This is a genomic window from Pseudomonas sp. PA-5-4B (assembly GCF_021606215.1).
Lineage (GTDB): Bacteria > Pseudomonadota > Gammaproteobacteria > Pseudomonadales > Pseudomonadaceae > Aquipseudomonas > Aquipseudomonas edaphica.
The window spans coordinates 1-57,671 of record NZ_WKDB01000006.1; the positions used below are offsets into that span (position 1 = coordinate 1).

Consider the following 57,671-nt stretch of genomic DNA (forward strand, 5'->3'; position numbering starts at 1 on the left):
CCATCCAACACTGTTTCGTTGTTCAACAACGCCGACCCCACAGAACTCACCCACCATTATCGTTCGTCGGCAGCGTCGGATACAAACCAGCTCCCACACAAGCCCGCTCCCACATTTTGTACTGCGTCTTTATTGGAACAACGACTCACTCGACAAGCCGTTCTTCTCGAGGATCTCACGCAAGCGCTTGAGGCCCTCCACCTGAATCTGCCGCACCCGCTCACGGGTCAAGCCGATCTCTAGGCCTACATCCTCCAGGGTGCTGCTCTCATGGCCGCGCAAGCCGAAACGGCGAATCACCACCTCGCGCTGCTTGTCCGTGAGTTCGGACAGCCACTGGTCAATGCTTTGGGAAAGATCATCGTCCTGCAACAGCTCACAAGGATCTGTCGGGCGATCATCTGTCAGGGTGTCCAGCAGGGTTTTATCCGAATCCGGACCCAGCGAGACATCGACCGAAGACACGCGCTCGTTCAAGCCGAGCATGCGTTTAACCTCGCCCACTGGCTTTTCCAGCAGGTTGGCGATTTCCTCAGGCGAAGGTTCATGATCGAGTTTTTGTGTCAGCTCACGTGCCGCCCGCAGGTAGACGTTGAGCTCCTTGACCACATGGATCGGCAACCGGATCGTACGGGTCTGATTCATGATCGCCCGTTCGATGGTCTGGCGAATCCACCAGGTGGCATAGGTAGAGAAGCGGAAGCCCCGCTCAGGGTCGAACTTCTCCACTGCCCGGATCAAGCCCAGGTTGCCCTCCTCGATCAGGTCCAACAGCGACAGGCCACGATTGACGTAGCGTCGGGCGATTTTCACCACCAGCCGCAAGTTACTTTCAATCATGCGCTTGCGCCCAGCCGGATCGCCCTTTTGCGACAAGCGCGCAAAATGGACTTCTTCTTCGGGAGTCAGCAAAGGGGAAAAGCCAATTTCATTGAGGTACAACTGCGTAGCGTCGAGCGCCCGCGTGTAGTCAATGTACTTGTGCTGCTTTAACGCGGTGGCGTTTTTGGATTTGGTGCGAACTGAAGGTTTAGCAGCTCCTTCATCATTCGACATCGATTCCTTTTCGGTGAGGATCTCCATTTCAAGGAGAACCTCATCGTCGATGTCAAACTCCGGCGCTTCTTTACTGAGAGCCATTGTTATAGTCCTTTGGTGAGTTCGACCTCAAGCTCAAGCGACGCCTTTATCCTTGGCAACGCTGGAGCCTGTTCCTTCTACGTGAGGGAACAGGCTGTGCAACACATCAACGACGGGGTAGGAATTGCAGCGGATCTACAGGCTTCCCTTGGCGGCGAATCTCAAAGTGCAGTTTCACCCGGTCTGTACCAGTTGACCCCATTTCGGCAATTGTCTGTCCGACTTTGACCTGCTGCCCCTCCCGAACCAACAGCCTGCGGTTATGACCGTAGGCACTGACGTAGGTATCGCTGTGTTTGATGATGACCAGCTCGCCGTAGCCCCGTAAACCACTCCCGGCGTAAACCACTGTCCCATCAGACGCAGCTAAAACAGGCTGTCCCAAATCCCCGGCGATATCAATGCCTTTATTCAAACTACCGTTTGAAGAGAATTTTCCAATCAGCACCCCGTTTGAAGGCCATCCCCAACCGGTCGGCGCCGGCCCGGCAGGTGGCAACGGCGTGGCTGCCGGCTTGCTCGCAACCGTAGGCGCAGCGGTGCCTGCAGGCCTGGTGATGATTGTGGTTTTGCTTGAGGACGAGGCCGAAGATCCGGACTTTGTCACAACTGCCGTAGATGCCGAACCGGTACGCCCATCGAAACGGATGGTTTGCCCGGGATGTATCGTATACGGCACAGGAATATTGTTACGAGCTGCGAGCGCCTTGTAATCCCAGCCGTAACGGAAGGCGATTGAGAACATCGTGTCCCCCTTTCGCACTACATATTGCCCGGTGGTGACTGTCGGTTTTTGCGGCACGGCGCTGGCACCGTTTCGGTCGACAACCCGAGCGCCACTGGACGGAGAGCTTGAGCAACCCACCAATAAGGAACTCAAGACAAGGCCAAGCACCAGTCGCTGAAAACTTGTTTTACTCATACGCTGCGCTAGACCTGTGAGACTCACCCGCCGCTCCCTTTGTGCTGGCCGAACATGAATGCCTGTATCAGGCTTGAAATATGTCGCAAGTATAACTGGGCATTGGCTTTTTACCGGTACACGACTGAAACGAAAAATTCATCGCGTTTAAACCCGGCTTCCAATCATGTTGACTCAATAAGCCCCGCCGTAAGACACATCCCCATCAACAGAATTCACTGTTTGCAAAGAAATGATCAGGCCAGCGGGCCATTGAGCAGCGGAACGAAGCGCACAGCACCCAGTACATGCCGGGAAAAGCCTTCGTCCTCGCGAATAATGAGCATCAATTGTTGCACTTCGCCAGAGCCCACCGGGATGACCAAGCGCCCGCCAGGGGCGAGCTGATCGAGCAACGCCTGGGGCACATCGGTGGCGACCGCCGTGACGATAATGCCGTTATACGGCGCCAGCGCCGGCCAGCCTTCCCAACCGTCGCCCCAACGGAACACCACGTTGCGCAGGTTGAGCTCCACCAGGCGCTCCTTAGCGCGGTCCTGCAGGACCTTGATGCGCTCCACCGAGAACACCCGTTCCACCAGCTGCGAGAGCACGGCGGTCTGGTAACCCGAACCGGTGCCGATCTCCAGCACCTTGTCCAACGGCCCCGCCGCCAGCAGCAGTTCACTCATGCGCGCGACCATATAAGGTTGCGAGATGGTCTGGTTATGGCCGATTGGCAACGCAGTGTCTTCATAGGCACGATGCGCCAGCGCCTCGTCCACGAACAGATGCCGAGGCGTGCGCCGGATGACTTCCAGCACCTGGGCGTTGGACAGGCCTTCTTCATACAGACGCTGGATCAAACGCTCGCGGGTACGCTGGGAGGTCATCCCGATACCACGACGCAACAGGTCGTCTTGTTCACGCGCCATTAACGCAACCCCTCAAGCCAGCCATCCAGACTACTGAAGGCATCACTGAAGGTGCGATCGAGCTGCAACGGGGTAATCGAAACATAACCTTGCATCACCGCATGAAAGTCGGTGCCGGGGCCGCCGTCTTCGGCATCGCCGGCGGCGGCAATCCAGTAACCTTCCTTGCCACGTGGGTCGACCACCTTCAACGGTGCTGCCGCACGAGCGCGATGGCCCAGGCGCGTCAGCTGGATGCCGCGGATATGGTCGAGGGGCAAATTGGGGATATTAACGTTGAGCACCGTGCGCGGTGGCAAGTCCAGCGAGCCGTGGGCCTCCACCAGCTTGCGGGCGAAATACGCCGCCGTCGCCAGGTTATCCAGTTGCCGTGAGGCAAACGAAAAAGCGAATGAGGTGCGCCCCAGGAAACGCCCTTCAAGGGCCGCCGCCACGGTGCCGGAATACAGCACATCATCGCCCAGGTTGGCGCCCAGGTTGATGCCCGACACCACCAGATCCGGCTCCTGGTCCAACAAGCTGTTGATTGCCAGGTGCACGCAGTCGGTGGGGGTGCCGTTCACGCTGATAAAGCCATTGGCCAGAACCTGCGGGTGCAGCGGACGGTCGAGCGTCAGCGAACTGCTGGCGCCGCTCTTGTCCTGGTCCGGGGCAACCACCACACACTCGGCGTAATCCTGCAGCGCAGCATAAAGCGCGGCAAGACCGGGTGCGGTGGCACCGTCATCGTTTGATATCAGAATACGCATGGGTTGTCCGTCGGCCCCACCGGCACCAGATCAACAAGCTCGCGCACCAACACAGTGGCGAAGCATCCGGCCGGCAGGACGAATTCCAATTGCAGAATGTCAGGACCGGGATAATGCCACGTCAACCCGCCAATGGGCAGTCGCAGAATGCGACGTTCCTGGCTCATGCCAGCGTTCACCAGCCAATCGCGCAGCTCTGGCTCGCTCGCGGCAATGGTTTGCTCAAGCGTGTGGGTCGCGCCGCCGGCCGGTGAATCACCCTCGCCCCACTGTGGGCCGGTGGGGTGCAGATCCAGAATCGCCAGGCGCGGGTCGCTGCATTCAGCCTCACCCGCCGGAAAAAAACTGCGACTGTCGGTAAACGCCAGCAGGTCACCGACCTGGGCACGTTGCCAGGAGCCGTCCGCGACCCGCGCCGCCAACACTTTGTTAAACAGAAAGCTGCGCGCGGTCGACAGCAGCCGCGAACGCACATTGCGCTGCTCGGGCAACGCCTTGCGTGCCGCCCACTCACGGGCATCCACCACGTTGCCGCCGTTATGCCCGAAACGCTGGGCACCGAAGTAGTTCGGGATGCCGTGCTGGGCGATCAGTTGCAAGCGTGCGTCGATGGCGGCGGTATCGCCGGCCAATTGCGTCAGGCGCAGGGTAAACCCGTTGGCCGAATGCGCGCCGCGTTGCAGCTTGCGCTTGTGGCGGCCCATTTTGAGGATCTTGAGGGTGTCGTTTTCGGCCCCGCTCATGTCCGGGTCGGCCTTGCCCGGCAGTTGCACGCTGAACCACTGACGGGTCAACGCCTGACGGTCCTTGAGCCCGGCATAGCTGACGGTGCGCAAGGGCACGCCAGCAGCCTTGGCGATACGGCGCGCAGCCTCTTCGGTATTCAGGCCGCGCTTTTCTACCCACAGCCACAGGTGCTCACCGTCGCCGCTCAGGGGAATGTCCAGCACTTCGTCGACCTGGAAGTCTTCAGCCGTTGCCTTCAAAACCGCGCTGCCCAAGGCCTCGCCATAGGCACGCGGGCCCAGCAATTGCAGATCATTCATGCGCGCAGCAACAAGGCGACGGAGTGCACCGCGATGCCTTCTTCCCGGCCGGTAAACCCGAGCTTTTCGGTGGTGGTGGCTTTCACGTTGACTTGATCCAATTCAATTTGCAGGTCGGCGGCAATCAGCGCGCGCATCGATTCGATGTAGGGTGCCATTTTCGGCGCCTGGGCCACGATGGTGTTGTCGACGTTGCCGACCTTCCAGCCCTTGGCATGGATCAAGCCGACCACGTGGCGCAGCAAGACACGGCTGTCCGCGCCCTTGAAGGTCGGGTCGGTGTCTGGAAAGTGCTTGCCGATATCGCCCAACGCAGCCGCGCCGAGCAAGGCATCGCTCAAGGCATGCAGCACAACGTCGCCGTCGGAATGAGCCAGCAACCCATGGTGGTGTGCAATGCGCACGCCGCCCAAGGTGATGAAATCGCCTTCAGCGAAACGGTGCACATCGTAGCCGTGGCCAATACGCATAAAAAAACGCCCCGATTTAATTCAGGGCGTGATTCTACCTACTTTTGCCTCACATTAACCGAGCAAAGCACGACCATGATGTCGCAAATGATCTTCGATGAAGCTGGCGATAAAGAAGTAACTGTGGTCATAACCCGGCTGCAGGCGCAGTTCAAGCGGATGGTTGGCAGCCTTGGCCGCTTGCTGCAACGCCTCAGGCTTAAGCTGCACGGCAAGGAAATCGTCGCGATCGCCCTGATCCACCAGCAGCGGCAGTTTTTCCGAGGCTTCGCTGATCAGCACGCAGGCATCCCACTCGCGCCATTTGGAGCGCTCTTCGCCCAGGTAACGGGAGAAAGCTTTCTGGCCCCACGGGCAATCCATCGGATTGTTGATCGGCGAAAACGCCGACACCGATTGGTAACGCCCCGGGTTGCGCAAGGCACACACCAGCGCACCGTGACCGCCCATGGAGTGGCCGCTGACGCCGCGCTTGTCTGAAGCCGGGAAATGCGCTTCAACCAAGGCAGGCAATTCCTGCACGACATAGTCATGCATCCGATAGTGCTTGGCCCACGGTTCCTGCGTGGCATTCAGGTAGAAGCCGGCACCCAGGCCAAAATCCCAGGCGTTGTCCGGGTCGCCCGGCACACCCGGCCCACGCGGGCTGGTGTCCGGCGCGACAATGATCAACCCAAGCTCGGCGGCCATGCGCTGGGCGCCGGCCTTTTGCATGAAGTTCTCATCGGTGCAGGTAAGCCCCGACAGCCAGTACAGCACTGGCAACTTGCCGCCCTGCTCCGCTTGCGGCGGCAGGTAGACGGCGAAAGTCATGTCGCAACCGAGCACATCGGAATGGTGCTTGTAGCGTTTATGCCAGCCACCGAAGCTCTTCTGGCACGACAGGTTTTCCAGGTTCATGGCCGACCTCAGAAGTGGATGACGGTACGAATGCTCTTGCCTTCATGCATCAGATCAAACGCTTTGTTGATGTCTTCCAGGCCCATGGTGTGAGTGATAAAGGTGTCCAGCGGGATTTCGCCGGTCTGGGCCATTTCCACATAGCTTGGCAATTCGGTACGACCGCGCACACCGCCGAACGCCGAACCGCGCCAGACGCGCCCCGTCACCAGTTGAAATGGGCGGGTGGAGATTTCCTGGCCGGCACCGGCCACACCGATGATGACCGACTCGCCCCAACCTTTGTGGCAGCACTCGAGGGCGGCGCGCATCAGTTGTACGTTGCCGATGCACTCGAAGGAGAAGTCCACGCCGCCGTCGGTCAAGTCGACGATCACGTCCTGGATCGGGCGGTCATAGTCTTTCGGGTTAATACAGTCGGTGGCGCCCAGTTGCTTGGCGATTTCGAACTTGGCCGGGTTGATGTCGATGGCAATGATGCGACCGGCCTTGGCTTTCACCGCGCCAATCACCGCCGACAGGCCGATGCCGCCGAGGCCGAAGATGGCCACGGTGTCGCCCGGCTTGACCTTGGCAGTGTTGATCACTGCACCAATGCCGGTGGTGACACCGCAGCCCAGCAGGCAGACTTTTTCCAGCGGCGCTTCTTTAGGGATCTTGGCCACGGAGATTTCCGGCAACACGGTGTACTCGGAGAAGGTCGAGGTGCCCATGTAGTGGAAAATCGGCTGGCCCTTGTAGGAGAAACGCGTGGTGCCGTCGGGCATCAGGCCTTTGCCCTGGGTGGAGCGAATGGCCTGGCACAGGTTGGTCTTGCCCGACAGGCAGAATTTGCACTTGCCGCATTCCGGGGTGTACAGCGGGATCACGTGGTCGCCAACCGCTACCGAGGTCACGCCTTCGCCGATCGCTTCAACCACCGCACCGCCTTCGTGGCCGAGGATCGACGGGAAGATGCCTTCCGGGTCGGCGCCCGACAAGGTGTAGGCGTCGGTATGGCACACGCCGGACGCAACCACACGCAACAGCACCTCGCCGGCCTTGGGCATGGCGACATCCACTTCAACGATCTCAAGGGGCTTTTTAGCTTCAAAGGCTACGGCGGCGCGGGACTTGATCATCCGGGTTTCTCCAGGGAGTTAAAAACTGAGGCAGTGAGTGTAAAACATGGCTCACTGATGAATAATCCAGGCAAAAGCAAAACATTATTGCTGCACAGGGACAATCAACATGCTGGAAAACCGCTGGGAAGGCATCGATGAGTTCGTCGCCGTGGCTGAATGCAGCCAGTTCACCGCGGCGGCCGAGCGGCTTGGCGTGTCTTCATCGCATATCAGCCGGCAGGTGGCGCGCCTGGAAGAACGGCTGCAAACGCGCTTGCTGTATCGCAGTACGCGCAAGGTGACGCTCACCGAAGCTGGCCAGACCTTTCTGCAACATTGCCAGCGCTTGCAAGATGGTCGTGAAGAAGCGTTGCGCGCGGTGGGCGACCTCACCAGCGAACCCAAGGGCATGTTGCGCATGACCTGCGCGGTGGCTTACGGCGAGCGCTTCATCGTGCCGTTGGTCACGCGGTTCATGGGGCTGTACCCGCAGTTGCGCGTGGATATCGAATTGAGTAATCGCCAGTTGGACCTGGTGCACGAGGGGCTGGACCTGGCGATTCGCCTGGGGCGCTTGCAAGACTCACGCATGGTCGCCAGCCGCCTGGCACCTCGGCGCATGTACCTGTGCGCATCGCCGTCCTACTTAGCGCGGTATGGTCGGCCACATAGTTTGTCGGAATTGAGTCGGCATAACTGTCTGATCGGCAGCTCGGATATCTGGCAACTGGCTCAGGATGGACGCGAATTTTCCCAGCGAGTGCAGGGAAACTGGCGCTGTAACAGTGGGCAGGCGGTACTGGATGCGGCGCTGCAAGGGGTTGGGTTGTGCCAACTGCCGGATTATTACGTGCTGGAACATTTGCACACTAGCGCGCTGGTGTCGTTGCTGGAGGCGCATCAGCCGCCGAATACGGCGGTGTGGGCGTTGTATCCGCAGCAGCGGCATTTGTCGCCAAAGGTCAGGAAGCTGGTGGACTTTTTGAAGGCTGGGTTGGCTGAAAGGCCGGAGTACTGTGGCTGATTATTCGGCGCCTGTACCGACCTCATCGCGGGCAAGCCCGGCTCCCACAGGGGAATGCATTTCAAAGGTGGGAGCTGGCTTGCCTGCGATGAAGTCGACACGGTTTAACTGACTACCTGCGGTTAGCCCACCGTAACCTGAGCCATTCAAGATCCTCTGGCCGGGTCACCTTGATGTTGTCCGCACGCCCCTCGATCAAGCGCGGCGCTTGACCGGACCATTCCATGGCCGAGGCTTCATCAGTGATCACCGCATCGGCCACCAGGCTATCGGCCAAGGCACGATGCAACGCACCCAGACGAAACATCTGCGGCGTATACGCCTGCCAGATCAGGCTGCGGTCGACGGTTTCAACCACACGTCCATGTTTGTCCACGCGCTTGAGGGTGTCGCGCGCCGGCACCGCCAGCAGGCCGCCGATCGGATCATCCGCCAGTTCAGCCAGGAGTGTGTCGAGGTCATCCCGGCTCAGGTTTGGCCGCGCGGCATCGTGCACCAGCACCCAATCATCATCACTGGCGCCCAGGGCATTGAGTTGCAACAGCGCACTGAGCACCGAGCCCGAGCGCTCGTCGCCGCCGTCCGCACGCACGATGCGAGGGTCGTTGGCACACGGCAGGTTTGGCCAATAGGGATCATCGACAGCAAGGCTGACCACCAGCCCCTTGAGGCCTGGATGGTCGAGAAAACAGCCAAGGCTGTGTTCCAGAATAGTGCGCCCGCCCAGTTGCAGATACTGCTTGGGACGGTCCGCAGCCATACGGGCACCGACGCCCGCGGCAGGAATCACGGCCCAGAAGGCCGGTAAATCGTTACTCATTGGGCCAACTGGTAGAGGGTTTCACCCTCCTTGACCATGCCCAACTCATGGCGAGCCCGCTCTTCAACGGTCTCCGTACCTTTTTTCAGCTCAAGCACTTCGGCATCGAGGACGCGGTTGCGCTCCAGCAGACGTTCGTTTTCGGCATGCTGGTCGGCAATCTGCTGGGTCAACTCTTTTACCTGCGCAAAGCTGCCATTACCCACCCATAGGCGGTATTGCAGGCCAGCCAGCAACAAGAGCAAGACGAGGAACAACCAATTGGGACTGCGCATCGAAATCCGGGTATCCAGTAAAAAAAGACAGCCATGCAAAACTTCTACAGCAACTGATAGCACGAAGCCTGGAAGACCCAGGCTTGTGCTTGATAGCCATCAGATTAGCGCCGAAATACACACTGTCGTGAACTTTCCGACACAATCCTTAGACTTTTACCACTTAACAATCAGCCGCGAAACTCGCTACGACCGTTGTACTTGGCTTTACCTGCCAGCTGCTCTTCGATACGCAGCAATTGGTTGTACTTGGACACACGATCGGAACGGCACAGGGAGCCGGTCTTGATCTGGCCCGCCGAGGTGCCCACAGCCAGGTCGGCAATGGTCGAATCTTCGGTTTCGCCGGAGCGGTGCGAGATCACGGCAGTGTAGCCCGCAGCCTTGGCCATCTGGATGGCTTCCAGGGTTTCGGTCAGGGTGCCGATCTGGTTGAACTTGATCAGGATCGAGTTGGCGATCTTTTTATCGATGCCTTCTTTCAGGATCTTGGTGTTGGTGACGAACAGGTCGTCGCCCACCAGCTGGATTTTCTCGCCGATCTTGTCGGTGAGGACCTTCCAGCCATCCCAGTCGGACTCGTCCAGGCCGTCTTCGATCGAGATGATCGGGTAGCGCTCGGTGAGGCCTTTGAGGTAATCAGCAAAACCTTCCGACGTGAACACGTGGCCTTCGCCGGACAGGTTGTACTTGCCGTCTTCGTAGAATTCGCTGGCCGCGCAGTCCAGGGCCAGGGTCACGTCGGTGCCCAGCTTGTAGCCAGCGTTGGCCACAGCTTCGGAGATGACTTTGAGTGCATCTTCGTTGGACGCCAGGTTCGGTGCAAAGCCACCTTCGTCACCCACCGCAGTGCTCAGGCCACGGGCCTTCAGCACAGCCTTGAGGTGATGGAAAATCTCGGTGCCCATGCGCAGGCCTTCGGAGAAGGTCTTGGCGCCAACCGGCTGCACCATGAATTCCTGGATGTCGACGTTGTTATCGGCGTGCTCGCCACCGTTGATGATGTTCATCATCGGCACCGGCATCGAGTAAACACCCGGGGTACCGTTCAGGTTGGCGATGTGTGCGTACAGCGGCAGGTCCTGGTCCTGCGCAGCCGCCTTGGCAGCGGCCAGGGACACGGCGAGGATGGCGTTGGCGCCCAGGCTGCCTTTGTTGTCGGTGCCGTCGAGCTTGATCATCGCGTGGTCCAGGGCTTTCTGGTCCAGCGGGTCTTTGCCCAGCAACAGGTCACGGATCGGGCCGTTGATGTTGGCTACAGCTTTGAGTACACCTTTGCCCAGGTAACGGCTCTTGTCGCCATCACGCAGTTCCAGCGCTTCGCGCGAACCGGTAGACGCACCGGACGGCGCGCAAGCGCTGCCGATGATGCCGTTATCGAGAAGCACGTCGGCTTCGACGGTGGGGTTGCCACGGGAGTCGAGAACTTCACGACCTTTGATGTCGACGATTTTTGCCATTGTTGTAAACACTCCAAAGTTGACGAAAACGACGCAGCTGTAGGAAATCTTTTGACCGACCGCAAGGGTGGAACAACAGGGCAGACTTGCAGGCGACAAGGCTCAGGCCCGCAGGCCTGAGCGTTTAGCGTGGGATACTTTACCGGAGAAACGCGGCTTACGCGGTCTCTACCGTCGGAAAACTCTTGACCAGTTCGTCCAACTGCTTCAACTGGGCCAAAAACGGCTCCAGCTTGTCCAGGCGCAGGGCGCAAGGGCCGTCGCACTTGGCGTTGTCCGGGTCCGGGTGAGCTTCCAGGAACAGGCCCGCCAGCGACTGGCTGATGCCCGCCTTGGCCAGGTCCAGCACCTGGGCACGTCGCCCGCCAGCAGAATCGGCGCGACCACCGGGCATTTGCAGCGCGTGGGTCACGTCGAAGAATACCGGGTATTCGAACTGTTTCATGATGCCGAAACCGAGCATGTCCACTACGAGGTTGTTGTAGCCAAAGCTCGAACCACGCTCGCAGAGGATCAACTGGTCGTTACCCGCTTCCACGCACTTGTTCAGGATGTGTTTCATTTCCTGGGGCGCGAGGAACTGGGCTTTTTTGATATTGATCACAGCGCCGGTCTTGGCCATCGCAACGACCAGATCGGTCTGGCGCGACAGGAAGGCCGGCAACTGGATGATGTCGCACACCTCGGCGACCACGGCAGCCTGTTCAGGCTCGTGGACGTCGGTGATGATCGGCACGCCGAAGGCTTGCTTGATGTCCTGGAAGATCCGCATGCCTTCTTCAAGGCCGGGGCCACGATAGGAGGTCACGGACGAACGGTTGGCCTTGTCGAAGCTGGCCTTGAACACGTAAGGGATACCGAGTTTCTCGGTCACTTTTACGTACTCTTCACAGACCTGCATCGCCATGTCGCGGCTTTCCAGCACGTTCATGCCGCCGAACAGCACCATGGGCTTGTCGTTGGCAATCTCGATGTCGCCTACGCGAATGATCTTCTGGGCCATCAGGTTTACGCCTTCTTCTGATGTTGCGTCAGTGCTGCTTTAACGAAACCGCTGAACAACGGGTGACCATCGCGCGGCGTCGAGGTGAACTCAGGGTGGAACTGGCAGGCCACGAACCACGGATGATCCGGCGCCTCGACCACTTCAACCAGCTTGCCATCACCGGAGCGACCAGAGATTTTCAGGCCGGCTTCTTTGATCTGCGGCAGCAGGTTGTTGTTCACTTCGTAGCGGTGACGGTGACGCTCGACGATCACGTCCTTGCCGTAGCAGTCGTGAACCAGCGAGCCCGGCTCCAGCAGGCAGTCCTGTGCGCCAAGGCGCATGGTGCCGCCCAGGTCGGAGGTTTCGGTACGGGTTTCAACGGCGCCGGTGGCGTCTTCCCACTCGGTGATCAGGCCCACGACCGGGTGGCCGCTGGTGTGATCGAACTCGGTGGAGTTGGCGTCTTTCCAGCCCAGCACGTTACGGGCGAACTCGATAACGGCCACTTGCATGCCCAGGCAGATACCCAGGTACGGCACTTTGTTTTCACGAGCGTATTGAACCGCGGTGATCTTGCCTTCCACGCCACGCAGGCCGAAACCGCCGGGTACGAGGATCGCGTCAACACCTTCGAGCAGTGCAGTGCCCTGGTTCTCGATGTCTTCGGAATCAATGTAGCGCAGGTTGACCTTGGTACGGTTGCTGATTCCCGCGTGGCTCATCGCTTCGATCAGCGACTTGTACGCATCCAGCAGTTCCATGTACTTGCCGACCATGGCGATGGTGACTTCGTGCTCAGGGTTGAGCTTGGCGTCAACCACGGCTTCCCACTCGGACAGGTCTGCACCATTGCACTGCAGGCCGAAACGCTCGACCACAAAATCGTCCAGGCCTTGCGAGTGCAGGATGCCCGGGATCTTGTAGATGGTGTCGGCGTCTTCCAGCGCGATGACCGCACGTTCTTCAACGTTGGTGAATTGCGCGATCTTGCGACGCGAGGAAATGTCGATCGGGTGATCGGAGCGGCACACCAGCACGTCCGGCTGCAGGCCAATCGAACGCAGCTCTTTTACCGAGTGCTGGGTTGGCTTGGTCTTGGTCTCGCCGGCGGTGGCGATGTACGGCACCAACGTGAGGTGCATCAGCATCGCGCGCTTGGCGCCGACTTCGAAACGCAACTGGCGGATGGCTTCGAGGAACGGTTGGGATTCGATGTCACCCACGGTGCCACCGATCTCGACCATTGCCACGTCGGCATCGCCTGCACCCTTGATGATGCGGCGTTTGATTTCGTCGGTAATGTGCGGAATCACCTGGATGGTTGCACCCAGGTAGTCACCACGGCGCTCTTTGCGCAGCACGTGCTCGTAGACACGACCGGTGGTGAAGTTGTTGTTCTGGGTCATGGTCGTGCGGATGAACCGCTCGTAGTGGCCCAGGTCCAGGTCGGTTTCGGCGCCGTCGTGGGTGACGAACACTTCACCGTGCTGGAACGGGCTCATGGTGCCCGGGTCAACGTTGATGTACGGGTCCAGCTTGAGCATGGTGACCTTAAGTCCCCGCGCCTCCAGGATGGCCGCCAATGAAGCGGAGGCAATGCCTTTCCCCAATGAAGAAACAACACCGCCCGTGACGAATATGTAGCGCGTCATGAAAAACCCTAGAAGTCTGCGTTAAAGCGGTCCGAGCCGCCGGGGAAAGCGAAGGAAGGCCGAAGCCCCCGATCACCTGCATTAATCACAGTGCACCTTTCAAAAAAACCGCCGCGTGGTGACAGACCAGCAATGAAACACCGGTACGTTGATCGCTACACATTTTTTGGAATCGCCCAGCAAAGACTGCTTGGTAATCGGCAACTGCTGCGATTCAGTTGAATCCACAGAAGTTGTATCAAGAAGGGAGCGTAGTCTACCGGAAAGCCTCTATCAGCTCAAACCTTGATCGCACCTCTGTGGCATCCAATGTAATTGCCACTTGCCAGTCGAGCAGGCCCATAGCCCCGCAAGGGTTGGGACAGCCAGCAATTGCTCGCCCTGATAGAGCAGCGGCAATCTGCCACGGATGAAGCCCGGCAAGCTACTTTCATTCAGCAGGCGCTTCAAGTCCCGCCGGCCCCGACCAGGCACATCGATGATTTCGCCGCCCTGGCGATAACGAATCACCAACGGGCCTGCAGGTGCCTCTCCGATAAGTTCAAGCTGACCATTACCCGGTAACTCTAGTGGGTTTTGCGGATGGGGCCAGCTCACCGGCGTGTCGGAAAACGCTGAATAGGTGGAAGGCAGCCACCACACACGCTCGCCGCAGCGGTGCAATTGACCATCGGCCAGGCGCCACAGCGGTTGCGCATCACCCTTGGCATCCCGCAAGGAATACCAACCGGCCCAGTGGTCGCTGTCGGGCAAGCGCGTCAGCGGCGTCAGCCAGTGGCGCAGGGCATTGCGTTGGCGGGCATCGGAAAATTCGCGCAAGGGAGCGAGGGCCAATGACGGCAAGGCCAGCCAGGGAAACGGCGAAGGCTGGTCGGCGGTTTGCAGGTCAATGACGGCCAATTCGTCGAGCAAGCCCTGGGCTTCGCTCAAGTGCTCGGCAGTGCGGGCCAGGCTGGCGACCGCTTGGGGCCAACGCTCGCTCAGCAGCGGGAACACACGATTGCGCAGGTAATTGCGCGAAAATCGGGAATCGGCGTTGGATGGGTCTTCGATCCACTGCAACTGGTGCTGGTGCGCATAGGCTTGCAGCTCGACGCGTGAGACATCCAGCAACGGCCGCAGCAAGTGCCCTCCCCCCAATGGGCGATGCACCGGCATGGCCGCCAAGCCTCGCACCCCCGCGCCACGCAACAGGCGAAACAGCAGGGTTTCGGCTTGATCGTCACGATGCTGGCCGGTGAGCATCACCTGCCCTGCCCCGGTCACTTCGGTAAACGCCCGGTAGCGCGCCTCCCGCGCTGCACGCTCAACGCTGGCACCCGACTGGATTTGCACACGCACCACCTGCAAGGGCACGCCCAGCTCGTCACATACGCCCTGGCAATGACTTGGCCAGGCATCGGCGGCAGCTTGCAGACCATGATGGACATGGATTGCGCTGAGGGGCGGCAGGGTTTCGGTGTTTGCCAGGGAGGCCAGGAGGTGCAGCAGGACGGTGGAATCAAGGCCGCCAGAGAAGGCGATATGCCAGGCGGGGGCGTTGCGCCAAGGGGCGAGGTTTTGCAGAAGTTTGGCGGGTAAAGTCGGGCTCATCAAAAATACCGGCGCAGAACTGGAATACGGCAGCCAAGCATACACAAAGCAAATGTGGGAGCGGACTTGTGTGGTAGCCGGGCTTGCCCGCGATGCAGACAACTCGGTTTATCTGTTACACCGAGTTGATGCTATCGCAGGCAAGCCAGCTCCCACACAAGCCAGCTCCCACATTGGGTACTGCGAGGACTTAGAGGCCGTAGCTCATCAGGCGCTCATAACGACGCTTGAGCAGCGCTTCGTTGTCCAGCTTCTTGAGCATCGCCAGTTGCGAACCCAGCTCGGCACGGATAGTCGCAGCAGCGGCAGCCGGATCGCGGTGGGCGCCGCCCAATGGCTCGGCGATAACCTTGTCAACGATGCCCAGGCCTTTCAGGCGATCGGCGGTGATGCCCATGGCTTCGGCAGCGTCCGGCGCTTTTTCGGCGGTTTTCCACAGGATCGAGGCGCAACCTTCCGGCGAAATCACCGCGTAGGTCGAATATTGCAGCATGTTCAGTTGGTCGCAGACGCCAATGGCCAGTGCACCGCCGGAACCACCCTCACCAATCACGGTGGCGATGATCGGGGTTTTCAGACGGGACATGACGCGCAGGTTCCACGCGATCGCTTCGCTCTGGTTGCGCTCTTCGGCATCGATACCGGGGTAAGCACCCGGGGTGTCGATGAAGGTCAGGATCGGCATCTTGAAGCGCTCAGCCATTTCCATCAGGCGGCACGCCTTGCGGTAGCCTTCCGGGCGCGGCATGCCGAAGTTACGGCGAACCTTTTCACGCACTTCACGGCCTTTCTGGTGACCGATCACCATCACTGGCTGGTCGTCCAGGCGGGCAATACCGCCCACGATGGCCGCGTCGTCGGAAAAGTGGCGATCGCCATGCAACTCGTCGAATTCGGTGAAAATGTGCTGAATGTAATCCAGGGTGTACGGACGGCGCGGGTGGCGGGCCAGGCGCGCGATCTGCCAGCTGGTCAGCTTGCCGAAAATGTCTTCGGTGAGCGTGCTGCTCTTGTCTTGCAGGCGAGCGATCTCATCGCCGATATTCAGCGAATTGTCATTGCCGACCAGGCGCAGTTCTTCAATCTTGGCTTGCAGGTCAGCGATCGGCTGTTCGAAATCAAGAAAATTCGGGTTCATAAGCGTCCGTCTTGGGTCGACGGCCAAGGAGTGCCTGGCCAGCCGGTTGTCTATTCGCGCCCTACCTTAAGGGAGAGGCGCGTTTAGGTCGAGATTAAATGTTCAGCCGAGATCAGACGTATCTGACCGTCAGCGGTATTGGAGGAAGACGTTGTCTCGCCCGAACTGGTCACGCAAAGCTTGAATCAAGCCATCAGCGGGATCAATTCGCCACGTCTCACCAAACTGCAGCATCGCCTTGGCGTCATTGCCGGTGTATTCCATGGTCACCGGGCACGCGCCACGGTGACGTTTGAGCAAGTCACCCAACCAGCGTAGCTGATCGCCTTTAAGGGCTTCGGTCTTGACCTTCAAGCGCAGGCTTTCGGCCAGGTTGGTGCGCGCATCTTCCATGCTCATCACCCGCTTGATCCGCAAGCGCAGGCCGCCGGAGAAGTCATCGTTGCTGACCTCGCCTTCCACCACCACCATGGCATCGGTCTGCAGCAGCGACTGCGCGGAGTGAAACGCATCGGCAAACAGCGACGCCTCGATGCGGCCCGAGCGGTCATCGAGGGTGATAAAGCCCATCTTGTCGCCCTTCTTATTTTTCATCACGCGCAGGGCGATGATCATGCCGGCGACGGTCTGGGTATCGCGCGCTGGCTTCAGGTCGATGATGCGCTGACGGGCGAAACGGCGTATTTCACCTTCGTACTCGTCGATCGGGTGACCGGTCAGGTACAGGCCCAGGGTGTCTTTCTCACCTTTGAGACGCTCCTTGAGGGTCAGCTCCTTGGCCTTGCGATGGTTGGCATAAACGTCGGCATCTTCCTCGACAAACAGCCCGCCAAACAGGTCGGCGTGGCCACTGTCATGGGTGCGGGCGGTCTGTTCGGCGGCCTTGATCGCTTCTTCCATGGCTGTGAGCAGCACCGCCCGGTTGCGGTCGATGTTCGCCTGGTAAGCCTTCGGTTCATCATGGAAATACGGGCCGAGACGATCGAGCGCGCCACTGCGGATCAAACCATCGAGGGTGCGCTTGTTGATGCGCTTGAGGTCAACCCGTGCGCAGAAGTCGAACAAATCCTCGAACGGCCCATGCTGACGCGCTTCGGTGATTGCTTCAACCGGCCCTTCGCCCACGCCCTTGATGGCGCCCAGGCCATAGATGATGCGGCCTTCGTCGTTCACCGTGAACTTGAACTCCGAGGCGTTCACGTCCGGCGCGTCGAGGCGCAGCTTCATGGTGCGCACTTCCTCGATCAAGGTCACGACCTTGTCGGTGTTGTGCATATCCGCCGAGAGTACCGCCGCCATGAACGGCGCCGGGTAGTGGGCTTTCAGCCAGGCGGTCTGGTACGACACCAGGCCGTAGGCGGCGGAGTGGGATTTGTTGAAGCCGTAACCGGCGAACTTCTCTACCAGGTCGAAAATGTTACCGGCCAGGTCCGCGTCGATATTGTTGGTGGCGCAACCCTCAATGAAACCGCCGCGCTGCTTGGCCATTTCCTCGGGCTTTTTCTTACCCATGGCGCGACGCAGCATGTCCGCACCGCCAAGGGTGTAACCGGCCATGACCTGGGCAATCTGCATCACCTGTTCTTGATACAGGATGATGCCGTAGGTCGGCGCCAGTACCGGTTTTAGGCCTTCATACTGGTAATCGGAGTGCGGGTACGCCAGTTCGGCGCGGCCGTGCTTACGGTTGATAAAGTCATCCACCATGCCCGACTGCAGCGGGCCTGGGCGGAACAAGGCCACCAGTGCGATCAAGTCTTCCAGGCAGTCGGGCTTGAGCTTTTTGATCAGCTCTTTCATGCCGCGCGACTCAAGCTGGAACACCGCGGTGGTTTCGGCTTTTTGCAGCAGCTGGTAGGTAGGTTTGTCATCCAGCGGGATAAACGCGATATCCAGCGGTTCTTCGTCGACCTTGGCGCGCTCGCGGTTAATGGTCTTGAGCGCCCAGTCGATGATCGTCAGGGTTCGCAGGCCGAGGAAGTCGAACTTCACCAGGCCGGCTGCCTCCACGTCATCCTTATCGAACTGGGTGACCAGGCCATCGCCTTCTTCATCGCAATAAATCGGCGAAAAGTCGGTGAGCTTGGTTGGCGCAATCACCACACCACCGGCGTGTTTGCCGACGTTACGCACCACGCCTTCGAGTTTGCGTGCCATGTCCCAGATTTCGGCGGCTTCTTCATCGATCTTGATGAAGTCGCGCAGGATTTCTTCCTGCTCGTAAGCCTTCTCAAGGGTCATGCCGACTTCAAACGGAATCATCTTCGATAGACGGTCCGCCAAACCGTAGGACTTGCCTTGCACCCGCGCCACGTCACGGATTACTGCCTTGGCCGCCATGGAACCGAAGGTGATGATCTGGCTCACGGCGTTGCGGCCGTATTTCTCGGCCACGTACTCGATCACACGGTCGCGACCGTCCATGCAGAAGTCGACGTCGAAGTCGGGCATGGAAACCCGTTCCGGGTTCAGGAACCGTTCGAACAGCAGGTCGTATTCCAGCGGGTCAAGGTCGGTGATCTTCTGCACATAGGCCACCAGCGACCCGGCACCCGAACCCCGCCCTGGGCCTACCGGCACGCCGTTGCTCTTGGCCCACTGGATAAAGTCCATTACGATCAGGAAGTAACCGGGGAACCCCATCTGGATAATGATATCCAGCTCGAAATTCAGCCGGTCGACGTAGACCTGGCGCTTGGCGTCGTAGTCTTCGGTAGTGTCCTTGGGCAGCAGAACGCTCAATCGCTCTTCCAGACCGTCGAACGACACCTTGCGGAAATACTCATCGATGGTCATGCCATCGGGAATCGGGAAGTTGGGCAGAAAGTGCTTGCCCAGCTTCACTTCGATATTGCAGCGTTTGGCGATTTCGACCGAGTTTTCCAGCGCCTCAGGCAGGTCGCTGAACAGCTCGGCCATTTCATCGGCGCTTTTGAGGTACTGCTCTTCGCTGTAGTTCTTGGAGCGGCGCGGGTCATCCAGTGCCCGGCCTTCGCCAATGCACACGCGGGTTTCGTGGGCCTCGAAATCTTCTTTCTTGATAAAGCGCACATCGTTGGTCGCAACCAGCGGCGCGCCCAGCTTGTCGGCCAGGGCCACGGCGGCGTGCAGGTGCTCTTCATCGTTGGGACGGTTGGTGCGCTGGACTTCCAGGTAGAAGCGGTCGGGAAACACGTCCATCCACTCGCGGGCCAACACTTCGGCTTCCTGGGGGTTGCCGCCCAGCAGCGCGATACCGATCTCGCCCTCTTTGGCGGCCGAGAGCATGATCACGCCCTCACTCGCCTCAGCCACCCACTCACGCTCAATGATGATCGAGCCGTTGCGCTGGCCGTCGATAAAACCGCGCGAGATCAATTCGGTGAGGTTGCGATAACCCACGCCATTCATCGCCAGCAGGCTGATGCGGCTCAGGGGGTTATCCGGGTCTTTGTTCGACAGCCACAGGTCGGCGCCGCAAATCGGCTTGATGCCGGCGCCCATGGCGTTCTTGTAAAACTTGACCAGGGAACACATGTTGTTCTGATCGGTAACCGCCACCGCAGGCATGTTCATGCCCACCAGGGTTTTGACCAGCGGTTTGATCCGTACCAGGCCGTCGACCAGGGAGTATTCAGTGTGCAGGCGCAGGTGAACGAATGAAGCCGGCATAGTGATCCTGTCTAAAAACTTAGAAACAACAAGGCCCGGGATTGTACCGGGCCTTGAGCAAAACATCAGCCTCGCGACTAAACCTCGCTGAGACTCTCACGCGCCTCGTAAGCCTGACGAACCGGGGCGAACGAACGACGGTGGATCGGCGTCGGGCCCAGGCGAGCCAAGGCTTCCAGATGAACGGGCGTCGGGTAACCTTTATGACCACCGATGCCGTAGCCCGGATAGATCAATTCAAACGCCGCCATTTCGCGGTCGCGGCTGACTTTGGCCAGGATCGAGGCGGCGGCAATCGCCGGGACCTTGCTATCCCCCTTGACCACGGCTTCTGAAGGCATCGCCAGTTTGGGGCAGCGGTTGCCGTCGATCATCGCCATTTTCGGTGTGATGTGCAGCCCTTCGACGGCGCGCTGCATGGCCAGCATGGTGGCGTGAAGGATGTTCAGCTCATCGATCTCTTCGACTTCGGCCCGGGCGATGTGCCAGCTCAACGCTTTTTCGCAGATCTCGTCGTAGAGCTTTTCACGGCGCGCTTCGGTGAGTTTTTTCGAGTCATTGAGACCGAGGATCGGGCGATTTGGGTCGAGGATCACCGCCGCCGTCACCACCGCGCCACACAACGGGCCACGCCCCACTTCATCAACACCGGCGACCAGTGCGTCGGCGTGTGCGACCAGACTGAAATCCAGGCCCATTTGCGTGGTCATAAAGCGTCCTGTTTTTGCCCGATCAAGGTCAGTACGGCATCAGCCGCCTGGTTCGATGCATCACGCCGCAGGGTGCGGTGGATGTCGTCAAAACCACGGGTCTGCTCTTCGCCGCCGTCGATCAAGGGTAGTAGGGTTTGTGCCAAGGCTTCGGGCGTTGCATCGTCCTGCAACAACTCCGGCACCAGCAGGCGTTGGGCCAGCAGGTTAGGCAAGGAGATGTAAGGGCTCTTGACCATGCGCTTGAGAATCCAGAACGTCAGCGGCGCCAGGCGATAAGCCACGACCATCGGGCGCTTGTACAGCAGCGCCTCCAGGGTCGCGGTGCCCGAGGCAATCAATACCGCATCACAGGCGGCTAGAGCCAGGTGCGACTGGCCGTCGAGCAAGGTCAACGGCAGATTGCGGCCTTCGAGCAACGTCTCGATTTGCGCACGCCGTTGCGGGCTGGCGCAAGGTAATACGAAACGCACGCCTGGCTTCAGGGCTTGAAGGCGTTCGGCAGCCTCGAAAAACACACTGGCCAGACGCCCGACTTCGCCGCCACGACTGCCTGGCATCAATGCCACCAGCGGACCGTCAGGCAAGCCCAGCTGGGCGCGCGCGGCGGCGCGGTCAGCTTGTAGCGGGATGGTGTCGGCCAAGGTATGCCCGACAAACCGCACCGGTACGCCCTTCTCTTCGTAGAACCTGGCTTCGAACGGCAGCAAGGTCAGCATCAAGTCGCAGCCTTCGCGGATCTTCAGCACACGCTTCTGCCGCCACGCCCATACGGACGGGCTGACGTAATGCACGGTCTTGATGCCGGCCTGACGCAACTTGAGTTCGATATTGAGGGTGAAGTCCGGCGCATCGATGCCAATAAAGACGTCGGGCTTTTCTTCGATCAGGGTTTGAATCAGCAGCTTGCGGCGTGCCAGCAACTCACGCAGGCGGCCCAGCACCTCCACCAGCCCCATGACCGACAGGCGCTCCATGGGAAAGTAGGATGTCAGACCTTCGGCCTGCATCAGCGGGCCGCCCACGCCAATAAACTCCACCGCTGGATGCTGGGCCTTGAGCGCCCGCATCAGGCCAGCGCCCAGGATATCGCCGGAAGCCTCACCGGCCACCAGCGCAATACGCAGAGTAGCCATGATCAGCGGGTGATGCCGCGCGTCGATGCCTGGATAGAGTCGCGGAACACCGCGACTTCCGGGAACAACGCTGCTGGCTCGGTCAGTTCAGTCAGTGCCTGCTCAACCGTCAGCCCCTGACGGTAAACCGTCTTATAGGCGCGGCGCAGAGCGTGAATCGCGTCTTCACTGAAACCGCGACGGCGCATGCCTTCGAAGTTCATGCTGCGGGCTTCGGCAGGGTTGCCGAACACCGTGACAAATGCCGGAACATCCTTGCCAATCGCTGTGCCCATGCCGGAAAAGCTGTGGGCGCCGATATGGCAGTACTGGTGGACCAGGGTGAAGCCGGACAGGATCGCCCAATCGTCAACGTGCACATGGCCGGCCAGCGCCGTGTTGTTGACCAGGATGCAATGGTTGCCGATCACACTGTCATGGCCGATATGCGCATAGGCCATGATCAGATTGTGATCACCCAGCGTGGTTTCGGCACGATCCTGCACAGTGCCACGGTGAATGGTCACACCTTCACGGATGATGTTGTGATCACCGATTACCAGGCGTGTTTCTTCACCCTTGTACTTCATGTCCGGGGTGTCTTCGCCTACCGAGGAAAACTGGTAGATACGATTGTGTTTGCCAATGCGGGTCGGACCTTTGAGGATCACGTGTGGCCCGATGACAGTCCCCTCGCCGATTTCAACACCTGCGCCGATGATCGACCAAGGGCCGACCTCAACGTCGGCGGCCAGAACGGCCGACGGATCGATGATTGCGCGAGGGTCAATCAAACTCATAGTTTGCGTTCCGCACAGATGATCTCAGCGGAACACACCGGCTTGCCGTCCACCGAGGCCTGGCATTCGAACTTCCAGATCTGGCGCTTGCAGCTGATGAACTTGGCTTCCAGGATCAACTGGTCACCCGGAGTGACCGGGTTGCGAAAGCGCAGTTTGTCGGAGCCCACGAAATAGTAAAGCGTGCCGTCGGCAGGCTTGAGGTCGAGCATTTTGAAACCAAGGATACCGGCAGCCTGGGCCATCGCTTCGATAATCAGCACGCCCGGCATGATCGGATGCGCGGGGAAGTGACCATTGAAGAACGGTTCGTTGATGCTGACATTCTTGTAGGCACGAATGCGCTTTTCCTCGACATTGAGGTCCACTACACGGTCCACCAGCAGGAACGGGTAACGGTGAGGCAGGTATTCGCGAATCTCGTTGATGTCCATCATTTCGGGGGGAAGCCTGTAATAAAGATTGGGGGCGGGCGAACTAAACGCACGCCCCGCTAGCAAATCAAGGAGGCAGTCTAGCGGCTGTGCACACTTGATATGGAAATGGTATCAGCCTTCTGATGAAGCATTACCGCCAGGGGTCACGTCCTCGACACGCTTTTCGACCTGCTTGAGGCGTCGGGCCATGTCGTCGATCTTGCGCAAACGTGCCGCACTTTTGCGCCATTCAGCCGCAGGCTGCATGGCCGTACCGGAAGAGTAGGCACCCGGCTCGGTAATCGAGTGGGTCACCATGGTCATGCCGGTGATGAAGACGTTGTCGCAAACTTCAATATGCCCCACCAGCCCAACGCCACCGGCGAGCATGCAATGCTTGCCGATCTTGGTACTGCCGGAGATACCCACGCACGCCGCCATGGCGGTGTGATCGCCAATCTGCACGTTGTGGGCGATCTGGATCTGGTTGTCGAGCTTCACGCCGTTACCGAGTACGGTATCGGCCAAGGCCCCGCGATCCACAGCGGTGTTGACACCGATTTCCACGTCGTCGCCGATCAATACGCCGCCGACCTGGGCAATTTTGTGCCAGATGCCTTTGGCGTTGGCAAAACCGAAACCTTCGCCACCGATCACGGCGCCTGACTGAATGACAACCCGCTCACCAATACGCACGTCGTGGTAAAGGGTGACGCGAGGCGCCAGCCAACCATCGGCGCCGATTTCGCAGCGCGCACCGATAAAGCAATGAGCCCCCACCGTGACACCGGCAGCAATGCGCGCACCACTCTCGATTACGGCAAACGCGCCAATGCTGGCCGCAGGGTCAACCTGGGCATCATCGGCAATCACGGCCGACGGGTGAATACCAGCCGCCGCCCTGGGTTTCGGATCGAACAGGTGCGACGCCCGGGCATACGCCAGGTAAGGGTCGGCAACCACCAGCGCATCCCCGTTAAACCCTTCGGCGTCAGCGGCCTTCAGCAACACGGCTGCGGCTTGGCTGTCGACCAGGTATTTACGGTATTGGGGATTTGCGAGGAAGCTCAACTGAGCTGGGCCAGCCTCCTGCAAGGTGGCTAGCCCAGTAATTTCTTTCTCCTTGGAGCCACGCAAGGTGGCCCCCAGGAACTCGGCCAACTCGCCGAGCTTGATAGTCGCGGTCATGGCTTACTTCAGCTGGTTCATGCGCTCGATCACCTGGCGGGTGATGTCGTATTGAGGCTTGACGTCAATCACGGCGCCGCGCTCGAACACCAGGTCAAAGGCACCTTTCTTGATGACTTCTTCCACGGCGCTGTCGAGCTTAGGCTTGAGCTGCTTGAGCATTTCACGGTCAGCAACGGCTTTGGCTTCGTTCAGCTCCTTGGACTGGAACTGGTAGTCGCGGGCCTTTTGCTTGAATTCAAGCTCCAGACGCTCACGCTCGCCTTGCTGCATTTTGTCGCCACCTGCTACCAGACGATCCTGGATACCCTTGGCACTGCTTTCCAGAGTCTTGAGCTTGGTCAGTTGCGGACCGAACTTCTTCTCGGCATCCACGGCGTAACGCTTGGCCGCGTCGGATTCCAGCAGGGCCATCTGATAGTTCAGGACGGCGATTTTCATTTCGGCGAAGGCCGGGGTGGTTACCAGCACGGTGGCCAGCAGAACCAATTGAGTCAACTTACGCACGATGTACTCCTACAGAATCCGTTGTCGTTATCTTGGGTCAGACGCTTAGAACGTCTGGCCGAGGGAGAATTGGAAAATCTGGGTTTCAGCGTTATCCGGTTTCTTGATCGGCATGGCCAGAGCAAAGCTCAATGGGCCAAGTGCAGTCACCCACGTCACACCTACACCTACGGAACTGGCGAGGTTGGTCAGACTGACGTCGTTGCACTGGGTGTTGGACACAGAACCAGGATTCGGGTTGTTGACCTGTTGGCACTTGGAGTCAAACACGTTACCCACGTCCCAGAAGACCGAAGTACGCAGCGAACGCTGATCCTTGACGAATGGCAGCGGGAACAGAAGCTCGGCACCACCCTGGATCAGTACGTTACCACCGAATGCCAGAGCGTCATTGTTGGAGTCAGGGAGCGTGCCTTGGTTACCGGTTACCGCTTGACCACGACTCGGCGTACCACGCGGGCCCAAGGTACTGTCCTTGAAGCCACGAACCGAGTTGAAACCGCCTGCATAGTAGTTCTCATAGAACGGCAGACCACTGGTCGAACCATAACCGTCGCCATAACCCAATTCGGTGTGCAGGCGCACGGTGTAGTTGTCGCTCAGCGGCTGGAACAACTGGCCACGGTAGTCGAGCTTGAAGAACGACAGGTCGCTGCCCGGCGTGGTGGCTTCAGCAGTCAGGCTTTGGGAATGGCCACGTGTCGCCAGCACACCTTTGTTCAGGGTCGATTCCGACCAGCCAACCGACGCCTTGAAGTTCAGGAACTGGTCACCTTCACGGCGCACGAAGTCGAAAATCTCATCCGTGGTGTACACACCGGTCTTGATTTTGTCCTGTTGCGCAGTAAAACCGAAGGTCAGACGCGAAGTCTCACTGATCGGGTAACCGATGTTGACACCGGCGCCGAGGCTGTCGATCGCGTAGCTGGCAACGTCAACGTTCAGGTCTTTGTAGTCGGTGGTGCGATAGAAGGCGTTGTAGCCCAGGCTCACACCGTCAGCTGTCCAGTAGGGGTCGACATAACCGAAGTTATAGCGGCTCTGGTATTCGCTTCGGGTCAGGCCGATGGAGACCTTGTTACCGGTACCGAGGAAGTTGTTCTGGGTGATCGAACCACCGAGGATCAGGCCGGCACTCTGTGCAAAACCGACGCTGGCAGTGATCGAACCCGAGGCCTGTTCTTCAACGGCGTAGTTCACGTCAACCTGGTCGTCCACACCCGGTACGGCCGGGGTTTCAACGTTGACTTCCTTAAAGAAGCCCAGGCGCTCAAGACGGGTCTTGGACTGGTCGATCAGGTAAGTCGACGCCCAGCCACCTTCCATCTGACGCATCTCACGGCGCAGCACTTCGTCCGCAGACTTGGTGTTGCCACGGAAGTTGATGCGGTTCACGTAGGCACGCTTGCCTGGGTCGACAACGAAGGTGATGTCCACGGTGTGGTCTTCGTCGTGCGGGGTCGGCACGCCGTTGACGTTGGCGAAGGTATAGCCTTCGTTACCCAGGCGACGGGTGATCAGTTCGGACGTGGTGGTCATCAGCTTGCGCGAGAACACCTGGTCTTTCTGCACCAGCAACAGCGACTTCACCTGGTCTTCAGGGACTTTCAGGTCGCCGCTGAGCTTGACGTCACGCACGGTGTATTTCTCACCTTCGTTGACGTTGACGGTGATGTAGACGTGTTTCTTGTCCGGGGTGATGGACACCTGGGTCGAAGCGATATCCATGTTGATATAGCCACGGTCCAGGTAGTAGGAACGCAGACGTTCCAGGTCACCGGAGAGTTTTTCACGGGCGTACTTGTCATCGTTCTTGAAGAACGACAGCCAGTTGGTGGTCTTGAGTTCGAACAGGTCGATCAGGTCGTCATCAGCAAACTTGGTGTTACCCACCACGTTGATGTGCTGGATCGCCGCCACGGTGCCTTCGTTGATCTTGACCTTGAGGCCAACACGGTTACGAGGCTGCGGAATCACTTCGGTTTCCACGGACGCGGAATAGCGACCCTGGGCGACGTACTGACGTTGCAGTTCGTTACGCACACCCTCGAGGGTGGCGCGCTGGAAGATCTCGCCTTCGGCCAGGCCGGATTGCTTGAGACCCTTCATCAAGTCTTCAGTGGAGATCGCCTTGTTACCCTCGATCTCGATACTGGCGACGGAAGGTCGCTCAACGACAGTGATGACCAGGACGTTACCTTCGCGACCCAGTTGGATATCTTGAAAGAACCCGGTTTTGAACAGCGCACGAGTGGATTCCACCAGGCGACGATCATCCGCCTGTTCCCCGACGTTCAACGGCAAGGCACCAAAGACGCTACCGGCGGAAACCCGCTGGAGGCCGTTGACGCGAATATCGGAGATAGTGAAGGACTCGGCGTGAACTTCGGCGATCATCAATACGGTGAGAACCGCAGTTAGCAGCAGACGTTTCATGAAGTCCTTTCTTATTCCAACTGGCAATAAACAAACTGCCGCAAAATGCGGCAGATTCGCAATTCAGCGAAGCGTTACAGTCGTCCCAGATCGTTGACCAGAGCTAACAACATCACTCCAACCACCAAACTGATACCGATCTGTATCCCCCAACCCTGCACCCGATCCGACAAGGGGCGACCACGCACCCACTCGACCAGATAAAACAACAGATGCCCCCCATCCAATACTGGAATGGGCAGCAAATTCAGAACTCCAAGGCTAATACTCAGATAAGCCAGGAAATTCAGGAAATCCGCGACACCCGACTGGGCAGAAGCGCCCGCCACTTTAGCAATGGTTATCGGTCCACTCAAGTTTTTTACCGAGAGCTCGCCGAACAACATTTTCTTGAGCGATTCGAGGGTCAGTACACTCATGGTCCAAGTGCGTTTTGCACCCTCGCCAATCGCCGCCAACGGCCCGAAGCTGACCTCCCGCACCATCGAGGGTGGCCAGTCGACACCTTTCACCCCGGCACCCAGGTAGCCCCCAGCGGCCTTGGCTTCCCCGCGTACCGCCAGGGTCACAGGGACGTCGATTTGAGCACCATCGCGCTCAACTTTCAGCACAATTTTGGTATCAGGGCGTACACGCACCAGATCAACCACTTGCTGCCAGTCGCCCAGCGCCTGGCCATCAAGGGCCAACAAACGATCGCCGGTTTTCAGACCTGCGGCTTGCGCCGGGCCTTTCGGATCCAACTCGGCCAGTACCGGCGGCAAGGCCGGGCGCCAAGGCCGAATCCCCAGCGACTTGATCGGATCAGGCTCATCTGCGCCCTTGAGCCAGTGATCCAGGGCCAGGGCGCGAGGCGTCTCGGCGGTGGAATCCGGTTCGCGCACCACCACATTAATGGTGCCGCTTTCACCCATGCGGCGTACCAGCTGTAAATTGACCGCGCCCCACCCTGTGGTCGGTTCGCCATCAATGGAAACAATTTCCTGCCCTGCGACCAGACCGGCCTTGGCCGCCATGCTGTCCGCTTCGACCGCGCCGATGACCGGGCGCACCTGCTGGCTGCCCATCATGGCCAAGACCCAGAAGAACACCATCGCCAAGAGGAAGTTGGCGATCGGACCGGCAGCCACAATCGCGATACGCTGACGAACGGTCTTGCGATTGAAGGACTGGTCCAGTTGATCAGCCGGCACTTCGCCTTCACGCTCATCGAGCATTTTGACGTAGCCACCCAGCGGAATGGCCGCAATTACGAATTCGGTGCCACGACGATCGTGCCAACGCAGCAACGGCATGCCGAAACCGACGGAAAAGCGCAGTACCTTGACGCCGCAACGACGCGCCACCCAAAAGTGGCCGAATTCGTGGAAGGTGACCAGCACACCCAGAGCAACCAGGGTGCCGACAATCATGTAGAGCGCACTCATCTAATTTCTCCGCATTCCAATCCAGTGCCTGAAGGCTCAAACCTGCCCACAGGCTAACGCGCGTTGCGGTTCAACCATTGCTCGGCCAGGGCACGGGCCTTTGCATCGGCCTCGAACACTGCACCCAAATCTTCCACTGCCACAACGGGCTCAAGGCTCAAAACTTCCTCGATGATACTCGGGATCTGCGGGAAGCGAATACGCCCGTCAAGAAACGCCGCCACAGCCACCTCGTTAGCCGCATTAAGCATAGCCGGCGCACTGTTGCCCGCCTCTGCTGCTTGCCGCGCCAAACGCAGGCACGGGAAGCGTTGTTCGTCCGGCGCCTCGAAGTCCAGGCGCGCAACGGCGAACAGGTCCAACGGCGCGACCCCCGAGTCAATCCGCTCCGGCCAGGCCAGGGCATTGGCGATCGGCGTGCGCATGTCCGGGTTACCCAACTGCGCCAGCACCGAGCCGTCCACATAGTCGACCAGGGAATGAATCACACTTTGCGGATGGATCACCACTTCAACCTGATCCGGCCGAGCGTCGAACAACCAGCACGCCTCGATCAACTCCAGGCCTTTGTTCATCATGCTCGCCGAGTCCACGGAAATCTTGCGCCCCATGGACCAGTTCGGGTGTGCACAGGCCTGATCAGGCGACACGTGCTCCAGATCAGCCAGTGGAGTTTGCCGGAACGGGCCACCGGATGCCGTAAGAAGAATCCGTCGTACACCCACCTGGCTCAAGCCGCGGGCAAAATCACCGGGCATGCACTGGAAGATTGCGTTGTGTTCACTGTCGAGGGGCAGCAACACTGCGCCGCTCTTGCGTACTGCCTGCATAAAGAACGTGCCGGACATGACCAGCGCTTCTTTATTGGCCAGCAGGATCTTCTTGCCAGCACCCACCGCTGCCAGCGTCGGGCGCAAACCCGCTGCGCCGACGATGGCCGCCACCACGGTGTCTACCTCGGCATCGGCCGACACCTGGCACAGCCCTTCCTCACCCACCAGCACCTGCGTAGCCAGCCCGACAGCCTGCAACTGTTGCTGCAAGCCACGTGCTGCCGCCACTTCAGGCACTACGGCAAAGCGCGGCGTATGACGCACGCACAGGGCCAGCAGCTCGGCCAAACGGGTGAACCCGGTCAAGGCAAACACCTGATAACGGTCAGGATGGCGAGCGATCACATCCAGGGTGCTCAACCCCACCGAGCCGGTTGCCCCCAGCACGGTCACCTGTTGCAGGCGGCTCACGAAGCCGTCATCCACAACAGCACTGCAAAGATCGGGATAGCAGCGGTAAGGCTATCGATACGATCCAGCACGCCGCCATGGCCCGGCAGCAGGTTGCTGCTGTCCTTGATCCCGGCCTGGCGCTTGAACATGCTTTCAGTCAGGTCGCCCACCACCGAGATGAACACCACGACCGCCGTACCCAGCAGGGCCAGGAGTATTTCCTTCACCGACCAGTCGCGCACAACACCCACTACGAGCGTGATCAGCAAGGTCAACGCCAAGCCGCCGTAGACGCCTTCCCAGCTCTTGCCAGGACTGACAGCCGGGGCCAGCTTGCGCTTGCCGAAGGCGCGACCAGAGAAGTAGGCGCCAATATCGGCGCCCCACACCAACACCATCACCGCCATGATCAGCAGGTTGCCGTTCGGTGCATTCTTGATTTCCACCAGGCCTTGCCAGGCCGGCAGCAAAATCAACAAGCCAATCACCAATTTGCTGGCAACACTGGACCAATGGCCACTGGTGCGCGGAAAGGTCAGCACCAGGAAGGTCGCGAGCGCCCACCACAGCACCGCAGCGCCCAATACCCAAGGCACCACGATGCTCGACAGGGTATGCATCAGAAACAGCAACAGCGCTACAACAGCGGCGTAGACCACGCGTGGCAATTGCGCATTAAAGCCCGCCAGACGCGCCCACTCCCAGGCACCCAGGGTCACGACCACGCCGATAAACAGCGCAAAGCCGGAACCGTCGAGCAGGAAAAACCCACACAAGGCGATCGGCAGCAGGATCAGTGCGGTGATGATTCGTTGTTTAAGCATTTAAACCCGGGCTCCAGCTTCGATCTGCTCGCTCGTTTTACCGAAGCGGCGCTGACGGGAAGCGAAATCGGCCAGTGCATTACGCATGGCATCGTGTTTGAAGTCCGGCCAGAACAGGTCGGAGAAGTACAGCTCGGTGTAGGCCAACTGCCACAACAGGAAGTTGCTGATGCGGTGCTCGCCACCGGTGCGGATACACAGGTCCGGCAACGGCAGGTCACCGGTCACCAGGCAGGTTTGCAACAATTCGGGCGTGATGTCGTCGGGCCGCAGGTGCCCGGCCTGTACTTCGCGAGCCAGGCGCTGCGCGGCCTGGGCGATATCCCACTGGCCGCCATAGTTGGCCGCGATCTGCAGTACAAAACGGTTGCTGCCAGCGGTGATGGCTTCAGCTTCGCGCATGGCCGCCTGCAGCTCCGGATGAAACCGCGAACGGTCACCGATGATACGCAGGCTGATGTTGTTGTCGTTGAGGCGCTTGGCCTCACGACGCAAAGCCTTGAAGAACAGGTCCATCAAGGCGCTGACTTCTTCGGCCGGCCGTTGCCAGTTCTCACTGGAGAAGGCAAACAGGGTCAACACTTCGACCTTGGCCTCGGCACACACCTCAATCACCGCGCGCACTGCATCGACACCCGCTTTATGCCCGGCGACACCCGGCATAAAGCGTTTTTTCGCCCAGCGATTATTCCCGTCCATGATGATCGCGACATGGCGCGGCACCACAGAGGGCACAGTCTGCTTGGTCTTTTCCATGAAGGTGTCCTGACCCCTTATACGGCCATCAGGTCCTTTTCTTTCTCTTCCGTAGCCTTGGTGATCTGGGCCTCGGCATCTTTGGTCAGCTTGTCGATATCGGCGACGGCGCGACGTTCTTCGTCTTCGCTGATTTCTTTGTCCTTGACCAGTTTCTTCAGGTCGCCCAGCGCATCACGGCGGATATTACGCACTGCAACCCGCGCATCTTCAGCTGCGCTGCGCGCCTGCTTGGTGAAGCCCTTACGGGTTTCTTCGGTCAGGGCCGGCATGGAGATCAACAGCAACTCGCCCAGGTTGGTCGGGTTGAGGTTCAAGCCAGCGCTCTGGATGGCCTTGTCGACAGCGCCGAGCATGTTGCGCTCAAAAGCCACGACTTGCAGGGTGCGCGAGTCTTTTACGGTGATATTGGCTACCTGAGTGATGGAGGTATCTGCGCCGTAGTACGGCACCATCACACTACCCAGGATGCTTGGGTGAGCCTTGCCGGTACGAATCTGGCCAAATGCATGGGCCAGAGACTCCAGGGATTTCTGCATACGCTCTTGAGCGTCTTTCTTGATTTCGTTGATCATTGTTGGCCTTCCTCGATCAGAGTCCCTTCCGCGCCGCCGTGTACGATATTCAGCAGGGCGCCGGGCTTGTTCATGTTAAATACGCGCAGCGGCATCTTGTGGTCGCGGCACAGGCAAATAGCCGTCAGGTCCATCACACCCAGCTTGCGATCCAGCACTTCATCGTAGGTCAGATGATCGAACTTCTCGGCATGCGGGTCTTTGAATGGGTCGGCAGTATAGACGCCGTCTACCTTGGTGGCCTTGAGCACCACGTCGGCATCGATTTCGATGGCACGCAGGCAGGCAGCCGAATCGGTCGTGAAGAATGGGTTACCCGTGCCTGCGGCAAAGATCACGACTTCCTTGGCGTTCAGGTGGCGCATGGCTTTGCGACGATCATAATGATCAGTCACGCCAACCATGGAAATAGCCGACATCACGATGGCCGAGATATTGGCGCGCTCCAGGGCGTCGCGCATGGCCAGGGCGTTCATCACAGTGGCCAGCATGCCCATGTGGTCGCCAGTGACCCGGTCCATACCGGCAGCACTCAGTGCCGCGCCACGGAACAGGTTACCGCCGCCAATCACCAGGCCGACTTGAACGCCGATGCCGACCAGTTGGCCGACTTCGAGCGCCATGCGGTCGAGCACCTTGGGATCGATCCCGAACTCTTCCGAGCCCATCAGGGCCTCGCCGCTGAGCTTGAGTAGAATGCGTTTATAGCGAGCCTGATAACCACTGCCCTGCTGAGCCATTGCGAATCTCTCCTGCGGCGTATTTTTTAAAAATTCTTGGCGAGCCGTTTACGGCTTGCGTTCACTCTAGCTGGACGCTATCACAGCGCCATCGGAACACGGCTTTGTAAGCCAGTTCCGAAAGGAAGCCAAATAAAAATTGGCCTTCCCATTTGAAAAGAGGCTGCGCGCGTGAGCGGGCAGCCTCTTTCGGCGACAGTTGAAAACTGTCTTATTGCTTGGCGGCAGCCAGCTGGGCAGCAACTTCTTCAGCGAAGTTGTCGACCGGCTTCTCGATGCCCTCGCCTACTTTGTAGTAGGTGAAGGAAACGATTTCAGCACCGGCTTTCTTGGCCAGTTCGCCAACCTTGATTTCAGGGTTCTTGACGAACGCCTGCTCAACCAGGCTCGCTTCAGCCAGGAACTTGCTGATACGGCCTTTGATCATGTTTTCAACGATGTTTTCCGGCTTGCCGGCGATCTTGTCAGCGTTGAGGCTCAGGAACACGGCTTTTTCGCGTTCGATTGCGTCAGCGGACACTTCCGATGGCAGCAGGAATTCCGGGTTGCTGGCCGCTACGTGCATAGCGATGTCTTTTGCCAGCTCAACGTCGCCGCCTTTCAGGGCAACCACGACGCCGATTTTGTTACCGTGCAGGTAACCACCAACCACATCGCCTTCAATGCGGGCCAGGCGACGGATGTTGACGTTTTCGCCAACCTTGCCGACCAGTACCAGGCGATCAGCTTCTTGAGCTTCGATCAACGGCTCAACGGTAGTGAGCTTGTCGTCGAATGCTTTCTTGACGCTGGCAGCAACGAATGCCTTGAAGTCGTCCTGCAGAGCCAGGAAGTCGGTCTGGGAGTTCACTTCCAGCAGAACGGCAGCCTTGCCGTCTTCAACCAGAGCGATAGCGCCTTCAGCAGCAACGTTGCCTGCTTTCTTGGCAGCCTTGATGGCGCCGGAAGCACGCATGTCATCAATGGCTTTTTCGATGTCGCCGCCAGCCTTGGTCAAGGCCTTTTTGCAATCCATCATGCCTTCGCCGGTACGCTCACGCAGTTCTTTAACCAACGCTGCAGTAATCTCTGCCATTTCAAAATCCTCTTGGATAGGTTTTCAACCATTCCACCCGATCAAACGGGCGATCAATTCTTCCCGAATCACCCTTGTAGGCCGCTGCACGTTACAGAAGTTGTAGCTGCGCTGCCGACAAATGGTTTTCGAGGTGGCAAAAAGGGGGCCAAGCCCCCTTTTTGCTTACTGAGTCAACGCCAGGGCGCTAATTACTCAGCGGCAGCTACCGGAGCTTCTTCAACGAACTGCTCGGTACCACCAGCAACGTGGTTGCGACCACGGATTACAGCGTCAGCCATCGAACCCATGTACAGCTGGATAGCGCGGATTGCGTCATCGTTGCCTGGGATGATGTAGTCAACGCCTTCCGGGCTGCTGTTGGTATCGACTACGCCGATAACAGGGATGCCCAGCTTGTTGGCTTCGGTGATCGCGATGCGCTCGTGATCAACGTCGATAACGAACAGTGCGTCAGGCAGACCGCCCATGTCCTTGATACCACCCAGGGAACGATCGAGCTTTTCCAGGTCACGGGAGCGCATCAGCGCTTCTTTCTTGGTCAGCTTGGCGAAAGTACCGTCTTCGGCTTGCACTTCAAGGTCACGCAGACGCTTGATGGAAGCACGGATGGTTTTGAAGTTGGTCAGCATGCCGCCCAACCAGCGGTGATCGACGTACGGCGAACCGCAACGTGCTGCTTCTTCAGCAACGATCTTGCCAGCGGAACGCTTGGTGCCGACGAACAGGATCTTGTTTTTGCCCTGGGCCAGACGCTCTACGAAAGTCAGAGCTTCGTTGAACATTGGCAGGGTTTTTTCAAGGTTGATAATGTGGATCTTGTTACGCGCGCCGAAAATGTATTTACCCATTTTCGGGTTCCAGTAACGGGTCTGGTGACCGAAGTGCACACCGGCCTTCAGCATATCGCGCATGTTGACTTGGGACATGATAGTTCCTTAATAAGTCGGGTTTGGCCTCCACGTATCCCAATGACCAACCAGCGGCATCAAGGCCTCCGGCACCCAGGTCATCGTGTCGACACGTGTGTGGATTTAAGCTTTGCGGGGTATCCCCGGAAAGCGGCGCATTTTATACCACACGAAGGACGAAAACGAAACCTGCAATCACATTTGCCAGCAACCGTGTTCGTGTAACCCCTTGAATAGAGCCGACATACCCCTACTCTATATAGAGATGCGATTATCAGAGGATCATGATTTGACGCCATCGTCTGTTAGAATCGCGTTTTTTGAGGCTTGTGCGAATTTCGTAACCATTTGTCGCACGCCCGTAAACCGTATTGATTTCAGCGCGTCGCGCTAGAGAGAGCCTGTATGACCGTTAGTTTGAAAACCGCCGAAGACATCGCCGGCATGCGCATTGCCGGCAAACTGGCTGCCGACGTGCTGGAAATGATTGCCGAGCATGTCAAGCCAGGCGTCACCACCGACACTCTGAACCAGATCTGCCATGACTATATAGTCAACGTGCAAAAGGCCATCCCTGCCCCACTGAACTACAAGGGCTTCCCCAAATCGATCTGCACCTCGGTCAACCACGTGGTCTGCCACGGGATTCCAGGCGACAAGCCGTTGAAGGACGGCGACACCCTGAACATCGACGTCACCGTGATCAAGGACCGCTATTTCGGCGATACCAGCCGTATGTTCCACGTCGGCAACGTGCCGGTCTGGGCTGAGCGCCTGTCCCAGGTCACCCAGGAATGCATGTACAAGGCCATCGAGATCGTAAAACCTGGTTGCCGCCTGGGCGATATCGGTGAAGTGATCCAGAAGCACGCAGAAAAGAACGGCTTTTCGGTGGTGCGCGAATTCTGCGGCCACGGTATCGGCACCGTATTCCACGAAGAACCACAGATCCTGCACTACGGCCGCGCCGGCACCGGCATGGAGCTCAAGGCAGGCATGACCTTCACCATCGAGCCAATGATCAACCAGGGCAAAGCCGACACCAAGGTGCTGGGCGACGGTTGGACCGCCATCACCAAGGACCGCAAGCTCTCGGCCCAGTGGGAACATACCCTGCTGGTCACCGAAACCGGCTACGAGATCTTCACCCTGCGCGCAGACGACACGATCCCTCGCGTTTCGGCGTGATGGTTGCCTCGGTTTTCCAGCTACACCGTTGTGACTGACTCAATAGACAGATAGGAAAGCCGATCGATGCCCCAGGTGGACCCCGAACTCTTCGACCGTGGCCAGTTCCAGGCCGAACTGGCCCTGAAGGCAAGCCCCATCGCCGCCTTCAAGAAGGCTATCCGCCAGGCCCGCGAGGTGCTCGATGAGCGCTTTCGCAGCGGCCGGGACATTCGTCGGCTAATCGAGGACCGCGCCTGGTTCGTCGACAATATCCTGCAAAAGGCCTGGGAGCAGTTCAGTTGGAGTGAAGACGCCGACATCGCCCTGGTAGCGGTCGGCGGCTACGGTCGAGGTGAGTTGCACCCCTACTCCGACATCGACCTGCTGATCCTGCTGGACAGTGCCGATCATGAGATCTTTCGCGATTCCATCGAGCGTTTTCTGACGCTGTTGTGGGACATCGGCCTGGAGGTCGGCCAGAGCGTGCGCTCGGTGGACGAATGCGCCGAAGAGGCACGCGCCGACCTCACCGTCATCACTAACCTGATGGAAAGCCGCACCATTGCCGGGCCGGAACGCCTGCGCCAGCGCATGCTGGAGGTCACCAGCACCGCGCATATGTGGCCAAGCAAGGAGTTTTTCCTGGCCAAGCGTGCCGAGCAAAAAGCCCGGCACCACAAGTACAACGACACCGAATACAACCTGGAACCCAACGTCAAAGGCTCGCCGGGCGGGCTGCGCGACATCCAGACCATCTTATGGGTGGCCCGCCGCCAGTACGGCACCCTCAACCTGCGCGCCTTGGCCGGTGAAGGCTTTCTGGTCGAGAGCGAAAATGCGCTGCTGGCCTCGTCCCAGGAGTTCCTGTGGAAGGTGCGTTACGCCCTGCACATGCTCGCCGGGCGCTCCGAAGACCGCCTGCTGTTCGACCACCAGCGCTCCATCGCCACCCTGCTGGGGTTTGAAGGCGAGGACGCGAAAACCAGCATCGAAAGCTTCATGCAGCAGTATTACCGCGTGGTCATGAGCATTGCCCAGCTCAGCGACCTGATCATCCAGCACTTCGAAGAGGTGATCCTGGCGCCGGAAGACGAAGCCCCGCCGCAGCCGATCAACTCGCGCTTCCAACTGCACGACGGCTATATCGAGGCGCGCAACGACAATGTGTTCCGTCGCACGCCGTTCGCCATGCTGGAAATCTTTGTGCTGATGGCCCAGCAGCCGGAAATCAAAGGCGTGCGCGCCGATACCATCCGCCTGCTGCGGGAAAACCGTCACCTGATCGACGATGATTTTCGCAACGACATCCGTAACACCAGCCTGTTTATCGAACTGTTCAAGTGCAAGATCGGCATTCACCGCAACCTGCGGCGCATGAACCGTTACGGCATCCTCGGCCGCTACCTGCCGGAGTTCGGCTTTATCGTCGGGCAGATGCAGCACGACCTGTTCCACATCTATACCGTCGACGCCCACACCCTCAATTTGATCAAACACCTGCGCAAGTTGCAGTACACCCAGGTGTCAGAAAAATTCCCGCTGGCCAGTAAACTCATGGCCAAGCTACCCAAACCCGAACTGATCTATCTGGCCGGCCTGTACCACGACATCGGCAAAGGCCGGCATGGCGACCACTCTGAAGTCGGCGCGGTCGATGCCGAAGCCTTCTGCCAGCGCCACCAATTGCCGCAGTGGGACAGCCGCCTGATCGTGTGGCTGGTGCAGAACCACCTGGTGATGTCGACGACCGCGCAGCGCAAGGACCTCTCCGACCCGCAGGTGATCCACGACTTTGCCGGGATCGTCGGTGATGAAACCCGCCTCGACTATCTTTACGTGCTGACCGTCTCCGACATCAACGCCACCAACCCGACACTGTGGAATTCCTGGCGCGCCAGCCTGTTGCGCCAGCTCTACACCGAGACCAAGCGCGCGCTGCGCCGTGGCCTGGAAAACCCGGTGGACCGCGAGGAGCAGATCCGCCGCACCCAAAGCGCGGCCCTGGATATCCTCGTGCGCGGCGGCAACGACCCGGATGACGTCGAGCAGCTATGGTCGCAACTGGGCGATGATTACTTCCTGCGCCACACCGCCGGCGACGTGGCCTGGCACAGTGACGCGATCCTGCAACAGCCGGCCGACGGCGGCCCACTGGTGCTGATCAAGGAAACCACCCAGCGCGAATTCGAGGGCGGCACGCAGATCTTCATCTACGCGCCGGACCAGCACGACTTCTTCGCCGTGACCGTGGCCGCCATGGACCAGCTCAACCTGAACATCCATGATGCGCGGGTTATCACCTCCAGCAGCCAGTTCACCCTCGACACCTACATTGTGCTCGACACCGACGGTGACTCGATCGGCGACAACCCGGTGCGCGTGAAAAAGATCCGCGAAGGCCTTACCGAGGCCCTGCGCAACCCTGATGACTACCCGACCATCATCCAGCGCCGCGTGCCGCGCCAGCTCAAGCACTTTGCGTTTGCGCCCCAGGTGACCATTTCCAACGACGCCCAGCGCCCAGTGACCGTGCTGGAACTCAGCGCACCGGACCGCCCAGGCTTGCTGGCGCGCATCGGCGGGATCTTCCTGGAGTTCGACCTGTCGCTGCAAAACGCCAAGATTGCGACCCTGGGGGAACGCGTGGAAGACGTGTTCTTCATTACCGACGCCGACAACCAGCCGCTGTCCGACCCGCAGCTGTGCCTGCGCTTGCAGGAAGCCATCGTGCAGCAATTGAGCGTGAGCCAGGAACCGGGTGTCGAGCTGACCAGACTGACCATTTGATTTTTAACTTCCCAGTGGGCACGGTCCCTGTGGGAGCTGGCTTGCCTGCGATGCGGGCGCCGCGGTGCATCTGGTACACCGCAGCGATGTGATCGCAGGCAAGCCAGCTCCCACAAAAGGCCGCACTCATCTTGATCGAGGCTTACATGAACAACGCCCTGAACCAGCTCCAGCCCTACCCGTTCGAAAAACTGCGCGCCCTGCTCGGCAGCGTTACACCGAACCCGGATAAGCGCCCGATCGCGCTGTCCATCGGCGAGCCGAAGCACAAATCCCCGGCCTTCGTAGCCAAGGCCCTGGCGGATAACCTCGACCAGATGGCGGTGTACCCGACCACGCTGGGCATCCCGGCCCTGCGCGAGGCCATCGGCGTCTGGTGCGAACGGCGCTTCAACGTGCCCAAAGGTTGGCTCGACCCGGCGCGCAACATTTTGCCGGTCAACGGCACCCGCGAGGCGCTGTTTGCCTTCACCCAAACCGTGGTCAACCGCGCTGACGATGCACTGGTGGTCAGCCCCAACCCGTTCTATCAGATCTATGAAGGCGCTGCGTTCCTGGCCGGGGCCAAGCCGCATTACCTGCCGTGCCTGGACAGCAATGGTTTCAACCCGGACTTCGACGCCGTTTCGCCAGACATCTGGAAACGCTGCCAGATCCTGTTCCTGTGCTCACCCGGCAACCCGACCGGCGCGCTGATCCCGGTCGAGACCCTGAAAAAGCTCATCGCCCTGGCCGACGAATATGACTTCGTGATCGCCGCCGACGAGTGCTACAGCGAGCTGTACTTCGACGAACAGACCCCGCCGCCAGGCCTGCTCAGCGCCTGTGTGGAACTGGGCCGCCAGGACTTCAAGCGTTGCGTGGTGTTCCACAGCCTGTCCAAGCGCTCCAACCTGCCAGGCCTGCGCTCGGGCTTCGTGGCCGGCGATGCCGATATCCTCAAGGCCTTCCTGCTGTACCGCACCTATCACGGCTGCGCGATGCCGGTGCAAACCCAGCTGGCCAGCATTGCTGCCTGGCAGGATGAGCCCCACGTATTGGCCAACCGTGACATGTATCGGGAGAAATTCGACGCCGTGCTGGCAATTCTCAAGCCGGTGCTGGATGTACAAGCCCCAGACGGCGGCTTCTATCTGTGGCCGAATGTGAAGGGCGACGATGCCGCGTTCTGCCGTGACTTGTTCGTGGAAGAACACGTGACCGTAGTGCCGGGTTCGTACCTGTCGCGCGAAGTCGACGGCTTCAACCCTGGCGCCGGTCGCGTACGCCTGGCGCTGGTTGCGCCGTTGTCGGAGTGTGTGGAAGCGGCGGAACGGATTCGGGACTTCATAAACCGTCGCTGAACACCCCCACGCTGCCCGCACTGTAGATAAAGTGCGGGCAGCGCCACACGATCGACACTGCGCTGCATAAGTAGCCATTTGCTTAAAAACGATAATCGGTGGAATCCTATCAACGACAAGTGCCACTCAATGTTCATTAACGTCTTGAACAATGTAGACATGGCACGATGACAAACCTGAGCACAGCAACTCTCGGTTTCACCTCCACACGCACTCACGACATTGATATATATCAAGCGCCCCCAGATAAATCCCACTCAAGAAAAACCCGCGCTGTTTCAGCACCCGACAAATACTGGCCGCAAAATTCCACGCTGAAGATTGCTGTCTATGATGCCGACGAAGAAGCACTGGAGCACATAAAAAAGGCTGCGAATCTTTGGCTGTCGCATATCAACCTGACCTTTGAATTTGTTTCAGGGGAAGAGGGAGATATACGCATCGCGCTGGACTATGGGGAGACTCAATCAGGCAGCTCTGCACTTGGAACCGACGCGCAAAAGGTACCCCTCTACCTACCGACCATGGTGTTGCCAAACCCTTACGACAACCCAAGATTCGAAGCCATTGCAGCCCATGAGTTCGGGCATGCCCTAGGGTTGCATCACGAACATAAACACCCCAATAGAACGATTGATTTTAATACGCCAACCATCTACAGACACTTTAAAGGCCATGGATCGAATGAAGCCATCCATAAAGACATTCTCCAGCGCCTCACTGGAAAAAACGTCGCTGCCTCCAAATACGATAGAAACTCAATCATGCATTACGGCTTCACCAGAGACGAACTATGGAAGCAGCCGGCAATCCCTTGGCCCACCCGATTGACAGAACTGGATAAGTCTTTCATAGCCGAGCAGTACCCCAAACTTTAAGGCACCGCGGTGTGGACAACTACTTCATCACACCCAGATTCGCCTCACTCATATCCAGATCCGCCAAGACCTCGCGCAACACGTCATCACCAATCTGGTGATGACGGCTCAGGCTGTACAACTCCAAGCGCTGCGCGCGCAGGGCCTTGAGGCGCAATTTGCGTTCAAGCAGGTCCATCTGATGCGCCAGTGCCTGGGCTTCGGCTGAATCGTTGAATACTTCCAACTGATGACGGTATTCCGACATCAGCCGCGCCTTTAACTCGGTCGCGAGTGCTGCCTGGGCGGCGTCTGGGGTTTCGGTTTCGGCAGGCTCGTCCGCTTCCAGCGCGTGGATGGCGGCTACCGCGGTTTTTTTCCACGCCTCACGCACTTCGTTATGGCGCTTTTCATCGGGGCTCTGCTCGATGCCACGCAATAGCAGCGGCAAGGCGATGCAGGCGGCCACCAGCGACAGTAGGATCACGCCGGCGGCGATAAAGATCAGCAGGTCGCGCTCGGGAAAATCCTGGCCAGGCGCCAGCAATAAAGGCACCGACATCACACCCGCCAAAGTGACCGCACCGCGCACGCCACCCACGGTCAATAGCCAGCAGGACCGGGCCGTAGGCACGAGTGTCAGCTCGCTTTTCCCACGCAGCCGCCGTAACAGGCCCGACAAACGCCAGATGCTTTGCACCCAGATAAAGCGCAGCACCACCAGCACCAGGAAGATCGCAACCACATCCAGGCAGCGATACAACAGCGTTGGCCACAGTGTCGGTTCGTGACTGACCACGGCCTTGATGATGTCCGGCAGTTGCAGGCCCAGTAGCAGGAAGATCAGGCCATTAAACGCAAACTCCAGCAGCGACCACACACTGCGGTTGAGCAAGCGCGTGCTGGTCTGGCGTGGCAGCAAGTCGAGCCAGCTTTGCATCATGCCCGCCGCCACCGCCGACAGGATGCCGGATGCGCCCAGGCGCTCGGCCAGCACGTAGGCTGCGAACGGCAGCAGCAACATAAACACCACGTGGGTGGCCGGGTCGTCCCAACCACGGGCAATCATCCAGGCGCGTAAACGGCCGACCAACCAGCTCAGCGCCACGCCTACCGCGAGGCCGCCCACCGCTACCAGCACAAAAGTCAGGCTGGCATCGGCCAGGGAAAACACGCCGGTCAACGCCGCCGCCAGGGCGAACTTGAAGGTCACCAGGCCCGAGGCATCATTCATCAATGCCTCGCCTTGAAGCATATGCATCAAAGGTTTTGGCAGGCGATTTTGGGAAATGGCCGACACCGCCACGGCGTCAGTCGGGGACAATACGGCCGCCAAGGCGAAGGCCACCGGCAACGGGATCGTGGGCAGTATCCAATGGATGAAGTAACCGGCGCCCACCACGGTAAATAGCACCAGACCCACCGCCAGCGTAAGGATCGGGCCTCTGAGCCGCCACAATTCGCGCTTGGGCATGCGCCAGCCATCGGAGAACAGCAACGGCGGCAGGAACAAAAACAGGAACAGCTCCGGGTCCAGCGCCACGTGCAACCCCAGCGTAGGCCAGGCCAGCAAGGCGCCGGCGGCGATCTGCACCAAGGGCAACGGCAGGGGAATAATTCGCCCGACAAGGCGCGAAACGCTGACCAGCATCAGCAGGATAAGAACGGTATAGGCGGTTTGCATAACGCGGGTTTCCCGGACAATCGACTTGCTATGACACCGATCTGGCAACAACTGGCCGTTGAAGTGCCATATTAACCGGCTATGTTACCCGCTTGGCTGCGCAACGGCTTTTGCACATAAGTCGCACTGAATCATCGGCAAGTATGACGAGCGGCACCCAAACCCGCTGGTCGTGGCATAATCCGTGACCTTTAACTTTCATACGTCCAAAGGGGGGCAATTCCTTGACCGCTTCAAGCACAACCTTGCACCTTTTCGGCATCAAAGCCTGCGACACCATGAAAAAGGCGCGCACCTGGCTCGATGAGCACGCTGTGAGCTATGAGTTCCACGACTACAAAACAGCCGGTATCGACCGCGAACACTTGACCCAATGGTGCAACGAGCACGGTTGGCAGGTGGTTTTGAACCGTGCGGGCACCACCTTTCGCAAACTCGAAGACGAACGCAAAGCCGATCTCGATCAGTCGAAAGCCATTGAATTGATGCTCGCACAACCCTCGATGATCAAGCGCCCGGTGCTCGATCTCGGTGACAGAACCCTGATTGGCTTCAAGCCAGATAGTTATTCGGCGGCCCTCAAGTAGGCCAGCCTTCCATTTTTGTAGAGGTAACAGCATGTCCAATTCCCTGTTCAGCCTGGGCTTCGGCGTCGGCACTCAGAACCGCCAAGGTGCTTGGCTGGAAGTGTTTTACGCACAACCGCTGCTCAACCCGTCGGCCGAGATCGTTGCCGCCATCGCGCCGATCCTCGGTTATACCGAAGGCAACCAGGCCATTACTTTCACCGTGAGCCAGGCGCTGCAACTGGCTGACGCGCTCAAAGGTGTCGACACGGCCCAGGCCGCGCTGCTCAGCCGCCTGGCTGAAAGCCACACCCCGTTGGTCGCCACCCTGTTGGCCGAAGACGCCGCACTGACCTCCACGCCTGAGGCCTACCTCAAGCTGCACCTGCTGTCCCACCGCCTGGTCAAGCCCCACGGCCTGAGCCTGGCCGGTGTGTTCCCGCAGTTGCCGAACGTGGCGTGGACCAGCCAGGGCGCAATCGACATCAACGAGCTGGCCGAGCGCCAACTGGAAGCACGCCTGCGTGGCGAGCTGCTGGAAGTGTTCTCGGTGGACAAGTTCCCGAAAATGACTGACTACGTAGTGCCGGCTGGCGTGCGTATCGCTGATGCCGCGCGCATCCGCCTGGGCGCCTACGTGGGCGAAGGCACCACCGTGATGCACGAAGGTTTCGTCAACTTCAACGGTGGCACCGAAGGCCCGGGTATGATCGAAGGCCGTGTATCGGCAGGTGTATTCGTCGGCAAGGGTTCGGACCTGGGCGGCGGTTGCTCCACCATGGGCACCCTGTCGGGCGGCGGCAACATCGTGATCAAGGTGGGCGAAGGCTGCCTGATCGGCGCCAACGCCGGTATCGGTATCCCGTTGGGCGACCGCAATACCGTGGAGTCGGGCCTGTACGTGACTGCCGGTACCAAGGTTGCTCTGCTAGACGAGCACAACCAACTGGTCAAAGTGGTCAAGGCGCGCGAACTGGCTGGCCAGCCGGACCTGCTGTTCCGCCGCAATTCCCAGACCGGTGCCGTGGAGTGCAAAACCCACAAATCGGCGATCGAACTGAACGAAGCGCTGCACGCTCACAACTAAGCAGCCACTCGATGCCACTAGCGGGCCCCACACCTGGGGCTCGCTTATACGAGTCTTAAGACCATGCTTGTGCCCTCCCCCTGGCGCGCCGATTTTCCGGCCATCGCCACCCTGCAACGGCAAGACCAGACCTACCTGGACAACGCCGCCACCACGCAAAAACCCCAAGCCCTGTTGGATGCCATCAGCCATTACTACGCCAATGGCGCAGCCAATGTGCACCGTGCCCAGCATTTGCCGGGGGCCCACGCGACCCAGGCGTTTGAAGACAGTCGCAGCAAGGTCGCGCAGTGGTTGAATGCAGGTGACAGCGGGCAGATCGTGTTTACCCACGGCGCGACGTCTGCGCTGAACCTCCTGGCCTATGGCCTTGAGCACTTATTCAATGCGGGTGATGAAATTGTCATCAGCGCCCTGGAACACCACGCCAACCTGCTGCCCTGGCAGCAACTGGCCAAACGTCGCGCGCTGACGCTGGTGGTCTTGCCCCTTGGCGATGATGGCGTGATTGACCTGCAAGCCGCCGCCGAATTGATCAGCCCGCGTACGCGCTTGCTGGCAGTGAGCCAGCTGTCCAACGTACTCGGCGCCTGGCAACCTTTGGAGGTCTTGCTGCCAATGGCCAAGGCCCACGGTGCCTTGACCGTGGTCGATGGCGCCCAAGGCATTGTCCATGGTCGCCACGACGTACAGGCGCTGGGTTGCGACTTCTACGTGTTTTCCAGTCATAAGCTCTACGGCCCGGACGGCGTCGGCGTGCTGTATGGCCGCAACGAAGCGCTGCATCACCTGCGCCACTGGCAGTTTGGCGGCGAGATGGTGCAGCAGGCCGAGTATCAAAGTGCGAGCTTTCGCCCTGCCCCGCTGGGTTTCGAAGCGGGCACGCCGCCGATTGCAAGTGTGATCGGCCTGGGTGCCACGCTGGACTACCTGAACTCTCTGGACCAGCCGGCCGTGGTCGCCCATGAAGCAGCCCTGCATGACTACCTGCTGCGCGGCCTGAAAGCACGCAATGGCGTGCGCGTACTGGGCTCGCCCCAGGTGGCACTCGCCAGTTTCGTGGTGGAGGGCGTGCATAACGCCGACCTGGCTCATCTGTTGACCGAACAAGGCATTGCCGTGCGAGCTGGCCATCATTGCGCCATGCCATTGCTCAAGGCCATGCACTTGTCCGGAGCGATCCGTGTGTCCCTGGCGCTGTATAACGACTCCGATGACCTGGAGCGCTTCTTTGAAGCGCTGGATCAGGCGCTGGATATGTTGCGATGAGCTTGCCTGCGGATGCCATCAGCGCGCTTGAGTCGTTTCAGGCAGTAGGCAGTTGGGAACAACGCGCCCGCATGCTGATGCAGTGGGGCGAGCGGCTGCCGGCGTTGACGGCTGACGAAAAGGTCGAGGCCAACCTCGTGCAGGGCTGTGAAAGCCTGGTGTGGTTGGTCGGCCGTTTACAGGACGGCCATTGGCAGTTTGCCGCGAGCAGCGATGCGCGAATGATCCGGGGGTTGGTGGCGTTGCTGCTGGCACGGGTCAATGGGTTGTCGGCAAGTGAGTTGCAGGCGGTTGACTTGCCGGACTGGTTCAATCAACTGGGGCTTTCGCGCCAGCTGTCGCCGTCGCGCAGCAATGGGCTTAATGCTGTACTGCAGCGCATGCAAGAGCTGACCTGTACGCAAAACTAATGTGGGAGCTGGCTTGTGTGGGAGCTGGCTTGCCTGCGATGCAGGCACCTCGGTCTATCAGTCAAAGCCAGCTCCCACATTTTGTTTTGTGCAGGACAGCTAAATCTGGGTAGGTTTAACCCGCTCCGACGGCCTGCGCACCCCGGCCACAATCTTGTCCACCGCCTTGGTCGCCGCCACCATGCCAAACGTGGCCGTGACCATCATCACCGCGCCAAACCCGCCCGCACAGTCCAGCTTCACGCCGTCACCGACAAAACTTTTCTGCAAACAAATGCTGCCGTCCGGCTTGGGATAGCGCAGCTGCTCGGTAGAGAACACACACGGCACGCTGTAATGGCGGGTCACGGTGCGCGAAAAGCCGTAGTCGCGGCGTAGCGTGGAGCGCACTTTCGAGGCCAGCGGGTCGTTGAAGGTGCGGTTCAAGTCGCAGACCTGGATCAGCGTCGGGTCGATTTGCCCGCCGGCGCCGCCGGTGGTGATGATCTGGATCTTGCGACGCTTGCACCAGGCAATCAGCGCGGCCTTGGCGTTCACGGCGTCGATGCAGTCGATCACGCAATCGATATTCGGCGTGATGTACTCAGCCATGGTGTCACGGGTTACGAAGTCCGCCACCGCATGCACCGTGCAGTCCGGGTTGATGCCGCGCAGGCGTTCGGCCATTACCTCGACCTTGGGCTTGCCCACGGTGCTGTCCAGGGCGTGCAACTGGCGGTTGCTGTTGCTGACGCAGACATCGTCCAGGTCAAACAGCGAAATCTCGCCCACGCCGCAACGGGCCATGGCTTCCGCCGCCCAAGAGCCCACGCCGCCGACGCCGACGATCGCCACATGGGCCGCTTTCAAGCGTTCCAGGCCTTCAATGCCATACAAGCGGGCGACGCCTGCAAACCGCGGATCTTCTGTGCTCATGACCATTACCCCAAAAACCGGCGCGCATTATGGACTACACAGCGACAAGTTCGAAGCTTCCAGCTACAAGTAAAGAACTTAGAGGGTCTTTCGCTGACTAACGTCCGGCTTTTCTCTGTCTGCTGTACGCTCAGTTAAAGGCCGGTGTAGGATGCGCGCCGTTCGGCGTAGGCCGACACCTCTTTTCGTTCCACACCCTTTGGAACCCGAAATAGCCATGTCATCGCGTAAATTTGGACTCAACCTGGTGGTAGTGCTGGCAATTGCCGCGCTGTTTACCGGCTTCTGGGCGCTGATAAACCGCCCGGTTACCACCCCTAACTGGCCAGAACAGATCTCCGGGTTCTCCTACTCGCCGTTCCAACAAGGCCAGTTCCCGCAGAAAGACCAGTACCCCACTGACGACCAGATGCGCCAGGACCTGGCGATCATGAGCAAGCTGACGGACAACATCCGTACTTACTCGGTCGACGGCACGTTGGGCGATATTCCCAAACTTGCCGAAGAGTTCGGCCTGCGCGTGACCCTGGGGATCTGGATCAGCCCGGACCTGGAACGCAACGAGCGTGAAATCCAGCGCGCCATCGAGATCGCCAACAACTCGCGCAGTGTCGTGCGCGTGGTGGTCGGTAACGAGGCATTGTTCCGCGAAGAAATCACCCCGGAGGCGCTGATCGTGCTGCTGGACCGGGTGCGCGCCGCCGTGAAAGTGCCGGTGACCACCTCCGAGCAATGGCACATCTGGGAAAAGAACCCGCAACTGGCCAAGCACGTCGACCTGATCGCCGCGCACATCCTGCCGTTCTGGGAGTTCATCCCGATGGACAAGGCCGGCCAGTACGTACTGGACCGTGCACGGGATCTGAAAAAGCTGTTCCCGAAAAAACCGCTGCTGCTCTCGGAAGTGGGCTGGCCGAGCAACGGCCGTATGCGCGGTGGCAATGAAAGCTCGCCGGCAGACCAGGCGATTTACCTGCGTACGCTGGTGAACAAACTGAACCGCCAGGGTTACAACTACTTCGTGATCGAGGCCTTCGACCAGCCGTGGAAAGTCAGCGACGAAGGCTCGGCGGGCGCTTATTGGGGCGTGTACAACGCCGCACGCCAGCAGAAATTCAACTTTGAAGGACCGGTCGTCGCGATCCCGCAATGGCGCGTGCTGGCCATCGGCTCGGTGGTGCTGGCGCTGCTGTCGCTGACCCTGCTGATGATCGACGGCTCGGCCCTGCGCCAGCGTGGCCGCACCTTCCTGACCTTTATCGCGTTCCTCTGTGGTTCGGTATTGGTCTGGATCGGTTACGACTACAGCCAGCAATACAGCACCTGGTTCAGCGTCACCGTCGGCATTTTGCTGGCCCTCGGCGCGTTGGGCGTGTTTATCGTATTGCTCACCGAAGCCCACGAACTGGCTGAAGCGGTGTGGACCCACAAGCGCCGGCGTGAATTCCTGCCGGTGGAAGGCGATTCGGACTACCGCCCGAAAGTCTCGATCCATGTGCCGTGCTACAACGAGCCGCCGGAGATGGTCAAACAGACCCTCGACGCCCTGGCCGCCCTCGATTACCCGGACTTCGAAGTCCTGATCATCGACAACAACACCAAGGACCCAGCCGTCTGGGAGCCGGTGCGCGACTACTGCGAAACCCTCGGCCCGCGCTTCAAGTTCTTCCACGTCTCGCCCCTCGCCGGTTTCAAGGGCGGCGCGCTGAACTACCTGATCCCGCATACCGCCAAGGATGCCGAAGTGATCGCGGTGATCGACTCGGACTACTGCGTGTCGCCCAACTGGCTCAAGCACATGGTGCCGCACTTCGCCGACCCGAAAATCGCCGTGGTGCAGTCGCCGCAGGACTACCGCGACCAGAACGAGAGCACTTTCAAGAAGCTCTGCTACGCCGAATACAAAGGCTTCTTCCATATCGGCATGGTCACCCGCAACGACCGTGACGCGATCATCCAGCACGGCACTATGACCATGACCCGTCGCTCGGTGCTCGAGGAACTGGGCTGGGCCGACTGGTGCATCTGTGAAGACGCCGAACTCGGCCTGCGGGTATTCGAGAAAGGCCTGTCGGCCGCGTATTACCACGACAGCTACGGCAAGGGCTTGATGCCGGATACCTTTATCGACTTCAAGAAGCAGCGTTTCCGCTGGGCCTACGGCGCGATCCAGATCATCAAGCGCCACACCGCCAGCCTGTTGCGCGGCAAGGGCACCGAGCTGACCCGTGGCCAGCGCTACCACTTCCTCGCGGGCTGGTTGCCGTGGGTGGCGGATGGCATGAACATCTTCTTCACCGTCGGCGCCCTGTTGTGGTCGGCGGCGATGATCATCGTGCCGACCCGTGTTGACCCGCCGCTGCTGATTTTCGCGATCCCGCCGTTGGCGTTGTTTGTGTTCAAGGTCGGCAAGATCATCTTCCTCTACCGCCGTGCGGTGGGTGTGAACTTGAAGGACGCATTCTGCGCGGCGCTGGCCGGGCTGGCGTTGTCACACACCATCGCCAAGGCGGTGCTGTATGGCTTCTTCACCACCAGTATTCCGTTCTTTCGCACACCGAAAAACGCCGATAACCACGGCTTCTGGGTAGCCATTTCCGAAGCCCGCGAAGAGATGTTCATCATGTTGTTGTTGTGGGGCGCCGCACTCGGGATTTACCTGGTGCAGGGCCTGCCGAGCAATGACATTCGCTTCTGGGTGGTGATGCTGCTGGTGCAATCGCTGCCGTATGTGGCGGCGCTGATCATGGCGTTCCTGTCGTCGCTGCCAAAACCTGCACCTAAGGTTGAGCCGGCAACCGCTGAGTAAAAACTTGCGCAATGCACTAAACGGCGGCCTCTGGCCGCCGTTTTGCTATAAGATAACGGCCGTTTTACGAGACTTGGCCAGGCCCTGCTTTCTGTGGGAGCTGGCTTGCCTGCTCCCACATCGAACCCTGTTTTATCCACATTCGTCCTGCGCGCCCATTACACGCTTCCCGGAGTTTTCCCATGACGGCCCATGCCGACCTTTCGCCGACCCTTCAACTTGCCATCGACTTGATCCGTCGCCCCTCAGTGACGCCGATTGATGCCGACTGCCAGAAGCTGATGATGCAGCGCCTGGGCGACGCAGGTTTTGCACTTGAGCCGATGCGTATCGAAGATGTGGACAACTTCTGGGCCACCCATGGCAAGCACGAAGGCCCGGTGCTGTGCTTTGCCGGCCACACCGATGTGGTGCCGACCGGCCCGGTGCAGGCCTGGCAGAACGACCCGTTCGATGCGTTGATCGACGAGCACGGCATGCTCTGCGGGCGTGGCGCAGCGGACATGAAAGGCAGCCTGGCGGCAATGCTGGTGGCTTCGGAGCGTTTTGTCACCGACTACCCGGACCACAAGGGCTCGGTGGCTTTTCTGATCACCAGTGATGAAGAAGGCCCGGCGCACCACGGCACCAAAGCGGTGATTGAGCGTCTGGCGGCACGCAAGGAGCGTCTGGACTGGTGCATCGTCGGCGAACCGTCGAGCACCACGCTGGTGGGCGATGTTGTGAAGAACGGCCGTCGCGGCTCCCTCGGCGCCACCTTGACCGTGCGCGGCGTGCAGGGCCACGTGGCATACCCGCACCTGGCGAAAAACCCGATCCACCTGGCAGCACCGGCGCTGGCGGAACTGGCTGCCGAGCATTGGGACGATGGCAACACCTTCTTCCCACCGACCAGCTTTCAAATCTCCAACCTCAATTCCGGCACCGGCGCCACCAACGTGATTCCGGGTGACCTGACAGCAGTGTTCAACTTCCGTTTCTCCACCGAATCCACCGTCGAAGGCCTGCAACAGCGGGTTGCGGCGATTCTGGATAAACACGGCCTGGACTGGCACGTTGATTGGGCCTTGTCTGGCCTGCCATTCCTCACCGAGCCGGGCGCGTTGCTGGATGCTGTCTCGGCCAGCATCAAGGCGATTACCGGCCGCGAGACCAAGGCGTCCACCAGCGGCGGCACGTCCGACGGGCGCTTCATTGCCACCCTCGGCACTCAGGTGGTGGAGCTGGGCCCGGTCAACGCGACGATTCATCAGGTCAACGAACGCATTCTGGCCAGCGACCTCGATGTGCTGACCGAAATCTACTACCAAACCCTGATCAAGTTGCTCGCCTGATGCTCGCGTGCCCCCTTTGCAGCGCACCGCTCAACGCGGTGGATAATGGCGTGGCGTGCCCCGCTGGGCACCGTTTCGACCGTGCGCGCCAGGGTTACCTGAACCTGTTGCCGGTGCAGCACAAGAACAGCCGCGACCCAGGCGACAACCTCGCCATGGTCGAGGCACGCCGCGACTTTCTCAATGCCGGGCACTATGCGCCAGTGGCCAGGCGCCTGGCCGAACTGGCCGCCGAGCGCGCGCCGCAGCGCTGGGTGGACATCGGGTGTGGCGAGGGTTACTACACCGCGCAAATCGCCGACGCCCTGCCCCACGCTGACGGTTATGCGCTGGATATCTCCAAGGAAGCGGTGAAACGCGCGTGCAAACGCAACCCGGCGCTGACCTGGTTGATCGCCAGCATGGCCCGCGTGCCGTTGGCGTCGGGCAGTTGCCAGTTTCTCGCCAGCGTGTTCAGCCCTTTGGACTGGGAAGAGGCCAAGCGCCTGCTCAGCCCCGGCGGCGGTTTGATGAAGGTTGGCCCGACTGCCGGCCACCTGATGGAATTGCGCGAACGCCTGTACGACGAAGTGCGTGAATACACCGACGACAAGCATTTGGCTTTGGTGCCACAAGGCATGCGCCTGGCGCACAGTGAAACGCTGGAATTCACCCTGAGCCTGATCGAACCCCAGGACCGCGCCAACCTGCTGGCGATGACGCCCCATGGCTGGCGCGCGAGTGCCGAGCGCCGTGCTGAAGTGATCGAGGCCGCCGAGCCGCTGCTGGTCACCGTATCGATGCGCTACGATTATTTCGTGCTTCAATAACCGACTTTTAAGTATCCGCGAATGGATTTTCGAATCCCGCAACGAGGAACATCCATGCGCCAACCTGATATCGAGATTTACCTGAAAGACGCCGAGGTCGACTACAAGGCCATCGCCGCCTGGCTGGGTGCCGCCCTGGGCCCGTGCACCGACTGGGTCCAGAAAGGCCAGACCTACAAGTGCAAGGCCGGCAATGTGCCGGTTACCTGGCTGCCAAAAGCCGTGGGCAAGTGGAACAGCCTGTACCTGGAAAGCGACCAGACGCCGTGGGATGACGACATCGCCTGCGCCCGCGCCGCCTTTGCCGCGCTGAACGTCGAAGTGCGCTGCGCGCCGGGTACCTGGGTTGAGGAGGAAGGTGAGGAAAGCGCTGATACCTGGATTCGCATCAGTGCCGACGGCGAAGAGCAGATCACCTGGAAAACTGCCTGATCCAAACCTGAAAACCCAATCAATGTGGGAGCTGGCTTGCCTGCGATAGCATCACCGCGGTCCGACTGATAGACCGAGGTGTCTGCATCGCAGGCAAGCCAGCTCCCACAGTTGATTGGGTTGGCAGGACAAGGGTGTTACAGACCCACCACATCCTCAGCCTGCAAGCCCTTCTCGCCGGTCACCACGGCGTATTCCACCTGCTGGCCCTCGGCCAATGAGCGGTGGCCCTCACCGCGAATGGCGCGGTAGTGCACAAACACATCCTTGCCGTCTTCACGCTGGATAAAGCCATAGCCCTTTGCATCGTTGAACCACTTCACATTGCCGGTTTCACGCGTTGCCATCTGTCTTACTCCCACATGCATTTTTATTGTTGAGTCGCTCGCATTGAACTGCCGAGTATAAGACAGGCTCAAAAACGATCAACTCAAGTTTACATCGCTGCTTTTTTGCCGATTTTCGGCGAATACGGCACACTACCCGCCCGAGCACCTGCTCGGTTTTTTCCACTTGAAGCAGCACGCCTATGACCCGCTCCCCGTTCCGCCGTCTGGTGTTTGGCACCTTGCGCCGACTGTTGTACCTCTGGGTTCGCTCGGAGACGATCAATCAGTCGTCCCTAACCCTTAACCTGGACCGCAGCCGGCCGGTGTTTTACGTCCTGCAATCGCCCTCTCTCACCGAATTGGCGGTGGTCGACAAGGAATGCACCAAGGCCGGCCTGCCGCGCCCGGTGCTGCCGGTGTCGGTGGGTTCGTTGATCGAACCCGCCGCGTTCTTCTACCTCACGCCCGAACCCGACTGGCTCGGCCGCCAGGACAAGCGCGGCGCGCCGCCAACCCTGACCCGCCTGGTCAACACCCTGACCGAGCACGCCGAAGAGAATGCACAAATCATTCCGGTCAGCGTGTTCTGGGGGCAGTCGCCCGAAAGCGAGTCCAGCCCGTGGAAACTGCTGTTCGCCGACAGCTGGGCCGTCACCGGCCGCCTGCGCCGCTTGTTGAGCATCCTGATACTGGGCCGCAAGACCCGTGTGCAATTCTCCGCGCCTATCAACCTGCGTGAATTGATCGAGCACAATAAAGGCCACGAACGTACCGTGCGCATGGCCCAGCGCATCCTGCGTGTGCACTTTCGTAACCTGAAGACTGCGGTCATCGGCCCCGACCTGTCTCACCGCCGTAACCTGGTCAAAGGCCTGGTCAACATGCCGCTGGTGCGCCAGGCCATCGCCGATGAAGCCGAGCGCGAGAAAATCACCCCGGAAAAAGCCAAGGCCCAGGCCCTGCGCTACGGCAACGAGATCGCTTCGGACTACACCTACACCGCGATTCGCTTTCTGGAAGTGGTATTGAGCTGGTTCTGGAACAAGATCTACGACGGCATCAAGGTCAACAATATCGAAGGTGTGCAAAAGGTTGCCCAGGGTTACGAGGTGATCTACGTGCCTTGCCACCGCAGCCATATCGACTACCTGCTGCTTTCGTACCTGCTGTTCAAAAACGGCCTGACTCCGCCGCACATTGCCGCCGGCATCAACCTGAACATGCCGGTGATCGGCAGCCTGTTGCGCCGGGGCGGTGCATTTTTCATGCGCCGCACCTTTAAGGGCAACCCGCTGTACACCTCGGTGTTCAACGAGTACCTGCACACCCTGTTCACCAAGGGCTTCCCGGTGGAGTACTTCGTCGAAGGCGGACGCTCGCGCACCGGGCGCATGCTGCAACCGAAAACCGGCATGCTGGCGATCACCCTGCGCAGCTTTTTGCGTTCCTCACGCATGCCGATCGTGTTCGTGCCGGTGTATATCGGCTATGAACGCGTACTCGAAGGCCGTACCTATCTGGGCGAGTTGCGCGGGGCGAGCAAGAAGAAAGAATCGATCTTCGATATTTTCAAAGTGGTCGGCGCGCTCAAGCAGCGCTTTGGTCAGGTCGCGGTCAACTTCGGCGAGCCGATCAAGCTGGCCGAGTTCCTCGACGCCGAGCAGCCGGACTGGCGTGCCCAAGAGCTGGGCCCGAACTACAAACCGGCGTGGCTCAACGAAACCACCAACCGCCTCGGCGAACAGGTGGCACGCCACCTCAACGAAGCCGCAGCGGTCAACCCGGTAAACCTGGTGGCCCTGGCACTGCTTTCGACCACACGCCTGGCCCTGGATGAACAGGCCATGGCCCGCCAGTTGGACCTGTACCTGGCACTGCTACGCCGTGTGCCCTACTCGCCGCACACCACCTTGCCGGAAGGCGATGGGCTGGCGCTGATCAAGCACGTCAAGGACATGAACCTGCTCTCGGAGCAGAGTGACGCCCTGGGCAAAATTGTGTATCTGGATGAGCAGAACGCCGTCCTGATGACCTATTACCGCAACAACGTGCTGCATATTTTTGCCCTGCCGGCGCTGCTGGCGAGCTTCTTCCAGAGCAGCTCGCGCATGAGCCGCGAGCAGATCCTGCGCTTTACTCGCGCGCTCTACCCTTACCTGCAATCGGAGTTGTTTATCCGCTGGTCGCTGGAAGAGTTGGACGCCGTCGTCGACCGATGGCTGGAAGCCTTTGTCGAGCAAGGCCTGCTGCGTTTTGAAAACAACGTGTACCTGCGCCCGGCCCCGAGTTCGCGGCACTTTGTGCTGCTGACGCTGTTGTCCAAGAGCATCGCCCAGACCCTGCAACGCTTCTACATGGCGATCTCGCTGCTGCTTAACAGCGGCCAGAACAGCATCAGCGCCGAAGAGCTGGAAGACCTGTGCACGATCATGGCCCAGCGCCTGTCGATCCTGCATGGCCTGAACGCGCCGGAGTTCTTCGACAAGAGTCTTTTCCGACATTTTATCCAGACATTGCTGGAGCAAGATGTGCTGCGCCGCGACGAGGCCGGGAAATTGAGTTACCACGACCTGCTGGGTGAACTGGCGGAAGGCGCGGCCAAACGCGTGCTGCCTGCCGAGATTCGTCTGTCGATTCGCCAGGTGGCCTTGCATCGCGTCGACGGCGCAGCTGAAGCGCCTGTGGAACCGGCAGAAAGCCGCTAGATTGACTGAGGCGCCGGGCTGTTTCCGGCGCCGTTGAAAAGGAGCTGTACCATGAAAAAGATCATCCTCCTGGGCCTTACCGCCCTGCTCGGAGCCTGCCAATCCATGACCCCAGCCCCCAAGGCCAGCCTCGACGGCGAAGTGTTCTACCTGCAACGCATCGCCTTGCCGCCCGCGGCCACCCTGAGCGTCAGTCTGCAGGACGTGTCGCTGATGGACGCGCCGGCGGTGACCCTGGCCGAACAGAAAGGCCCGGTCAAAGGCCAGGTGCCGCTGCCGTTTCACCTGAGCTACGACCCGGCCCAAATCAAGCCAGGCCACACTTATTCGGTGAGTGCTCGCATCGAGCTGGACGGCAAGCTACTGTTTATTACCACCGAACGCCACGCGGTGCAGCTCGACGGCAAGGACGAACAGCCACTGCGTCTGCGCGTTGATGCTGTCGCACACTGACCTTTCCAGTCCATAAGCCCGAACATAAGGAAGCGCTCATGCTCCGTCACTCTCTTCGCCTCACTGCCCTGTGTGCCGGCTTGCTGCTCGGTGCCAACGCCATGGCCCTGGACCTTGGCAGCCTGTCCCAGGGCGACGCCAGCGGCGGTCTCAAAGACGCCCTGACCCAAGGCGCCCAGATCGCCGTGAAACAACTGGGCGTGCCCGGTGGCTTCAGCAACAACCCCGAAGTGAAGATCGGCTTGCCAGGCAAACTCGGCAAAGTCGCCGACAAGCTGAAGATGTTCGGCATGGGCGACCAGGTCACGCAGCTGGAAACCAGCATGAACAAGGCCGCCGAAACGGCCGTGACCCAGGCGCAACCGATCCTGGTCAATGCCGTCAAAAACATGAGCGTGACTGACGCCAAGGGCATTCTCAGCGGCGGCCAGGACTCGGCGACGCAGTACTTGAACAAAAGCAGCCGCGAGCAGATCCGCGCCAAGTTCCTGCCGATCGTCAAGGCCGCTACCGACAAGGTTGGGGTTGCGCAACAGTACAACGCCCTGGCCGGCAAGGCGGCAGCATTTGGCGCAGTGGATGCCAAAAGTGCCAACGTTGAAAACTACGTGACCGAACAGGCGCTGGACGGCTTGTTCAAGATGATCGCGCAGCAGGAAGAAACCATTCGCAAAAACCCGGCGGCCGCGGCCACCAGCTTGGCCAAGAAGGTGTTTGGGGCACTATAAGCTTCTCAAACACACTGGACCCACTGCGCCAAGACCGCTAACCACGGGCCTTGGCGCAGTTGTTTCAGGCCAAGCCCATTAACGATTCAGCGTAAAAAGCGGGTAAGTAGGCCTGTAGGGTGAAGGCTGCTGGTAGACCACGGGTTGCTGTGGATACGGTCTGCCATGGTTCGTCTGGGTTGGATAGGTGTGGCCCACGTTCGGCCGGACTGTATGAGGACGATGTTGGGGATAGTGGTGATTGTTTGTTGCGTGCCCCGACCTATACCCATTTCCAAAATTGTTGCGCGGTGCATTATTGCCCAACAGGGCTCCGAGCAGCGCACTTTTGAAAGCAATTACAGCATCAAAAAAAGCCATGTAACTCTCCATAAACTCATTGAATAGGTCGGACTGCCAACTCAGGGAAGTCCAAACCTGCGCCGGTCCATCAGGCAATTCTGAGTGGAGTAAAAAAAGGCAAACGTTCCAAAGGCGCAGACGCCTGTTTGCATCAGGATGTGAGTCAGTGCTACTACGTCAGCGTGAATGACCAGGCGACCGTCACAACCATCAAAATCGCGAAGCTTACGTTAAGTCGTCGACTCCAAACGGGGTGGATGAACAACTTGCGCATCCGGCTGCCTGCAAAAAGCCACAAAAAATCGAATACCACGCAAACCAATAAACAAATAAGCGCTTTTGTGCCCTGCTCCCAGCCCGTCGTCGTGCCCAAGGTGAAACTGCCCAGTAACGCTGCAAACGCGGCATACGCCTTGATATTCGCAACCCCCAGCACAAAACCGGCACCCCAGCCCGGCGTGACCACGGCTTGCTGATCCTGAATGGGCGGTGCCGTACCAATGCGGTAAGCCAACCAAAAAATATAAACAATGGAGATGATCGTCAGTGCCACCGCCAACCCGGGAAAGCTGTGCAAGACCACATACAGCCCAGAAACAACCAACGCCATGGCAATCACTAAACCCAGGGTGATCCCGACAAAAAACTGAAACGAGCGTTGCATGCCATACGCCGCGCCGCTGGCTGCCAGCGCCAGGGTGGCAGGGCCGGGGCTGGCCAGTAAGGCGATAGCTGCGAGAGTAAAGGTGAATATCGCCTGGTAAACACTTAGCGTGACATCAAACATGTGAAGCGCCTCGGTAGCTTTATTCAAAACTTAATGAAACCGCACCGCCTTGTAGTTGTAACTCGACGTTAGCACCCCTCACAAACACCACGCACTGGACCGCTTTACACTTTCATACACCCATTCAATAAAATTTATAGCAAGTTAAAAACACTCACTCAAACACAGCCGCATCGTTTAGCCGGCGGTAACTTTTGAACGCAGCTGTAATTCGCACATTCAAGAATAAAAAATAGATGGAAACCTTTTAAAAATCCATTCTTTTGTCAGGAATCTGTGGTATGTAAGATTTTCACGCTATTTC

51 protein-coding genes are annotated in these 57,671 nt (G+C 59.4%); 16 read left to right on the plus strand and 35 right to left on the minus strand.

The features are described from left to right. Positions 1-129: 129 nt before the first annotated feature. From rpoS to GIW28_RS04755, 8 genes are all read right to left on the minus strand, one after another. The gene (rpoS, locus tag GIW28_RS04720) at positions 130-1,140 is read right to left on the minus strand and encodes an RNA polymerase sigma factor RpoS (protein WP_017137165.1); all 1,011 of its coding nucleotides are present in this window, start codon (positions 1,138-1,140) and stop codon (positions 130-132) included. Positions 1,141-1,246: 106 nt separating this feature from the next. Continuing rightward, positions 1,247-2,089: a peptidoglycan DD-metalloendopeptidase family protein gene (locus GIW28_RS04725; protein WP_017137164.1), complete on the minus strand. Its 843-nt coding sequence runs from the start codon at positions 2,087-2,089 to the stop codon at positions 1,247-1,249. 209 nt (positions 2,090-2,298) lie between these two features. Next, positions 2,299-2,934, minus strand: a complete 636-nt coding sequence (locus GIW28_RS04730; RefSeq protein WP_169850588.1) for a protein-L-isoaspartate(D-aspartate) O-methyltransferase — start codon at positions 2,932-2,934, stop codon at positions 2,299-2,301. 41 nt (positions 2,935-2,975) lie between these two features. Continuing rightward, entirely contained in the window at positions 2,976-3,725 is a 750-nt protein-coding gene (gene surE / locus GIW28_RS04735; RefSeq protein WP_017137163.1) for a 5'/3'-nucleotidase SurE, read from the minus strand. Further along, a complete protein-coding gene (gene truD / locus GIW28_RS04740) occupies positions 3,713-4,771 on the minus strand; it encodes a tRNA pseudouridine(13) synthase TruD (protein WP_169985389.1) in 1,059 nt (352 codons plus the stop codon). The genes surE and truD overlap by 13 nt, the downstream gene beginning before the upstream one ends. Beyond that, on the minus strand, positions 4,768-5,241 hold the full coding sequence (gene ispF, locus GIW28_RS04745; protein ID WP_236445847.1) for a 2-C-methyl-D-erythritol 2,4-cyclodiphosphate synthase: 474 nt from the start codon (positions 5,239-5,241) through the stop codon (positions 4,768-4,770). The genes truD and ispF overlap by 4 nt, the downstream gene beginning before the upstream one ends. Positions 5,242-5,295: 54 nt before the next feature. Continuing rightward, complete coding sequence (fghA, locus tag GIW28_RS04750) at positions 5,296-6,141, minus strand: S-formylglutathione hydrolase (RefSeq protein WP_236445849.1); 846 nt, start codon at positions 6,139-6,141, stop codon at positions 5,296-5,298. A gap of 8 nt (positions 6,142-6,149) precedes the next feature. Then, positions 6,150-7,262 carry an S-(hydroxymethyl)glutathione dehydrogenase/class III alcohol dehydrogenase gene (locus GIW28_RS04755; protein WP_017137160.1) on the minus strand — a complete coding sequence of 371 codons (1,113 nt, stop codon included), beginning with the start codon at positions 7,260-7,262 and terminating at the stop codon, positions 6,150-6,152. 109 nt (positions 7,263-7,371) lie between these two features. On the opposite strand from GIW28_RS04755, the gene GIW28_RS04760 reads away from it, so the two are divergent. Beyond that, positions 7,372-8,268, plus strand: a complete 897-nt coding sequence (locus tag GIW28_RS04760) for a LysR substrate-binding domain-containing protein (protein ID WP_236445851.1) — start codon at positions 7,372-7,374, stop codon at positions 8,266-8,268. 112 nt (positions 8,269-8,380) lie between these two features. Here GIW28_RS04760 and ispD read toward each other — a convergent pair whose 3' ends face one another. The 23 genes from ispD to rpsB form a co-directional block, all read right to left on the minus strand. Then, a complete protein-coding gene (gene ispD / locus GIW28_RS04765; RefSeq protein WP_236445853.1) occupies positions 8,381-9,088 on the minus strand; it encodes a 2-C-methyl-D-erythritol 4-phosphate cytidylyltransferase in 708 nt (235 codons plus the stop codon). Beyond that, complete coding sequence (ftsB, locus tag GIW28_RS04770; protein WP_017137157.1) at positions 9,085-9,363, minus strand: cell division protein FtsB; 279 nt, start codon at positions 9,361-9,363, stop codon at positions 9,085-9,087. The genes ispD and ftsB overlap by 4 nt, the downstream gene beginning before the upstream one ends. 170 nt (positions 9,364-9,533) lie before the next feature. Next, positions 9,534-10,823: a phosphopyruvate hydratase gene (eno, locus tag GIW28_RS04775; RefSeq protein WP_017137156.1), complete on the minus strand. Its 1,290-nt coding sequence runs from the start codon at positions 10,821-10,823 to the stop codon at positions 9,534-9,536. A 157-nt stretch (positions 10,824-10,980) separates the two neighbouring features. After that, positions 10,981-11,826 (minus strand): 3-deoxy-8-phosphooctulonate synthase, encoded by an 846-nt coding sequence (gene kdsA, locus GIW28_RS04780; RefSeq protein WP_010212442.1) that lies wholly within the window; start codon positions 11,824-11,826, stop codon positions 10,981-10,983. A 5-nt stretch (positions 11,827-11,831) separates the two neighbouring features. Continuing rightward, complete coding sequence (locus tag GIW28_RS04785) at positions 11,832-13,463, minus strand: CTP synthase (protein WP_078741105.1); 1,632 nt, start codon at positions 13,461-13,463, stop codon at positions 11,832-11,834. A 273-nt stretch (positions 13,464-13,736) separates the two neighbouring features. After that, positions 13,737-15,056, minus strand: coding sequence for a tRNA lysidine(34) synthetase TilS (gene tilS / locus GIW28_RS04790; protein ID WP_236445855.1), 1,320 nt, complete (start codon positions 15,054-15,056; stop codon positions 13,737-13,739). A gap of 190 nt (positions 15,057-15,246) precedes the next feature. Continuing rightward, the gene (locus GIW28_RS04795) at positions 15,247-16,194 is read right to left on the minus strand and encodes an acetyl-CoA carboxylase carboxyltransferase subunit alpha (RefSeq protein ID WP_017137153.1); all 948 of its coding nucleotides are present in this window, start codon (positions 16,192-16,194) and stop codon (positions 15,247-15,249) included. A 129-nt stretch (positions 16,195-16,323) separates the two neighbouring features. Further along, the gene (dnaE, locus tag GIW28_RS04800; protein WP_017137152.1) at positions 16,324-19,845 is read right to left on the minus strand and encodes a DNA polymerase III subunit alpha; all 3,522 of its coding nucleotides are present in this window, start codon (positions 19,843-19,845) and stop codon (positions 16,324-16,326) included. 77 nt (positions 19,846-19,922) lie between these two features. Further along, a complete protein-coding gene (gene rnhB / locus GIW28_RS04805) occupies positions 19,923-20,555 on the minus strand; it encodes a ribonuclease HII (RefSeq protein WP_017137151.1) in 633 nt (210 codons plus the stop codon). Beyond that, the gene (gene lpxB, locus GIW28_RS04810; RefSeq protein ID WP_099548557.1) at positions 20,552-21,691 is read right to left on the minus strand and encodes a lipid-A-disaccharide synthase; all 1,140 of its coding nucleotides are present in this window, start codon (positions 21,689-21,691) and stop codon (positions 20,552-20,554) included. Before lpxB ends, rnhB begins: the two co-directional genes overlap by 4 nt. 2 nt (positions 21,692-21,693) lie before the next feature. After that, positions 21,694-22,470, minus strand: a complete 777-nt coding sequence (gene lpxA, locus GIW28_RS04815) for an acyl-ACP--UDP-N-acetylglucosamine O-acyltransferase (protein WP_017137149.1) — start codon at positions 22,468-22,470, stop codon at positions 21,694-21,696. Then, a complete protein-coding gene (fabZ, locus tag GIW28_RS04820) occupies positions 22,467-22,907 on the minus strand; it encodes a 3-hydroxyacyl-ACP dehydratase FabZ (protein ID WP_003172281.1) in 441 nt (146 codons plus the stop codon). The genes lpxA and fabZ overlap by 4 nt, the downstream gene beginning before the upstream one ends. Positions 22,908-23,018: 111 nt before the next feature. After that, positions 23,019-24,074, minus strand: coding sequence for a UDP-3-O-(3-hydroxymyristoyl)glucosamine N-acyltransferase (gene lpxD, locus GIW28_RS04825; protein WP_017137148.1), 1,056 nt, complete (start codon positions 24,072-24,074; stop codon positions 23,019-23,021). A gap of 3 nt (positions 24,075-24,077) precedes the next feature. Beyond that, positions 24,078-24,581 (minus strand): OmpH family outer membrane protein, encoded by a 504-nt coding sequence (locus tag GIW28_RS04830; protein ID WP_003189173.1) that lies wholly within the window; start codon positions 24,579-24,581, stop codon positions 24,078-24,080. Between the two features lie 45 nt (positions 24,582-24,626). Then, entirely contained in the window at positions 24,627-27,017 is a 2,391-nt protein-coding gene (gene bamA, locus GIW28_RS04835; RefSeq protein ID WP_177032706.1) for an outer membrane protein assembly factor BamA, read from the minus strand. 74 nt (positions 27,018-27,091) lie between these two features. Next, the gene (gene rseP / locus GIW28_RS04840) at positions 27,092-28,444 is read right to left on the minus strand and encodes a sigma E protease regulator RseP (protein ID WP_236445857.1); all 1,353 of its coding nucleotides are present in this window, start codon (positions 28,442-28,444) and stop codon (positions 27,092-27,094) included. A 53-nt stretch (positions 28,445-28,497) separates the two neighbouring features. Then, positions 28,498-29,688, minus strand: a complete 1,191-nt coding sequence (ispC, locus tag GIW28_RS04845; RefSeq protein ID WP_099548696.1) for a 1-deoxy-D-xylulose-5-phosphate reductoisomerase — start codon at positions 29,686-29,688, stop codon at positions 28,498-28,500. Further along, positions 29,685-30,494 carry a phosphatidate cytidylyltransferase gene (locus GIW28_RS04850; RefSeq protein WP_177032710.1) on the minus strand — a complete coding sequence of 270 codons (810 nt, stop codon included), beginning with the start codon at positions 30,492-30,494 and terminating at the stop codon, positions 29,685-29,687. The genes ispC and GIW28_RS04850 overlap by 4 nt, the downstream gene beginning before the upstream one ends. Further along, positions 30,495-31,250 (minus strand): polyprenyl diphosphate synthase, encoded by a 756-nt coding sequence (uppS, locus tag GIW28_RS04855; protein WP_017137143.1) that lies wholly within the window; start codon positions 31,248-31,250, stop codon positions 30,495-30,497. It abuts the gene before it with no gap. A 17-nt stretch (positions 31,251-31,267) separates the two neighbouring features. Next, the gene (frr, locus tag GIW28_RS04860; protein WP_138453693.1) at positions 31,268-31,825 is read right to left on the minus strand and encodes a ribosome recycling factor; all 558 of its coding nucleotides are present in this window, start codon (positions 31,823-31,825) and stop codon (positions 31,268-31,270) included. Further along, positions 31,822-32,565 (minus strand): UMP kinase, encoded by a 744-nt coding sequence (gene pyrH / locus GIW28_RS04865; protein WP_003172271.1) that lies wholly within the window; start codon positions 32,563-32,565, stop codon positions 31,822-31,824. Before pyrH ends, frr begins: the two co-directional genes overlap by 4 nt. Positions 32,566-32,776: 211 nt before the next feature. Beyond that, positions 32,777-33,640, minus strand: a complete 864-nt coding sequence (gene tsf, locus GIW28_RS04870) for a translation elongation factor Ts (RefSeq protein ID WP_053254736.1) — start codon at positions 33,638-33,640, stop codon at positions 32,777-32,779. Positions 33,641-33,831: 191 nt separating this feature from the next. Beyond that, complete coding sequence (rpsB, locus tag GIW28_RS04875; protein ID WP_003189158.1) at positions 33,832-34,569, minus strand: 30S ribosomal protein S2; 738 nt, start codon at positions 34,567-34,569, stop codon at positions 33,832-33,834. A 387-nt stretch (positions 34,570-34,956) separates the two neighbouring features. On the opposite strand from rpsB, the gene map reads away from it, so the two are divergent. The 4 genes from map to GIW28_RS04895 all read left to right on the plus strand — a co-directional run bounded on the left by map (position 34,957) and on the right by GIW28_RS04895 (position 40,729). Further along, entirely contained in the window at positions 34,957-35,739 is a 783-nt protein-coding gene (gene map, locus GIW28_RS04880) for a type I methionyl aminopeptidase (RefSeq protein WP_017137140.1), read from the plus strand. Positions 35,740-35,805: 66 nt separating this feature from the next. Beyond that, positions 35,806-38,508: a [protein-PII] uridylyltransferase gene (locus GIW28_RS04885; protein ID WP_017137139.1), complete on the plus strand. Its 2,703-nt coding sequence runs from the start codon at positions 35,806-35,808 to the stop codon at positions 38,506-38,508. 146 nt (positions 38,509-38,654) lie between these two features. Next, positions 38,655-39,851: a succinyldiaminopimelate transaminase gene (gene dapC, locus GIW28_RS04890; RefSeq protein ID WP_236445859.1), complete on the plus strand. Its 1,197-nt coding sequence runs from the start codon at positions 38,655-38,657 to the stop codon at positions 39,849-39,851. A 167-nt stretch (positions 39,852-40,018) separates the two neighbouring features. After that, positions 40,019-40,729 carry a M12 family metallopeptidase gene (locus GIW28_RS04895; protein WP_017137137.1) on the plus strand — a complete coding sequence of 237 codons (711 nt, stop codon included), beginning with the start codon at positions 40,019-40,021 and terminating at the stop codon, positions 40,727-40,729. Between the two features lie 19 nt (positions 40,730-40,748). Here the strand turns inward: GIW28_RS04895 and GIW28_RS04900 are convergent, their stop codons facing one another. Next, positions 40,749-42,392, minus strand: coding sequence for a Na+/H+ antiporter (locus GIW28_RS04900; protein WP_017137136.1), 1,644 nt, complete (start codon positions 42,390-42,392; stop codon positions 40,749-40,751). 278 nt (positions 42,393-42,670) lie between these two features. Between GIW28_RS04900 and GIW28_RS04905 the strand changes: the two genes are divergently transcribed. The 4 genes from GIW28_RS04905 (at position 42,671) to GIW28_RS04920 (ending at position 45,724) form a co-directional block, all read left to right on the plus strand. Beyond that, complete coding sequence (locus GIW28_RS04905) at positions 42,671-42,979, plus strand: arsenate reductase (protein WP_231982825.1); 309 nt, start codon at positions 42,671-42,673, stop codon at positions 42,977-42,979. Positions 42,980-43,010: 31 nt separating this feature from the next. After that, positions 43,011-44,045, plus strand: a complete 1,035-nt coding sequence (dapD, locus tag GIW28_RS04910) for a 2,3,4,5-tetrahydropyridine-2,6-dicarboxylate N-succinyltransferase (protein ID WP_017137134.1) — start codon at positions 43,011-43,013, stop codon at positions 44,043-44,045. 63 nt (positions 44,046-44,108) lie between these two features. Next, complete coding sequence (locus tag GIW28_RS04915; RefSeq protein ID WP_169985372.1) at positions 44,109-45,314, plus strand: aminotransferase class V-fold PLP-dependent enzyme; 1,206 nt, start codon at positions 44,109-44,111, stop codon at positions 45,312-45,314. Continuing rightward, on the plus strand, positions 45,311-45,724 hold the full coding sequence (locus GIW28_RS04920; protein ID WP_099548549.1) for a SufE family protein: 414 nt from the start codon (positions 45,311-45,313) through the stop codon (positions 45,722-45,724). The genes GIW28_RS04915 and GIW28_RS04920 overlap by 4 nt, the downstream gene beginning before the upstream one ends. A 99-nt stretch (positions 45,725-45,823) precedes the next feature. Here GIW28_RS04920 and tcdA read toward each other — a convergent pair whose 3' ends face one another. Beyond that, positions 45,824-46,639, minus strand: coding sequence for a tRNA cyclic N6-threonylcarbamoyladenosine(37) synthase TcdA (gene tcdA / locus GIW28_RS04925; protein WP_017137131.1), 816 nt, complete (start codon positions 46,637-46,639; stop codon positions 45,824-45,826). A 217-nt stretch (positions 46,640-46,856) separates the two neighbouring features. On the opposite strand from tcdA, the gene GIW28_RS04930 reads away from it, so the two are divergent. The 4 genes from GIW28_RS04930 (at position 46,857) to GIW28_RS04945 (ending at position 52,023) form a co-directional block, all read left to right on the plus strand. Further along, a complete protein-coding gene (locus GIW28_RS04930; RefSeq protein ID WP_099548548.1) occupies positions 46,857-49,448 on the plus strand; it encodes a glycosyltransferase in 2,592 nt (863 codons plus the stop codon). 182 nt (positions 49,449-49,630) lie between these two features. After that, on the plus strand, positions 49,631-50,782 hold the full coding sequence (gene dapE, locus GIW28_RS04935; RefSeq protein ID WP_017137129.1) for a succinyl-diaminopimelate desuccinylase: 1,152 nt from the start codon (positions 49,631-49,633) through the stop codon (positions 50,780-50,782). Further along, positions 50,782-51,591 (plus strand): putative RNA methyltransferase, encoded by an 810-nt coding sequence (locus GIW28_RS04940; protein ID WP_170036449.1) that lies wholly within the window; start codon positions 50,782-50,784, stop codon positions 51,589-51,591. Before dapE ends, GIW28_RS04940 begins: the two co-directional genes overlap by 1 nt. Positions 51,592-51,645: 54 nt before the next feature. Then, a complete protein-coding gene (locus GIW28_RS04945) occupies positions 51,646-52,023 on the plus strand; it encodes a hypothetical protein (protein ID WP_170036447.1) in 378 nt (125 codons plus the stop codon). 137 nt (positions 52,024-52,160) lie between these two features. Here the strand turns inward: GIW28_RS04945 and GIW28_RS04950 are convergent, their stop codons facing one another. After that, a complete protein-coding gene (locus GIW28_RS04950) occupies positions 52,161-52,370 on the minus strand; it encodes a cold-shock protein (protein ID WP_003219353.1) in 210 nt (69 codons plus the stop codon). A 182-nt stretch (positions 52,371-52,552) separates the two neighbouring features. Between GIW28_RS04950 and plsB the strand changes: the two genes are divergently transcribed. The 3 genes from plsB to GIW28_RS04965 are packed head-to-tail and all read left to right on the plus strand — an operon-like array spanning position 52,553 to position 56,238. Beyond that, a complete protein-coding gene (gene plsB / locus GIW28_RS04955) occupies positions 52,553-55,057 on the plus strand; it encodes a glycerol-3-phosphate 1-O-acyltransferase PlsB (RefSeq protein ID WP_017137126.1) in 2,505 nt (834 codons plus the stop codon). 51 nt (positions 55,058-55,108) lie between these two features. Further along, on the plus strand, positions 55,109-55,510 hold the full coding sequence (locus tag GIW28_RS04960) for a YbaY family lipoprotein (protein WP_017137125.1): 402 nt from the start codon (positions 55,109-55,111) through the stop codon (positions 55,508-55,510). A 38-nt stretch (positions 55,511-55,548) separates the two neighbouring features. Then, positions 55,549-56,238 carry a DUF4197 domain-containing protein gene (locus tag GIW28_RS04965; RefSeq protein WP_017137124.1) on the plus strand — a complete coding sequence of 230 codons (690 nt, stop codon included), beginning with the start codon at positions 55,549-55,551 and terminating at the stop codon, positions 56,236-56,238. Between the two features lie 514 nt (positions 56,239-56,752). Here GIW28_RS04965 and GIW28_RS04970 read toward each other — a convergent pair. Beyond that, positions 56,753-57,367 carry a LysE family translocator gene (locus tag GIW28_RS04970; RefSeq protein WP_236445861.1) on the minus strand — a complete coding sequence of 205 codons (615 nt, stop codon included), beginning with the start codon at positions 57,365-57,367 and terminating at the stop codon, positions 56,753-56,755. Positions 57,368-57,671 lie beyond the last annotated feature (304 nt).

Bases quoted from the DNA above. Each gene is read 5' to 3' on its own strand.
- rpoS (WP_017137165.1), bottom strand. From the start codon at position 1,140: ATGGCTCTCAGTAAAGAAGCGCCGGAGTTTGACATCGACGATGAGGTT.
- GIW28_RS04730 (WP_169850588.1), bottom strand. From the start codon at position 2,934: ATGACCTCCCAGCGTACCCGCGAGCGTTTGATCCAGCGTCTGTATGAA.
- surE (WP_017137163.1), bottom strand. From the start codon at position 3,725: ATGCGTATTCTGATATCAAACGATGACGGTGCCACCGCACCCGGTCTT.
- truD (WP_169985389.1), bottom strand. From the start codon at position 4,771: ATGAATGATCTGCAATTGCTGGGCCCGCGTGCCTATGGCGAGGCCTTG.
- ispF (WP_236445847.1), bottom strand. From the start codon at position 5,241: ATGCGTATTGGCCACGGCTACGATGTGCACCGTTTCGCTGAAGGCGAT.
- fghA (WP_236445849.1), bottom strand. From the start codon at position 6,141: ATGAACCTGGAAAACCTGTCGTGCCAGAAGAGCTTCGGTGGCTGGCAT.
- GIW28_RS04755 (WP_017137160.1), bottom strand. From the start codon at position 7,262: ATGATCAAGTCCCGCGCCGCCGTAGCCTTTGAAGCTAAAAAGCCCCTT.
- GIW28_RS04760 (WP_236445851.1), top strand. From the start codon at position 7,372: ATGCTGGAAAACCGCTGGGAAGGCATCGATGAGTTCGTCGCCGTGGCT.
- ispD (WP_236445853.1), bottom strand. From the start codon at position 9,088: ATGAGTAACGATTTACCGGCCTTCTGGGCCGTGATTCCTGCCGCGGGC.
- ftsB (WP_017137157.1), bottom strand. From the start codon at position 9,363: ATGCGCAGTCCCAATTGGTTGTTCCTCGTCTTGCTCTTGTTGCTGGCT.
- eno (WP_017137156.1), bottom strand. From the start codon at position 10,823: ATGGCAAAAATCGTCGACATCAAAGGTCGTGAAGTTCTCGACTCCCGT.
- kdsA (WP_010212442.1), bottom strand. From the start codon at position 11,826: ATGGCCCAGAAGATCATTCGCGTAGGCGACATCGAGATTGCCAACGAC.
- GIW28_RS04785 (WP_078741105.1), bottom strand. From the start codon at position 13,463: ATGACGCGCTACATATTCGTCACGGGCGGTGTTGTTTCTTCATTGGGG.
- tilS (WP_236445855.1), bottom strand. From the start codon at position 15,056: ATGAGCCCGACTTTACCCGCCAAACTTCTGCAAAACCTCGCCCCTTGG.
- GIW28_RS04795 (WP_017137153.1), bottom strand. From the start codon at position 16,194: ATGAACCCGAATTTTCTTGATTTCGAACAGCCGATCGCTGACCTGCAA.
- dnaE (WP_017137152.1), bottom strand. From the start codon at position 19,845: ATGCCGGCTTCATTCGTTCACCTGCGCCTGCACACTGAATACTCCCTG.
- rnhB (WP_017137151.1), bottom strand. From the start codon at position 20,555: ATGACCACGCAAATGGGCCTGGATTTCAGTCTGGTCGCACACGCCGAC.
- lpxB (WP_099548557.1), bottom strand. From the start codon at position 21,691: ATGGCTACTCTGCGTATTGCGCTGGTGGCCGGTGAGGCTTCCGGCGAT.
- lpxA (WP_017137149.1), bottom strand. From the start codon at position 22,470: ATGAGTTTGATTGACCCTCGCGCAATCATCGATCCGTCGGCCGTTCTG.
- fabZ (WP_003172281.1), bottom strand. From the start codon at position 22,907: ATGATGGACATCAACGAGATTCGCGAATACCTGCCTCACCGTTACCCG.
- lpxD (WP_017137148.1), bottom strand. From the start codon at position 24,074: ATGACCGCGACTATCAAGCTCGGCGAGTTGGCCGAGTTCCTGGGGGCC.
- bamA (WP_177032706.1), bottom strand. From the start codon at position 27,017: ATGAAACGTCTGCTGCTAACTGCGGTTCTCACCGTATTGATGATCGCC.
- rseP (WP_236445857.1), bottom strand. From the start codon at position 28,444: ATGAGTGCGCTCTACATGATTGTCGGCACCCTGGTTGCTCTGGGTGTG.
- GIW28_RS04850 (WP_177032710.1), bottom strand. From the start codon at position 30,494: ATGCTTAAACAACGAATCATCACCGCACTGATCCTGCTGCCGATCGCC.
- uppS (WP_017137143.1), bottom strand. From the start codon at position 31,250: ATGGAAAAGACCAAGCAGACTGTGCCCTCTGTGGTGCCGCGCCATGTC.
- frr (WP_138453693.1), bottom strand. From the start codon at position 31,825: ATGATCAACGAAATCAAGAAAGACGCTCAAGAGCGTATGCAGAAATCC.
- pyrH (WP_003172271.1), bottom strand. From the start codon at position 32,565: ATGGCTCAGCAGGGCAGTGGTTATCAGGCTCGCTATAAACGCATTCTA.
- tsf (WP_053254736.1), bottom strand. From the start codon at position 33,640: ATGGCAGAGATTACTGCAGCGTTGGTTAAAGAACTGCGTGAGCGTACC.
- rpsB (WP_003189158.1), bottom strand. From the start codon at position 34,569: ATGTCCCAAGTCAACATGCGCGATATGCTGAAGGCCGGTGTGCACTTC.
- map (WP_017137140.1), top strand. From the start codon at position 34,957: ATGACCGTTAGTTTGAAAACCGCCGAAGACATCGCCGGCATGCGCATT.
- GIW28_RS04885 (WP_017137139.1), top strand. From the start codon at position 35,806: ATGCCCCAGGTGGACCCCGAACTCTTCGACCGTGGCCAGTTCCAGGCC.
- dapC (WP_236445859.1), top strand. From the start codon at position 38,655: ATGAACAACGCCCTGAACCAGCTCCAGCCCTACCCGTTCGAAAAACTG.
- GIW28_RS04895 (WP_017137137.1), top strand. From the start codon at position 40,019: ATGACAAACCTGAGCACAGCAACTCTCGGTTTCACCTCCACACGCACT.
- GIW28_RS04900 (WP_017137136.1), bottom strand. From the start codon at position 42,392: ATGCAAACCGCCTATACCGTTCTTATCCTGCTGATGCTGGTCAGCGTT.
- GIW28_RS04905 (WP_231982825.1), top strand. From the start codon at position 42,671: ATGAAAAAGGCGCGCACCTGGCTCGATGAGCACGCTGTGAGCTATGAG.
- dapD (WP_017137134.1), top strand. From the start codon at position 43,011: ATGTCCAATTCCCTGTTCAGCCTGGGCTTCGGCGTCGGCACTCAGAAC.
- GIW28_RS04915 (WP_169985372.1), top strand. From the start codon at position 44,109: ATGCTTGTGCCCTCCCCCTGGCGCGCCGATTTTCCGGCCATCGCCACC.
- GIW28_RS04920 (WP_099548549.1), top strand. From the start codon at position 45,311: ATGAGCTTGCCTGCGGATGCCATCAGCGCGCTTGAGTCGTTTCAGGCA.
- tcdA (WP_017137131.1), bottom strand. From the start codon at position 46,639: ATGAGCACAGAAGATCCGCGGTTTGCAGGCGTCGCCCGCTTGTATGGC.
- GIW28_RS04930 (WP_099548548.1), top strand. From the start codon at position 46,857: ATGTCATCGCGTAAATTTGGACTCAACCTGGTGGTAGTGCTGGCAATT.
- dapE (WP_017137129.1), top strand. From the start codon at position 49,631: ATGACGGCCCATGCCGACCTTTCGCCGACCCTTCAACTTGCCATCGAC.
- GIW28_RS04940 (WP_170036449.1), top strand. From the start codon at position 50,782: ATGCTCGCGTGCCCCCTTTGCAGCGCACCGCTCAACGCGGTGGATAAT.
- GIW28_RS04945 (WP_170036447.1), top strand. From the start codon at position 51,646: ATGCGCCAACCTGATATCGAGATTTACCTGAAAGACGCCGAGGTCGAC.
- GIW28_RS04950 (WP_003219353.1), bottom strand. From the start codon at position 52,370: ATGGCAACGCGTGAAACCGGCAATGTGAAGTGGTTCAACGATGCAAAG.
- plsB (WP_017137126.1), top strand. From the start codon at position 52,553: ATGACCCGCTCCCCGTTCCGCCGTCTGGTGTTTGGCACCTTGCGCCGA.
- GIW28_RS04960 (WP_017137125.1), top strand. From the start codon at position 55,109: ATGAAAAAGATCATCCTCCTGGGCCTTACCGCCCTGCTCGGAGCCTGC.
- GIW28_RS04965 (WP_017137124.1), top strand. From the start codon at position 55,549: ATGCTCCGTCACTCTCTTCGCCTCACTGCCCTGTGTGCCGGCTTGCTG.
- GIW28_RS04970 (WP_236445861.1), bottom strand. From the start codon at position 57,367: ATGTTTGATGTCACGCTAAGTGTTTACCAGGCGATATTCACCTTTACT.